This is a genomic window from Candidatus Frankia nodulisporulans, assembly GCF_902806475.1.
Lineage (GTDB): Bacteria > Actinomycetota > Actinomycetes > Frankiales > Frankiaceae > Frankia > Frankia umida.
In genome coordinates this window covers 1-54,155 of sequence record NZ_CADCWS010000006.1, presented here as the reverse complement: position 1 = coordinate 54,155, position 54,155 = coordinate 1, and the positions used below count along the sequence as shown (strand labels likewise).

The window sequence follows — 54,155 nt, the reverse complement described above, 5'->3', positions numbered from 1 at the left end:
GGGCTAGGCAGCCGCGGGTGGCGGGGCGTCGTCCGGGTTCGTTCCGGTGGCGAGCAGGTGGCGTAGGCGGGCGGCGAGGACGTCCCAGCGCCAGTGCTGTTCCACCCAGGCCCGGCCGGCGGCGCCCATCGTGGCGGCGCGGTCCGGGTCGGCGAGCAGGTCACCGACCGCGGTGGTGACCGCGGCCAGATCCGTCCCGTCGATGACGGTGCCGGTATGCCCGTCACGCACCGCGTCGGGCGCGCCACCGCTACGCCCGGCCACCACCGGCAGCCCGGCCGCCGACGCCTCCAGGTAGACGATGCCGAGCCCCTCGACCTCGAGGCCACGCAGCCTCGTCCGACACGGCATGGCGAACACGTCGCCGGCCGCGTGGTGGGCGGGCAGTTCCTCCCAGGGCACGGACCCGGTGAACGTCACGTCGGCCTCGACGCCGACCGCACGGGCCAGCCGCGCGAGCTCCGCCCGGTGCGGCCCACCGCCGACCACCAGCAGCGCCGCCTGCGGTACCCGCCGGCGCAGCGCCGGCAGGGCCCTGATCAGCATGTCCTGACCCTTGCGGGGCACCAGCCGGCTCACGCAGACCACCACCCGACGCCCGGTGAGCCCGTACCGGCGGCGGATCTGCTCACGCCCCACACCCGGTCGGAACACCGTCGCGTCCACCCCGCTGGGCAGCCGGGCGAGCACCGGCCCGTCACCGATCGCCGGCGCGATCCGGGCCCGGGTGTAGTCGGTGAGGTAGGTGATGACGTCGCTCGTGGCCCCGACACGCCGCAGAGCCTGGCGGGCCGCGGGCAGCGCCGCCCAGCCGACCTCATGACCGTGGGTGCTGGCCACCACCCGCTCGACCTCCGTGCCACGGCGCAGGGCCGCCCCCAGCAGGCCCAGCGGCGCGGCCGCCCCGAACCACACCGTGTCGCAGCCCTCGGCCCGCGCGAGATCGCGGACCCGGCGGGCGACAGCCGGGGTCGGCAGCAGCAGCGACGTGGGATGACGCACCACCGGGAACGGCTGCGCCGCATCGAACTCGGCCGCGCCCCGCCAGCTCGACGCGTACACGACGACCTCGCCCGCCGGGAGCCGGGAGGCGAAGGAGTGCACATACGCCTGGATGCCCCCCGGCCGCGGCGGAAAGTCGTTGGTCACGACCAGTACCCGCATGCGCCCATGCTGCCGCATCCACCTCCGCACCCGCCGCGCCGGGGCCGCCGCGGCGCGCACGCCGGGTCAGCCTCCCCAGGCGCTCACGCCGGCTCAGCCCGCGCGGCGTGGCGGCGGGGCATGCCGGGACCCGCGTTCCAGGATCGACCCCGCGAGTTCCTCCAGCGGCGGCAGCAGACCCGCGGCGCCGAGCAGCCGCAGTGCCCGCCGCTCCTGCTCGTCCCACCCCCCGCTCACGGCGGGAGCCGCGCGGCCCGGCATCCCACCGGCGGGAACCGGGCCGTGCCGCCGATCGCCGCCGGCGGGCGGCGGCACGTCACCCGTGTCGGCGAGCATGACGGTGATGACGCAGTCGGCGCAGCGCACGCCACGAGCGGCGCAGGAATCGCAGTCGATCAACATCGCTTTCACCTTCCCGAGCTCCGGACGAGCACGGCCGCCGACGGCAGGCCTTGCGCGCCGACATCCCGACGTCACCGACGGTAGGACCCGGGTCTGACAGTTTTTTTGCCCACCGACCGGCGGGCGAGCAGTCGAGGCGGGCGAGCGGGCCAGCGGGCGAAACGGGCTAGCGGTCGAGGCGGGCCAGCAGGGCGGCGGAGGGGACCGCGCGCGCCCCGGCGGCCGCGCAGTTGTCGACCACCTCACGGTCGGAGGTGACGACGACCACCGGCCGCCCCTGCGGTTCCAGCTTCACCAGCCGGACGATCTCCTCGTCGGCCAGCCGCCCGGGCCGGCTGAACAGCACGCGCACCCCGCGGGGCATCGCCACCCCGACCGGGCGGGCCACCACCGCCGTCGCGTCGAACACGACGGTGACCTCGCTGTCGGGGTGCCGTCCGACCAGGGCACCGACCCCGGACAGCAGGCGTTCCCGCTGCGAATGCAGGGGAAGTTGGCCATAGCCGCGCTTGGTCACGTTGTAGCCATCGATGATCAGATGGACGCCGGGGACGGCCAGTACCTCGTCCAGCAGGGTCGGGTCGTCGTCGGGTCGGCCCCGGGCGCCGACGAACGCATGCGGACCATGGCTTGGCCCGTCATGCGCCCGCGCGTGCAGGTCCGCCGGGCGGCCGGCGGTGGGGGGCAGGTCGAGCTCCCGGCGCACTCCGTTCGCCGCGCCCATCAGCGTGTCGAGCAGGACCCGCAGCCGAGCGTCGCCGACGCTGCGGGACTCGCGGGTGTCGCGGCGAGCCCCCGTCAGCGCCGACTCCAGCTCCCCGATCCGGGTGCGCAGCCGGCGCGTTTCCGCTTCCGCCTCGCGGGCGGCGGCGAGGGCCTCGTCCCGCTCGGTCCGCGCGGCGCTCACCGAGGCGTCGGCTGTCTCCTGCGCCCGCCGAATCCGATCACCGGACGCGCGGAGTCGGCGCCTGACCTCGTCGGCGTCGGCACGCGCGGAGGCCACCTGGGCGCGCAGCCGTTCGCCCTCGGCGGCGGCGACGCGGGCGCTGGTGGCGAGCTGCTCGGTGAGCCGGAGGATGGTGCGGTCGGCCTCGTCGGCCCGGTGGCGCGCCTCGTCCTCGGCGGTCGAGGCGGCCGCCGCCTCGACCAGCTCCCGCCAGCCCGACACCCGCAACAGGTAGGCGACCGCGGCGACCTTCTCCGGTGGCGCTGCCGGCGGCGGCCCCTGCGCCGACTCGACGGCCTCCGCCAGCTCCGGCTGATGCCGCCGGATCCACTCGGCGACGCGGGCCCGGAACGTGTCGCCGTCCACCGCGGCGGCCAGCGGCAGCGCCCCCAGCCTGACCCGCTTGGACGGAGTGAACCGCCGCACGGCGATCAGCGACGAGGGCACCTCCGCCTCGGACAGATCGGCGAGGGTGTGCGCGGCGAGCTCCACGACATGCTGACGCACCGGGGCGGGCAACGGCTCGCTCATCACGCGACCGCCGCCCGGTACCGAACCCCGGCCCAGACCGTGACCACCGTCGAATCCGACGCGCGCGTTGGCATCGGCGCCGGTGTTCGGGTCGGTGCTGATGTTCGAGTCGGTGCCGACGTCGATCCGTATGCGGTCAACCTGCGGGAACGCGTCAGAAATGCGACCATACGTACCCGGATCGGACCCGGCGGGCCAGGGTGGATCCGAACATGCGCCCCTGCCCCGGTATGCCCCGATCCGACCGCGACCGCGGCCGACCGGCCGTTCGCACCGCGATACCCCACCGCTTCCGGAGCACAACGGTATGAGGACGAACCGCGCTTCCGGCGGCTCGCCCGACCGGCCAGGCAGCAGGGCACGTGGGGACTCCGGAGCCAGCGGGAACAACGAGGACGGCCCAGCCTATCGGCCTCGTCGGACAAGGTCTGCGGGGGTCGTGGGCGCGGATCACGACCGGCCACCCGCAGCTGGGCGGGCATTGTCTCATGTGATAGTCGACTTATGTAGCCTGACGTGGCGCGCACCCTACGCGGCATTATTCCGAAATACGCAGCTCCGGCTGCGCTGGAAAGGACCACCGTGACCGACCAGAACCCCCCTCACCAGCCCCCCAGCGGGGACGGGAGCCGGGAGCCGTGGGCCGGTGGGCCCGACCAGTCGGATGAGCAGACCCGGCTCGCCTGGTCGGGCTCCGCACCCCCGCCGCAGCAGACGCCCAGTGGCCCGCAGGCGCCACCACCGAACCCCGGCGGCCAGCCGAACGCCGGCGGCCAGCCCACCCCCGGCCAGTGGGGCACCGGTCCGCAGTCCGGCCCAGCGCCGGGCTGGCCACCGCAGGCGGCGAGCGGCCCCGGCTGGGGCCAGCCCGGCGCGGCGAGCCAACCAGGTGCGGCCCAGCAGAACTGGCCCCAGCCCGGCGCCGAGCAGCAGAACTGGGGCCAGCCCAACGCCGACCAGCAGGGTTGGGGTCAGCCCCATGCCGACCAGCAGAACTGGGGCGGTCCGGGCCAGGCCGGCGGTTGGCCGCAGACCAGCGGCTACCCGGCGGGCGGCAGCGGTCCCCCTACCAGGCCGGTACGGGCTACCAGCAGCCCGGCGGCTACCCGGCGGGAACGGACTACTACCAGCAGCAGAACCAGTATCCGCCGGGCCAGTACCAGCAGCCGGGCGCCTACCCACCGCCCGGTGGCTGGCAGCAGCCCGGGCAGCCACCGCACCAGCCGCCCAAGCGCAATCCGCTGCTCATCATCGTGCCGATCGTCGTGGTCGCCGCGATCCTGCTCGGCGTGGTGATCATCCTCGCGGTGGGCGGTGGCGACGACAAGAAGGACGACGTCACCTCCCCGATCCCCGGCCCCTCGCTCACCGCGCCGGCCGTGCCGACCGTCCCGGCCGGGGTGTCCAACTGCGTGCCGCTGAACCCGCAGGCCCCCGCCGCGGGAACCGCGGGCATCGGTGGCGCCGGCACCGTCGTCGGCGAGGCCAACTCCTCGGTCAGTGACTTCGAGGCCAAGGTGACGCTCAACAGCGTCTGCTCGACCACCGGCACGGTGACCAGCTACGGCGACCCGCCGAACCAGGGTGCCTACTACATCCTCAACGTGACCGTCGAGGTGAGCCGGGGCGACACCTCCGCCTCACCATCGGACTTCTACATCCAGACTCCGGACGGCACGCGCTACGACGGCAGCTACGACAACGTCGAGCCGCGCCTGTCCGCCTCGACGGTCAAGGCCGGCCAGCGTGTCCGCGGCAATGTCGTGATCGACGCACCGCCCGGTCACGGGGTCCTGAACTGGGAGCCGCTGTTCGCCGTAACCCCGGCGAAGTTCCAGCTCTGATCCATCCCCGACTGTGATCCGCTCCCGGTGCCGGTGGGACGCCCGGCACCGGGAACCGTCAGACAGTGCGGCCGCCTCACGACAGTGCGGCGCGGATCCGGGCGGCGGCGGCGTCGAGGTCGGCGGGGTCCGGGCTGGGGTCGGCCAGCGCGAAGTCCAGCTGCGACTCGTTCTCGATCGGCAACAGGTGGACGTGGGCGTGCGGCACCTCCAGCCCCGCGACCATCACTGCCACCCGCTGCGGCTGGTAGGCCCGGGCGATGGCCCGGCCCACCGTCGCCGCGGTCGCCCAGACGCCGGCCTGGACGTCATCGGGCAGGTCCGTCCATCGGTCGATCTCGACCCGCGGAACCACCAGGGTGTGCCCCGGACGGATCGGCGCGATCGTGAGGAGGGCCACCGTGTGCTCGTCGGAGTACACGATCCGCCCCGGCAGTTCGCCCTTGATGATCCGGGTGAAGACGCTCGCCATGACCCATGACCCTATCGACCCTGTCCCCGACGCCGTCCGCGCCGGGCCAGGACGGCGACGGGGCGTCACAGCCCCTGCCGCCCATCCGACACCCGTGATCCACGGGCGGCGACTCAGACGAACGGACGGGAGAAGCCGGCCTGGCCCGCGGTCATGACGCGGAACTCGTTGCCCTCGGGGTCGGCCAGGACGTAGCCCCGCTCGCCGTCGTCGTCATAGCGACCGACCCGACGCGCGCCGAGGGTGAACAGCCAGCCCAGCACCCGCTCGGCGTCGACGGCGTAGAGGTCGAGGTGCAGCCGGCTCGGCCCGCCACCGTCGCGGGCGCCCGGGCGCAGCAGCAGCTTCGGGCCGGCGCCCGCGGGGTGACGCAGCACCGCCGCGTCCCCGTCCCGCCAGAGGACCTCATAGCCCAACGCGGCGGACCAGAATCGCACCATAAGATCCACATCCGCACAGTCCACTGCCACGCGCCCCACCCGGATCCCGTTGGTCTCAAACCACGCCACCCGGGCATGATTCCGCATTCCCGGCGGGTTGGCTCGCCGAGTGGGCCGCAGAGGTCCGTGTCGCGGCCTCCTCGGCGCTTCCATGGACACACCAGGGACCATCAACGGACAGCGGACGGGCGATTCTGTCGGTGGCTGGTCATAGCGTGACCGCGTGCACCGAGACCCCGTTCCCGCCGCCGGCACCACCCCCGCCACCACGCCCACCGGCGTGACGGCGTCCGCGAAGGATGCGCGCGCGGGCCGGCGCACGGAAGCGGGCGGGGCGCCCAGGCAGGCGAGTCTGGAGGAGCTGGGGCGGCCGCTGTCGGACCTCACCTTCGTCGTGGTGGACCTGGAGACGACCGGTACCGCCGCGGCCACCTCGGAGATCACCGAGATCGGCGCGGTGCGGGTGCGCGGTGGTGAGGTGCTGGCGGAGATGTCGACGCTGGTCCGCCCGAGCGGGCCGATCCCGGCGCTGGTCTCGGTGCTGACCGGCATCACCGACGCGATGGTCGTCGAGGCGCCCGGCGAGGCCGAGGTCATGCCGACGTTCCTGGAGTTCGCTCGGGGCGCGGTGCTCGTCGCCCACAACGCTCCGTTCGATCTGGGCTTTCTGCGGGCCGCACTCGAACGCTGCGGGTACCCGCCGCCGACCTGGGAGCATCTGGACACCCTGCGCATCGCGCGGCGGGTCATCAGCCGGGACGAGTCGCCGGACTGCCGGCTCGGCTCGCTGGCGCGGTTGTTCCGCAGCACCACCGAGCCGTCCCACCGGGCGCTCGCCGACGCCCGGGCCACGGTGGACGTGCTGCACGGGCTGTTCGAGCGGCTCGGTAACCTCGGCGTCCACACGATCGAGGAGCTGCACGACTTCAGCGCCCGGGTGTCCCCGGCGCAGCGGCGCAAACGCCACCTCGCCGACGGGCTGCCGACCGGGCCCGGGGTGTACGTCTTCCGCGACCCCCAGGGGCGGGCGCTCTACGTCGGGACGTCCCGCTCCGTGCGCACCCGGGTACGCAACTACTTCACCGCCAGTGAACCCCGCACCCGGATGGCCGAGATGATCGCACTCGCCGACCGGGTGGACGCGATCAGCTGCGCGCACGCGTTGGAGGCCGAGGTCCGGGAGCTGCGCCTGATCGCCGAGCACAAGCCCCCGTACAACCGGCGCTCGCGCCATCCCGAACGGGCGATCTACCTACGCCTGACCGACGAGCCGTTCCCGCGGCTGTCCCGGGTGCGCGACCTGCGGGACGACGCGGTGGCGCTCGGGCCGTTCACCAGCGTGCGCGACGCCCAGGACGCCGCCGACGCCCTGCACGCCGCGGTGCCGCTGCGCCAGTGCACCGGGCGGCTGAGCCCCCGCGTGCAACGGCCCGCCTGCGCGCTGGCGGACCTCGGCCACTGCGGAGCACCGTGCGACGGTCGGGAGGACGTCGCCACCTACGCCGGTCATGTCACGGCCGCGCGGGCCGCCATCACCGGTGACCCGACCCCGGTCATCGACGCCGCGACCCGGCGGATGGACCGGCTGGCCGACCAGGGCCGCTATGAGGAGGCCGCCCACGAACGCGATCGGATGGTGAGCTTCGTGCGCGCCGCTGCCCGCGGTCAACGACTGGCCGCGCTGACCGCGATCACCGAACTCGTCGCCGCCGCCCCGACCGCGGACGCGGGCTGGGATCTCACGGTCATCCGCCGCGGCCGGCTGGTGTCGGCGGTGACGGTCGCCCCCGGCATCGACCCACGGCCCTGGGTGGACGCGGCGGTCGCCAGCGCCGAGACGGTGCTGCCCCGACCCGGTCCCGCGCCGTGCGCGTCGGTCGCCGAGACCGAGCGGCTCGCCCGCTGGCTGGCCGGGCCGGGGGTGCGGCTCGTGCGCCTCGAGGGGACCTGGAGCTGGCCGGTCATCGGCGCCGAGCGGGCCGCCGGCCGATTCGCGGCCCTCACCCGCGCGGCGACCGCCGCCACCACCACCACCGGCTCTCGCTGAGCTGAGCTGGGCTGAACTGGGCTGGGCTGGGCTGATGTCAGGCCGTCCGGGGAAAGGGCCGGGCCGGTGCCGACGCGTGGTTCGCGGTCGGCACCGGCCCGGGTACAGCCAGTCGTGCGGTGAAGCTCAGTGCTTGGTGGTGCTGTCCGGCTCGGCGTCCTTTTCCTTCTCCTCGACGAAGAACCCGCTGACGGCCTTGCCGGCCCGTCGGGCCAGCCCGGTGCCGTGGCTGTCGCCGTGGCCGTTCGCCGCCGGCAGCGCGTACCGGTCGTTCGGCACATGCGGGTAGTCGGAGACGGGGGCCGGCTTGGGCCGGTGGTCCTCGACGAACTCGCCGTTGGGCAGCTGCCGGATGATGCCGGTCTCGATGCCGTGGTGCTCGATCTCGGTGTCCTTGTCCTGCAGGTTCAGGCAGAGCTTCTTCGTCACCGCGTAGGCGATCGGCGGGACGATCAGCAGGCCGATCCGGCCCGCCCAGGTCATCGCGTTCAGCGAGATGCTGAAGGTCTTGGCGATGACGTCGTTACCGCCGGAGATCCACAGCACCAGGTAGAAGCTGATCGCCATGGCGCCCAGCGCCGTCCTGGTCGGCGCCTCACGGGGCCGCTGCAGAAGGTTGTGCGACTTCGTGTCACCGGTGAACCGGGCCTCGAGGAACGGCCAGATCGCCAGCAGCGTGAACAGGATGCCGGGCAGTACCGCCGTCGGCCAGAACACCGCCGGAACGGTGTGGCCGAGGCCGCGGAACTCCCACGGCGGCATCAGTCGGGTCGATCCGTCCAGGAAGCCGATGTACCAGTCGGGCTGGGACGCCGAGGACACCTTGGACGGGTCGTACGGACCGAACATCCAGATCGGGTTGATCTGCGCCAGACCGCCCAGCAGCGCGATCATGGAGAAGGTCATCATGAAGAACCCGCCGGACTTCACCGCGAAGATCGGGAAGACCCGGTGGCCGACGACGTTGTGCTCGGTCTTGCCCGGCCCGGGGAAGTCCGTGTGCTTCTGCTGCCACAGGATGGCCAGGTGGGCGCCGATCAGGGCGAGCAGCACCCCCGGCACCAGCAGGATGTGCACCACGTAGAGCCGGGGCAGGAAGTTCGCGCCCGGGAACTCGCCGTTGAACAGCATGAACGACGCCCACGTCCCGATGATCGGGATGGACTGGGCGATCGACGCCGCGATCCGCAGACCGGTACCGGAGAGCAGGTCGTCCGGCAGGGAGTAGCCGGCGAAGCCCTCGAGGATGCCGAGGATGAGCAGGCCGACACCGATCAGCCAGTTGACCTCACGCGGCTTGCGGTAGGCGCCGGTGAAGAACACCCGCATCAGGTGCACGATGATCGACGCGACGAAGATCAGCGCGGCCCAGTGGTGGATCTGGCGGAAGACCAGGCCCGCCCGGGTGTCGAAGCTGATGTCGAGGGTCGACGCGTAGGCCCGGCTCATCTCCACGCCCTTGAGCGGGACGTACGAGCCGTTGTAGATGACCTCGGTGTTCGACGGGTCGAAGAACAGCGTGAGGTAGATGCCGGTGAGCAGCAGGATGACGAAGCTGTAGAGCGCGATCTCCCCGATCATGAACGACCAGTGGTCGGGGAAGACCTTGTTCAGGTTGCGCCGCAGCCCGGCCTGCGTGCCGAACCGTTCGTCGGCCGCCCGGTTGAGTTTGCGGACCGGACCGGGCCGCTTGACGAAGTCCGGTGGGGCTGCGGTTGTCATGAGCGCTCCCAGAAGGCGGCACCGACAGGCTCGTCATAGTCACCGTTGCGGGCGTACAGGTACCCCTCCGCGTCCGCGGCGATGGCCAGCTGCGGCAGCGACCGGCTCGCCGGGCCGAAGATCGCCCGGCAGCCGTCCAGCACATCGAAGACCGACTGGTGGCACGGGCAGAGCAGGTGGTGGGTCTGCTGCTCGTAGAGGCTCACCGGGCAACCGGCGTGCGAGCAGATCTTCGAGTAGGCGACGTGGCCGTCGACCGACCAGTTCTCCCGACCCTTGCGCGGCCGGTCGACCCCCGGTGGCAGCCGGATGAGAATGGTGGTGCTGTCCGCCTTGGTCTGGACGTCGGTCTTCGCGTCGTAGGACACCTGACCGCTGGCACCGGTGACCGGAACGGCCGGGAAGACCGTCTCGATTCCACCGATGGACACATCGCCCAGTTTGACGTACCGGCCCTCTTCCGTCACCAGCCGGGCGCCCTTGACCCAGGACGTGTGGTCAAGCTTCTTGCCGGGCTTGGCGTTGGTGAGGTTCAGCAGCGGCACCACGACCAGTCCACCGAGCACCGTGCTCGCCCCGAGCAGGGTGCGGCGCAGCAGCGGGAAGCGGGTCAGGCCGGTGTCGGCGAAGCCGTCGGCGACCTCCGCCTCGGTGACCGCGATCTCCTCCTTGCTGGAGGTGAACTCGTGGCGCTCCTGGACGGCGTGGTCGTGCGGCATGAGCCGCTTGGCCCACAGGATCAGGCCGATGCCGAGTCCGCCGACCGCGATGCCCAGGGCGGAGCCCAGGCACGGGGTGTAGTACTCCTTGTGCTTGTCACCGACGAAGTTGGTGATGACGAAGCCGACCGTGCCGACCACCGAGACCATGAACCACAGCGCGATCACACGCTCGGCTCGCCGCTCGGCGCGGCGGTCATGGTCCTCGGCCCGCGGGCGACGGGGAGTGACCCCGCCGTCGCCGGCCCCGCCCCGCATCACCGTGTGCTGCGGGTCGCGGGTGGAGTCGGTCTGGTGCGGCGGGGTGCCCAGCGCCTCCGGACCGTCATGGGTGCCGGCGGAGACGTCCGGTCCCCCGGCGGAGATGTCCGACCCCTTGGCCGGCGCACCGGAGGTGTCGACCGGGTGCTTGGCCCGGTGGAAGATGCTGCTCATCGAGTCCTGATCAGCCTTGTCCGCCGGCTCACCCTGGTAGCCGGCGTAGTGCATGCGCTCGGATGCGGAGTCCCCCGGGCCGTCGGGCTCGCCCGATCCGCCCGGTCCCGGCCTGCCCGGGCCCGTCTGGTCGCTCATCGCTTCTGCCTCGCTCCGATCCACAGGCACACGGCCAGCAGACCTCCGATGCCGACCAGAATCGCCAGCAGACCCTCGGGCACCGGACCGTACTTGCCGAGGCTGAAGCCACCGGGGCTGGGCGCGTCGGTCAGGTGGCGGACGTAGGCCGCGACCGCGACCGCGTCCTCTTCGTTGATCTGACGGTCACCGAAGACGGGCATCGACTCCGGTCCGGTCCGCATCGCCTCGATGATCTGAGTCGCGGTCGACTCGTCCAGCGAGGGCGCGAACTTGCCGTAGGTCAGTGGGGCACCCTGGGCTACCGCCTGATGGCACTGCGCGCAGTTGGCCCGGTAGAGCTCGCCACCCTTGGAGAGCGCCGCGTCATCCAGTGCGGTGTCGTCGACCTTGGGGACTTCCGGACCGCCACCGAGGCTGTCGATGTACGCGGCCAGCTGGGCGATCTGCGTGTCCGAGTAGATCGGCGCCTTGCGGTCGGCCTGCGCGGCCGGGGCGGCCAGCGGCATCCGACCGGTGGAGACCTGGAAGTCCACGGCGGCGGCGCCGACCCCGATCAGGCTCGGCCCGGTGCTGGAGCCCTGGGCGCCGAGCCCGTGGCAGGTGGAGCAGCCCTGGAGGTACAGGGCACGGCCCTGGCGGACCGCCTCGTTGGAGTCGGACGCGGACGCGGCGTTGCCGCCAGGCGCCAGCAGCGTCCACAGCACGCCGGTGGCGAGCAGGCCAAGGGCGAGGACCAGGGCGGACGAGCGACGGCGCCGCTGCGAGGTGGACACCCGACGGCGCGCACGGCGGCGGCCGAGCAGGCCGGGACGGCCGGCGACCGGCTTCGCCCCCGAGCCCGCCGTCTCCGTGTCGGCCTCTTCATCGGCGTCGGCTGTCACGTCGGCGTCGGTCGCCACATCGGCGGCAACGACGTCGGCGTCGACGGGTTCGACGTCACCGGGTTCGACGTCGGCCACATCGGCATCTGCGTCGGCGTCGGAACTCGCGGCCGCCCTGACCCGGGTCGACGTCCCGGTCGACTCCGGCGAGGCGGCGGCGTCCCGCGGCGGGGTGGCCGCGGGACTCGCCGGGATGACCGGGGTGGTTTCCGGCGGCGTGTCCGACGATGTGCCTGAAGATTCAGTCATGTCGCTCACTGGAGGAGGTAGATGGTCGCGAAGAGGGCGATCCAGACGACGTCGACGAAGTGCCAGTAGTACGACACGACGATTGCCGATGTCGCCTTCTCCGGCGTGAAGCGCCCATACGTCGACCGGCCCAGCACCATGACGAAGGCGACCAGTCCACCGATCACGTGCAGCCCGTGGAAACCGGTGGTCAGGTAGTAGACCGAACCGTAGGCGTGCGACGCCATCGTGAACTTGTTCTCGCCGAAGTACTCGTTCGCCTGGCCGCCGACGAAGACAGCGCCCATGATCAGCGAGATCAGGTACCAGCGTCGCAGGCCGAACACATCACCCCGCTCGGCGGCGAACACGCCGAGCTGACAGGTGACGCTGGACAGCACCAGGATCACGGTGAAGAACAGCGCGTACCCGACGTGCAACTCCACGGGTCCGTGTTCGGACCCGATGGGGTCCCCGGTCGTCGGCGGCCAGTTGCCGCTGTTGACCGAACGGATCGTGAAGTACATCGCAAACAGGGACGCGAAGAACATCAGCTCCGACGACAACCACACGACCGTGCCGACCGAGACCATCGAGGGACGGTTGGCCGTCGGGTGTGGTGGTGGAGCCTTCTCGAGGACGGGGGCTGAGGCCACGTCGGTCATTCTGACACGCGCCGCCCCAGGCGCCACCGTAGGTTCGACGTTCGGTAGGACTACGACTCGTCGATGACCGGCGCCCGACGCCGACGCAACCGGTGTGCGCTGGGTGCAAATTCCTGTGCCGCAGGGAAAACCGCAGCTCGGGAGGCTGCCCGCGAAGCCGCCCGCACCCTTGGGCCGCGTGGGAGCGTCCTGGCGGATGTTGCGTGCCTCACCCACCGCGGGTCCTCCTCAGGAGCCGGGTCGGGCGGCACGGCAGCCCTGGGCCGGTTGGCACACCACCCCCGCGAGCCACACTCGTCCACTACCAGGTGTGGCTGCCCGCGAAGCGAAGCCGGCGGCGTGGGTGGGACGTCGCGTCCCCACCCACGCCGCCGGCTGGCGACCAGAACCCTGTCAGCCGAACCTGACGGTTCCAGCTGGATATGACGGTCTCATCCGGACATGGCGGTTCAGCCGGACATGGCGGCCAGGGCGCGCAACCCCTCCGCCGGCAGTGCGATACCCGCCTCGGAGCCCGGGTCGACGGCGAGCAGGAGCTCGTCGGACGGCCAGATCCGACCGAGCGTCGCGATCTGGACCGTCCGGTAGCGATCGACCTCGGGCAGGGCCGCGGCCAGCCGCTGCTCGGAGGTGAACGTCGGGACGAACTGGGTGCCGTCCTGGCGCTGCGCGACCGGAAGCTGCAGGACGTCGCTGTCGGCGTCGGACAGGTCGGTGACGTCGTCGCCGAGGTCGGGCAGCAGGACGTCGGCCAGCGCCAGATCGCCGAGCGCGGAGCGCTCGTTCTCCCCGTCGGCCAGTCGGCACAGCGCGGCCCGGGCGGCCGTGCCCCGTTCGGCCTGCGGACCGTCGGGCCCGCTCATGCTGTCCGCCCCCGTAAGGGTGTCTGCTCCGGTGTGGCCATCCGGCTCGGCGGTCGCGTCCGGCCCGGTGAATGCGTCGTGCGCGGGACGTAGCTGGTCATCGGTCATGGGTTGACTCCCTTGACGTGGACGAGCGTGCTGACGTGTCGTGCCGTAGGTCTTTCGCGTACCCCGCCACGGTCACGCCGAACGGATGCCCCCGGACAATGTGTCCGGCGTCTCGGCACCCGGCATCGCGGCGTCCGGCGTCTCGGCCGCACTGCCCCTCGGTCGTCCTGTCGTCCGGCCGCTCGGTCGTCCTGTCGTCCCGTCGTCCCGCAGGGACCGGTGCAGCGGTGGAGCGGATCGGCGGATCGGCGCTCAGCCGCGCAGGGCCAGATCGGCGATGAGGGCACGGCGGGTGGCGCCGGTCAGCGGTGTTCCGTCGTTGTAGGCGGGATGGTCGATGACCAGTTCGGCGGGGACGTCCGGGTCGCGGAAGAGATCACGAATCTGCTCCCCGAGCGCGAAACGCACCATGTGCACCGAGACGGTCTCGCTGGGGACCTCCGGGTCCTCGTCCGGGCCGGGGATCTCCTGCCCGGCCACCCGCGTCCCGCCGATCTCCAGGAGGACGCTGTGTTGCAGGCCGGCAAGCCGGCGCAGTTCGTCACGCACCGTGGCGAGCACGTCGAGCTCGAGGAACAGCGTCGCCGTCAGGGCATGACTACCTGGCAACAGACGCGAGTAGGCGTCGATCTCGTGGGCGACGTCGGCGGGCGCCGTCAGTCGCTCGGTGTAGACCATCTCCTGCACCTGGTAGCGCAGCGTCTGCTCGTTCTCGAACTCGGCGACCACGATGTCCCCGACTCGGACGCGCCGTTCGGCCCGCACCGGGAGCATCTGTCGGCGCAGGTCGGGCCGCCGCTGCGCGTACGCCTGATGGTCGGTGATGATGTCGGCGACGGTCAGCGCCATGGCGCGGCCTCCGGGTATCGGTAACGGTCTGGTCCGGGCGGTGGTACGGGCGACAGACGGGCAACGGGACGGCGGACGAGACCGGCGACCGGTCGGGACGCGCGGGGCGCGGGACCGGTCGCCGGAGTGTCGCCAGGGGTGGTGCGGCCGTCGGCCTAGGGCCGATCAGGCGTCGGCGGTCTCCTCGGCCTTGAGCGCGTCGAGGGCACGCTTGAACCGACCGGCGTGGGTCTTCTCCGCCCGGGCCAGGGTGGAGAACCAGTCCGCGATCTCCTCGAAGCCCTCGTCACGAGCGGTCTTCGCGAAGCCGGGGTACATGGCGGTGAACTCGTAGGTCTCACCGGCGACGGCGCTGGCCAGGTTCTTCGTCGTGGTGCCGAGCGGCTCGCCGGTGGCCGGGTCGCCGACCTCGGCCAGGAAGTCCAGGTGCCCGAAGGCGTGCCCGGTCTCCCCCTCGGCGGTGTCACGGAACAGCGAGGACGCGTCGGTCAGGCCCTCGATGTCGGCGCGACGGGCGAAGTAGAGGTAACGCCGGTTGGCCTGGCTCTCCCCGGCGAACGCCTCCTTGAGGTTCTCATGCGTCTTGGTGCCGTCAAGCTTGGGCATGTCACGCTCCTTTGCGATGAGTGTTCCCCGCTGAGGTCTTCCCAGCTGGGATGATCACTGTGGGCTGGCCGGACCCCCGACTCGGATCGAGCCCGCGCCCTGGGCCTGACAGTCCGGACAGATTCCCCGGAACTGCAGGTCGTACCCGGTGATGGCGAAACCCGAGCGCCGCGCGATCTCCGCCATCATCCCGTCGGGAACCGGATGGTCGAGATCGACCGCGCGGCCACAGCCTTCGCAGACCGCATGATCGTGGCGGCAGGTGTTGGCGTCGTACCGTGCCGCCGCACCGCCACCGAGGCTGAGTTCCAGCGCCTGACCGGTCGACACCAGCAGCGCCAGGGTGCGGTACACCGTAGCGCTGCCGATCCGCGGCGAGGTGCGCCGCACCTGCTCGTAGACCTCGGCCGCGGTCGGATGGTCATGCGCGGCGCGCAGCACCTCGAGGACGGCCATCCGCTGGGGGGTCAGTCGAAGATCGGTCTGGTCGGTCATGGATCACGCCCGTCATTTGAGAACGAATCTCAGTATCACTCAGCCGGCCAGCGCTGGCAATCTCGCGTCGATGGGCCGGCTCCACGGCCACGGCGGGCGTGAACGAGTAATCTTCGGACGGATCGCGCCGGTCAGCCGCACGGGAGGGCAGCACGCCATGCAGGTGGAAGCTGGGCACGACACCACCCCGAAGACCATCCTGGTGTACGCCGACCGCGCCGAGGTACGGGCCCGCGTCATCGCCGCCCTCGGCAGTCGTCCGGCGCGGGATCTGGCCCCCCTCGAGTTCGTCGAGGCCGCCACCGCCGCGGAGGCGATCGGCGTGGTCGACCACCACGAGGCCGACCTGTGTGTCTTCGACGCCGAGGCCACCCCGAGCGGCGGCATGGGCCTGTGCCGGCAGCTCAAGAACGAGGTCACCGACTGCCCGCCGGCCGTCCTGCTCGTCGCCCGCCCGGACGACCGGTGGCTCGCGACCTGGTCCCAGGCCGACGCCGTCGTCGCCCATCCCGTGGACCCCGCCCGGCTCACCGAGGCGGTCGTGACGCTGCTGCGTGCCCGCGCCGGCGGTGCGGCGGCGCGCCGACCGCTCACCGGCGCCCAGCTCGCCGACTGAGCGGCCCCACCATGACCCTCGAGACCACCGTCTCCCCCACCACCGCTGCGGCCCCCTCCGCGACCCCGGCCGCCTCCGCTCCGGCCGCTCCGGCCACCCCGGCCACCTCCGCCACCTCCGCTCCGGCCACCTCAGCCACCCCGGCCATCTCGACCGATACGACCGCCTCGGCTTCAGGCGTCGCGGGCGCTCCCGGCGGCATGAGGGCGGCTGCCGCGCCCACCTGGCCCGACCTGATCGGCACCCTGCTGGCGGGCACCCCGCTGGACCGGACGGGCACCGCCTGGGCGATGGACCAGATCATGGCCGGGGCGGCCTCACCCGCGCAGATAGCCGGCTTCGTGGTGGCACTGCGGGCCAAGGGTGAGACCCCGGCGGAGATCGACGGTCTGGTCGAGGGGATGCTCGCCCACGCCGCTCCCCTGGACGTCGCCGCCGAGCTGCGCGTACGCGCCGTCGACACCTGCGGCACCGGTGGGGACCGCTCCAACACGGTCAACATCTCCACGATGGCCGCTCTCGTGGTGGCCGGCGCCGGCGTCCCGGTGATCAAACACGGCAACCGGGCGGCGTCGTCGTCCTGCGGGTCCGCGGATCTGCTCGCCGAACTCGGTGTGGTCGTGGACCTGCCGCCCGCCGGTGTCGCCACCTGCCTGCCGGCGGCGAACATCGCGTTCTGCTTCGCCCGGACCTTCCACCCGGCCATGCGCCACGTCGGCCCGATCCGGGCCGATCTCGGCGTGCCGACCGCGTTCAACATCCTCGGCCCGCTGACGAACCCCGGCCGCCCCGGGGCACAGTCCATCGGGGTCGCCGACGCTCGACTCGCGCCGGTCATCGCCCAGGTGCTGGCCGACCGCGGCACCCGCGCCCTGGTCTTTCGCGGCGACGACGGGCTGGACGAGCTCAGCCCCGTGACCACCTCCACCGTCTGGGTCATCCCCGGCAACCCGTTGGCCTCTTCGGGCTCGGCGGGCTCAGCGGCCTCGGCGGCCTCAGCGGGCTCAGCGGGCCCCGCGGGCCCCGCGGCCTCGGCGGGCTCGGCGGAGCAGGCGCCGCCCCGACGCGAGCGCTTCGATCCACGTGAGGTCGGCATCCACGTCCCCGACATCGCAGCCCTGCGGGGTGCGGACGCCCCCCACAACGCCAGGGTCGCGCACGCGGTGCTGGCCGGTGAGCCGGGCCCGGTCCGCGACACGGTGTTGCTGGCCGCTGCCGCCGCCCTGGTCGCCGCGGACGGCCCCACCCGGGCACCGGTCGTCGAGCAGATCGCCGCGGCCCTCACCCGCGCAGCCACCGCCATCGACTCCGGCGCCGCCCGCACCGTGCTGGACCGCTGGATCAGCGCCAGCCAGGCAGCCGCGCACGACCACGCCCCACGACCCGCCTGAGACACCCACACGGGTAACCATTCGGGGACGTGGGGAAGCCCCCGGCCCGGCAGCAGGCCGCACCGCCACCCAGACCCGCACTTCCCCCACCGCCCGCGGCGGCCAGCCCACCGCCCAGGCCACACGCCGAGGAATCCTCGACCTCATGCCGAGGACTCTTCGGCCTGGAACAGCCCGAATCCCGAACAAGCCTCAGCATCCCATGATCACGGCCGTGACCTGGCAGCGATTCGACCACTGTCGATGGCCCGAACGCGGAGACGGAGCGCCGCAACAGGCCGTCGAAACGAGTGGGAACAAGCGGAAACAAGCGGAAGGGGGCAGAAAGCGGAAACGAGCGGAAACGGGTTGGGGCCGGCATCCACCAGTGGTGGATGCCGGCCCCAACCGTCGAAAGGGTTCGGCTCAGTCCTCGGGCACGGGGGGGTGCCAGAAGTTCTCGAACACCAGGCAGGTCACGAAAGAGACCACCAGAACGGCGCCGAGCACGATCAGCCACACCCCGAACACGAAGCCCATCGCGGCGGTGACCGCGCTGGCGCCGATGAAGAACGGGCAGTAGCTGCCGGGGGTGAAGTGACCGAGTTCGCCGGCGCCATCGGCGATCTCGGCATCGGGCAGGTCCTGCGGACGCATGCCGATGCGGCGGCCGGTGAATATCAGGTAGCCACCGACGAGGAAACCCAGACCCGTGGTGAGGGTCAGGGCCGCGGTGCCGGTCGGGTCCTTGGACCAGAACCAGTAGACCAGCGCCGCCGCTCCGGCAAACAGGCCGAAGAAGCTGAAGATGATGCCTTCCACCTTCATACGATCGCCGCTCTCCTAGCTGATCTCGGGTGTCGCATGGTAGTCGACCCGGCCGACCGCGGCCGGGAAGTGCAGGTCGAACGCTGGCCGCTCGGAGCGGATCCGGGGCAGTGAGGTGAAGTTGTGCCGCGGCGGTGGGCAGGAGGTCGCCCACTCCAGCGAGTTGCCGTAGCCCCAGGGATCGTCCACGATGGCCAGCTGGCCCTTGCGGTACGAATGCCAGAGGTTGTACAGGAACGGCAATGTCGACAGCGCCAGCAGGAACGATCCGGCGCTGGAGAACGTGTTCAGTGTGGTGAACCCGTCGGACGCACTGTAGTCGGCGTACCGGCGCGGCATGCCCTTCAGGCCCAGCCAGTGCTGGACGAGGAAGGTGGCGTGGAAGCCGATGAACACCGTCCAGAAGTGGATCTTTCCGAGGCGGTCGTTCATCATCCGGCCGGTGACCTTCGGGAACCAGAAGTAGGTCCCGGCGTACGCCGCGAACACCACCGTGCCGAACACGACGTAGTGGAAGTGGGCGACGACGAAGTAGCTGTCGCTCACGTGGAAGTCGATCGGCGGGCTGGCCAGCAGCACACCGGTCAGACCACCGAACAGGAACGTCACCAGGAAGCCGATGCAGAACAACATCGGTGTCTCGAAGGTGAGCTGACCCCGCCACATCGTGCCGATCCAGTTGAAGAACTTCATCCCGGTCGGCACCGCGATGAGGAACGACAGGAAGGCGAAGAACGGCAGGAGCACCGCACCGGTGACGAACATGTGGTGCGCCCACACCGCGACCGACAGGGCGCCGATGCCGATGGTGGCGTAGACGAGGCCCTTGTAGCCGAACAGCGGCTTGCGGGAGAACACCGGCAGGATCTCACTGACGATGCCGAAGAACGGCAGCGCCAGGATGTACACCTCGGGATGCCCGAAGAACCAGAACAGGTGCTGCCAGAGCAGCGCCCCGCCGTTGGCCGCGTCGAACACGTGCGCACCGAAGCGGCGATCGGCCTCGAGCGCGAGCAGCGCCGCGGCGAGCACCGGGAAGGCGATCAGCACGAGGATCGACGTGACCAGGAAGTTCCAGCAGAAGATCGGCAGCCGGAACATCGTCATGCCGGGGGCGCGCAGGCACAGGATCGTGGTGATCATGTTGACACCACCGAGGATGGTGCCCAGACCCGACACCACCAGGCCCATGATCCACAGGTCGGATCCGGCGCCCGGGGAGTAGACGTCGTTGCTCAGTGGCGCGTAGGCGAACCAGCCGAACGACGCGGCGCCGTTCGGGGTCAGGAAGCCCGCGACCACCGTGAGGCTGCCGAACAGGAACAGCCAGTACGACAGCGCGTTCAGCCGCGGGAAGGCGACGTCCGGCGAGCCGATCTGCAGCGGCACCAACAGGTTCGCGTAGGCGAACGCGATCGGTGTCGCGAACATCAGCAGCATCAGCGTGCCGTGCATGGTGAACAGCTGGTTGTACTGCTCGTTGCCGAAGTACTGCAGCCCCGGCCGGGCGAGCTCGGCCCGCATCAGGACCGCGAGCACGCCGGCGAACAGGAAGAACCCGAGCGACGTCACGAAGTACATCACTGCGATGTCCTTGTGTGACGTCGTGCGCAGGTAGCCAAGCAGGTTCGTCCGCTTGGGTAGGTGGGGTAGGTCGGGCTCGGCGTGGCCGACGCCCGTTTCGTGCACCAGGGTCACTGTCCGCTCCCGGAGGTGGTGGCGGTGACCGCGGTGGGCGCTCCCGCGGCCTGCGTCTGCGTGCTCGACGACGACGCGGACGACGACGAGACGGGAGCGTTCAGTCGCTCCGTGATGAACTTGTCGTACTCGGCCTCGGGCACGACCTTGACGTAGAAGTTCATCCGGTCATGGTCGGTGCCGCAGAGCTCGGCGCAGCGGCCGATGAACGTGCCGGTCTTGGTGACCGTCAGCTCGAACTGGTTGATCCGACCAGGTATGACGTCCCGCTTGAAGAGGAACTCGGGGACCCAGAAGGAGTGGATGACGTCCGGGGACGTCTCCACGAACCGGATCGAGCGGTTCTGCGGCAGCACCAGCACGGCGGGCTCGCCCGGACGGCCGGTGACCTCGATCTGGTTCTGGTTCGGGGTCTTCGGGCCGACGCCGGGGTCGAGGTACTTGAACTGCCAGTTCCACCGGAAGCCGATGACATTGACCGTCACGTCCGGGTTGGCGGGGAGCTTGGTGACCTCCGACTCGTCCCGGGCCGTGTAGTAGAACATGCCGACCACGATGACCACCGGCACGACCGTGTACAGAATTTCGACCGGCAGGTTGTAACGAATCTGCCGGGGAAGCACGTCGCTGCGCTTACGGAACGCGACGACGGCGTAAAAGATCATGCCCCAGACGATGACGCCGACGGCGAGCGCCGCGATCGCCGACCCCTGCCAAAGATTGAGCAGGCGCGGCGAGTAGTTCGTCACACCATCGGGATAACCGAAGTTGGGTCGCTCGCAGGCGGTCGCCGCGACGCCCACGAGCGCAAGCGGCCCGACCATACGCAGGGTCCGGCGGCCACGCGAGCGCTGGTGCGCACGCTGCCCGCCGCCGTGCGCGCCGGGCGCCCCGCCGGATTCAGCCGGCATTGTCGGCGTGCCTCCGAGCTGCGCGGCCGGGACCTCCGCGACCGGAACATCCGCGACCGACGGCCGGGTCCGACCGAAGGATCTGCTCACCAGGTCCTGCCTCCCACGACTAGCGGCACGCGGCGACGGCGCGAACGCTGTCCTCCGCCATCCCGCGAAACCCCTGCAAACGCCATGTCACCCCGGTCGATCCCTCCGGACGACATGCTGTCTTCGACACGCTGTAGATGGTGCGGCAGCAGCGTATCTCAGCGGCCCGACAGCTTCTCGCCTCAGGCCCCATCAAGGGGCTGTGATGCACGCCCCGCCCGGCACGTCAGGGCGGTAGCGTCAGCGCCGTGCCGGCCTATCTCGACCATGCGTCGACCACGCCACTGCACCCCGCCGCTCGACAGGCTCTGCTGGTAGCACTGGATGAGGGCTGGGCTGATCCGGCTCGGCTCTATCGGGAGGGCCGCCGCGCGCGGATGCTGCTGGACGCGGCCCGTGAGTCCGTGGCGTCGGATCTCGGGGCCCGTCCAGACGAGATCAGTTTCACCTCCAGTGGCACCGCCGCGGCCAGCGCCGCACTGCTGGGCACGGCCGCCGCCCGCCGCCGCGCCGGTGATGTGGTGGTGGTCAGCGCGGTCGAGCACTCGAGCGTCCTGCACGCCGCCGCCCACCACGAACAGGCCGGCGGACGGGTCGTCCAGGTCGGCGTGGACGCGTTCGGCCGGGTCGACCCCGCCGCCTTCACCGCCCCGCCAGGCACCGCGGTGGCGAGCCTGCAGCACGCCAACCACGAGGTCGGCGTGCTGCAGCCGGTCGCCGAGGTGGCCGAGCGGCTGCACGCGGCCGGCGTCCCGCTGCACACCGACGCGGCCGTGACGGTCGGGCATATCCCGGTGGACCTGCGTGCCCTCGGGGCGGACCTGCTGACCGCGAGCGCGCACAAGTTCGGCGGTCCGGCCGGGGTGGGCCTGCTGGCGGTGCGCACCGGCACCCGCTGGCGCTCCCCCGGCCCGACGGACGAACGGGAGGGCGGCCGGGTCCCCGGCTTCCCGGACGTCCCGTCGATCGTCGCCACCGCCGCGGCGCTGGCGGCCCGCGGTAGCGAACTCGACGCGGAGGGTCCACGGCTGGCCGCGCTCGGCGCCGAACTACGCGGCCGGCTCCCCACGCTGATCGACGGGGTCGAACTGCTCGGCGATCCCTCGCCCGCCGGGTCCGTCCGCCACATCTGTGCCTTCTCCTGCCTGTACGTGGCGGGAGAGGCCCTGCTCGACGGGCTGGACCGGGCCGGGATCGCGGTCAGTTCCGGCTCCAGCTGCACCTCGGACGCCCTCACGCCGAGCCATGTGCTGGTGGCGATGGGCGCCCTCACCCACGGCAACCTACGGGTCTCCTTCGGCCGGGACTCCACCCGCGCCGACGTCGACGCGCTGCTCGCCGTCCTGCCGGGCGTCGTGCGTGAGGTCCGCGCCCGTTTCGGCGCCGCGGACCTGGACCCGACGCTATGACCCCGACGGCATGACCCCCGACGGCACGACCACGGACGCCACGGGCCCCGACGGCACGACCATGGTGGACGCGCGTGGTCGGCGCTGCCCGCTGCCGATCATCGATCTCGCCCGGGCCATCGTCACCCTCGCCGACGGCGACACGATCACGCTGTGGGCGGATGATCCCGCCGCCGGCCCGGACGTCGCCGCCTGGTGCCGGCTGCGGCGCCAGGAGCTGGTGTCCTCACGCCCCCTGCCCACCGGCGGCGAGGAGTTCGTCGTCCGCCGTCGGAGCTGAGCGGCCCCGACGGCGGACGACGACGGGCCCCGCACCGGGCATGGCCCCTGGCCGGGCCGCACGCCTGGCCGGGCAGGCCAGACCGGGCACGCCTGGCCGGGCAGGCCGGGCGTGTGATCAGGCGGTGGGCAGGTGCTCGGCGATCTCGGCGGCGGCGGACTCGCCGTAGGCCTCGGCGAGGCGCTTGACCGCCTCGGCCGGGTCGACCTCGTACTCCTGCGGGCCGACGGTCTCGAGCACCAGGGTGGCGATGAGCGCGCCCACCTGGGCGGACCGCTCGAGCGGGAGACCCCAGGACAGGCCGGCGAGGAAACCGGCGCGGAAACCGTCGCCGACACCGGTCGGGTCCGGGGTGTCGCGGGCGGGGACGACGGGCACCCGGATCAGGTCCTGACCCGGCGCCTCGATCACCACACCGTCCTTGCCGTGGGTGGTGACCCGTACACCGACCACGCCGCGGATGTCCTCGTCCGACCAGCCGGTCTTGCTGGCCAGCAGCGCCTTCTCGTACTCGTTGCAGAACAGGTAGGCCGCGCCGGTGATGAGCTCCCGGATCTGCGGGCCGTCGAGCAGGGCGAGCTGCTGGGACGGGTCGGCGGCGAACGCGTAGCCGCGCTCGCGGGCCTCCTGCGCGTGGCGCAGCATCGCGACGGGGTTGTTGGGGCTGACGACGACCAGGTCCAGCCCGCCGAACCGCTCGGCGATCGGCGCCAGATCGATGTCGGCGGACTCGTCCATCGCGCCCGGGTAGAAGGAGGCGATCTGGTTGAGATCGAGGTCGGTGGTGCAGACGAACCGGGCGGTGTGCGCGCTCGAGCTCACCCGCAGCACGCTGGTGTCCACCCCGTGGCTGTCCAGCCAGGCGCGGTAGTCGCCGAAGTCGGACCCGACCGCTCCGACGAGGATCGGGCGAAGGCCGAGGCGGCCCAGGCCGATCGCGATGTTGGCGGCGACGCCGCCGCGTCGCACCACGAGTTCGTCCACCAGGAACGACAGCGAGACCTTCTCGAGCTGGTCGGCGAGCAGCTGCTCGGCGAACCGTCCCGGAAAGCGCATCAGGTGGTCGGTAGCGATCGAACCGGTAAGGGCGATATCCACGATCGTGCAGCCTACCGGTACGACGAAGCCCGCCGTGACCAGGGTTGGTCACGGCGGGCTTCGAGGCGATGCGGGGTGCGGCGGCCCGCGAGGGGCCACCGGTTGGTGCTAGTTGAACGAGTCGCCGCAGGCGCAGGAACCCTGCGCGTTGGGGTTGTCGATCGTGAAGCCCTGCTTCTCGATCGTGTCGACGAAGTCGATCGTCGCGCCACCGAGGTACGGGGCGCTCATCCGGTCAACGGCGACCTTGACGCCGGCGAAGTCCAAGACGGTGTCGCCGTCCAGGGACCGCTCGTCGAAGAACAGCTGGTAACGCATGCCCGAGCAACCACCCGGCTGCACCGCGATGCGCAGCTTGAGGTCATCCCGGCCCTCCTGCTCCAGCAGGGTCTTCACCTTGCCAGCGGCCATCTCGGTGAGGGTGACGGCCGAGGACTGCGTCGCGGTCTCCGTCGTGTCCTGAACGGTCATAGAGACTTCTCCTGCCCATGCTGTGATGTGGCCTGGCGGGGCCGGGCCACTGGTTCCGGTCGGGTAGTGCGTTTCCGGTCGGTCGCTTTCCGGTCAGGTGTCGCTTGCGGTACTGCCCGCGACGCCTCCACTCCCGGCAGACGCCCCGGACACGGCACAGCCAGTGCGCCGACATCCATGCCCAACACCATCGGACGGGATCCGCTTCCCATGGTAGCGAGACCGAGCAGGACCGACCACGGCACGATCCGGTCCACCACGAGACCCCCGTCACCTTGGGTTATGTCCTCGGTGGTTACCCACCCGGCCCATGGCCGCGGGACACCTGGCCCACCAGCGGGGGCAGACCGGCGCCTTGACCCCTGCGACGTGGGACATCACGCGCCACAGGGGGGCGAACACCGCCCCGGGAGACCGGCTGGCACCCGCGCGGGCGGGGCCCCGCCGAGCCGCGACCGCCGCTCGGTGACCCCCACGACGAGTCGCCCCCGAGACACCACATCCGCGCATACGATGACGCCCAGGGGAGTTAGAGTCTCATCGACCATTCGCGGACGGCCCCGGCGGGTGCGCTGGCCGGCCGGCACACATGACAGGCGGCCAGGCTCACGGACCGGCCGACCGGAGGAGTGTCATGACCATCAACCCGGCCCTCGAGCACAACCCGTCCCGCACGCCGTCCGCCCTCGTCCACCCGAACCCGGGGCCGGGGCCGGGGCCGAACCCGAACCAGGCGCCGAGCCCAGGGCCGAACCCGAGCCCGGATCCTGGTCTCGCGGCGGTGGGTACCGCCCCGTCACCCCTGGCACTGCTGCTGCTGGGGCGCGGCGCGGATCCGGCCAGCGAGCGCGGTGTCGACTGCCCGGGTGACCTGCCGCCGGCCGCGGACCCGGGCCTCGCCGCCCGGGCCGCCGCCGCGAAGGCCACCCTCGGGGAGAGGGTGTTCATCCTCGGGCACCACTACCAGCGCGACGAGGTGATCGCGTTCGCCGACGTCACCGGCGACTCGTTCAAACTCGCCCAGCTCGCCGCGGCCCGCCCCGAGGCCGGGGCGATCATCTTCTGCGGTGTGCACTTCATGGCCGAAAGCGCCGACATCCTCACCGGTCCGCACCAGAAGGTGATCCTGCCGGACCTGGCCGCGGGCTGCTCGATGGCCGACATGGCCACCGCCGAGCAGGTCGAACAGGCCTGGGACGACCTGGCCGACGCCGGAGTCGAGGCCACCACCGTGCCGGTGAGCTACATGAACTCCTCGGCCGCGATCAAGGCGTTCACCGGCCGTCACGACGGCACCATCTGCACGTCCTCGAACGCACGACGGGCACTGGAGTGGGCCTTCGGCGCACGCGGCGGCGAGCGGGTGCTGTTCCTGCCCGACCAGCACCTCGGGCGCAACACCGCGATCGCCGAACTCGGGATGACCGAGGCCGACTGCGTCGTCTACGACCCGCGGCGCCCCCGCGGCGGGCTCAGCCAGGCCCAGCTGCGCGACGCGAAGATGATCCTGTGGCGCGGCCACTGCTCGGTGCACGGGCGCTTCACCAGGCAGAGCGTGGACGAGGTACGCGCCCGGGTGCCCGGTGTCACCGTGCTGGTGCACCCGGAGTGCCGCCGTGAGGTGGTGACCGCGGCGGATCTGGTCGGCTCGACCGAGTACATCATCGCCGCCGTCGACGCCGCGCCCCCCGGCAGCGCGTTCGCCATCGGCACCGAGCTGAACCTCGTGCGGCGGCTTTCCACCCGCCACCCCGACAAGACGATTGTGTTCCTGGACCGTACGGTGTGTTTCTGCTCCACCATGAACCGGATCGACATGCCGCATCTCGTCTGGGCGCTGGAGTCCCTCGTCCGCGGGGAGACGCCGAACCAGATCACGGTCGACCCGGACGTGGCCACCCCTGCTCGGAAGGCACTCGATCAGATGTTGGCTCTGCCCTGATGGCCCTGCTCAAGCGCCGTGGGGGCGCCGATCCCGACCTGTCCGACGCCCCGGCGGTCCTCGACGAGCAGCTGGCCGACGACGACCCGCGCCGCTCGGGCGGCAAGGGCCGTCCGACGCCCAAGCGCTCGGCCGCCCGGGCCGCCCGCACGCAGACGGTCTCGACCGCGAAGAAGCCGGCGAACAAGCAGGAGGCCCGGGCCGCCCGGCGCAAGCAGAGCCAGGACTACCGCTCGGCGATGATGTCCGGGGACGTCAGCCGGCTGCCACCGCGTGAGCGCGCCCCCGAGCGGGTGCTGGCCCGCGACTACGTCGACACCCGGATCAACGTCGGCCCGTTCTTCCTGATCGCCGCGGTCATCTACTTCGTCGGTGGGCTGATCCCCGTCGGGGCCATCCGGCTGGCCGCGACGCTGCTGATGCTGGTCGGCATCGTCGCGGTGGTGGTCGACTCGGTCCTGCTGTCCTGGCAGGCCAGCAGGCGGGTCACCGCCCGCTACCCCGACTCCCGGGTGCGGGTGCGCGCCTACGCCGCCCAGCGCGCCCTGCTGCCGCGCCGTTGGCGCCTGCCCCGCCCGCGCGTCTCCCGCGCCAACCCCACGCCGTAGCCCCGCCTGCCCGGGTCGTCGTGGGAGTGGTCGTGTGCGGTTCGCTCCCCACCACGACCCGGGTCCGTATCCGGAGGCATTCGGATATGCAACCCCATACCATTCGGTCCGCCCAGGAACGGCTACCACACGGGCAGGAGCCGACAATGTCCCATGATCCGGATCTTCTACTGAGGCTGGTTCGAGAACGGCTCCAGAATCCAGGACGCAGGCTCGGAGAGAGAATGACCTGGGTCGGCGGCCGTGTGCTCGACTCCGACCACGTGGTGATGCTGTACCGAGAGGGAGCCGGCGGTCCGGTCATCGGCCAGCACTACCAGCTCTCCGCATTCGCTTCGATGTTCGATCCGGAGACGACCACGGAGGGGCTCGCGCACATCATCTTTGTCGACGAGATCACTGACCCGAGTGGACCTGGCGAGCGTCTCGACGTCGACTGGGCGGACGGCCTGGTTCCCGACCCGTCCGCCGTCACCTGGTGGACCTGAACGGTTCGCCCGCGGACGCTCGCCGCGATGCTCGGCGCGGGAGACATACCGTGGCCGGATCAGCCAGTTGGTCATAGGTTGTTCGGGTGAGACATCGACGTCTGGGACGTACTGGCCTGTCGGTAAGCGAGATCTCCTACGGGAACTGGCTCACCCACGGGGACAAGATCGAGGCCGAGGCGGCGACCGCCTGCGTGCGCGCCGCCTTCGACGAGGGCATCACCACCTTCGACACCGCTGACGTGTACGCCGGCACCAAGGCCGAGAGTGTGCTCGGCGAGGCTCTGGACGGCGTCCGGCGTGAGTCGTACGAGCTGTTCACCAAGGTCTTCTGGCCGACCGGCCCCGGCGAGAACGACAAGGGCCTGGGCCGCAAGCACATCATCGAGTCGGCGAACGCCTCACTGCGCCGGCTGCGCACCGACCACATCGATCTCTACCAGGCACACTGCTACGACGAGACGGTGCCGCTGGAGGAGACGCTGCGGGCGTTCGACGACCTGGTCCGCGCCGGCAAGGTGCTCTACATCGGGGTGTCCGAGTGGACCGCCGAGCAGATCAGCGACGCCGTGCGGATCGCCGGCGAACTCGGCCTGGACCGGATCATCTCCAACCAGCCGCAGTACTCGATGCTGTGGCGGGTGATCGAGTCCGACATCGTGCCCACCTGCGAGCAGGCCGGCATCTCGCAGATCGTCTGGTCGCCGATCGCCCAGGGTGTGCTCACCGGCAAGTACCTGCCCGGTCAGCCCCCGCCGAGCGGCAGCCGCGCCACCGACAAGTCCGGCGCCCAGATGATCTCCCGGCTGATCGCCGACGAGGTCCTGGCCGCGGTGCAGAACCTGCGGCCGATCGCGCAGGACGCGGGCCTGTCGATGGCCCAGCTCGCCGTCGCCTGGGTGCTGCAGAACGACAACGTCGCCTCGGCGATCATCGGCGCGTCCCGCCCGGAGCAGGTCACCGAGAACGTGAAGGCCTCGGGCGTCACGCTGGACCCGGCGATCCTCAAGCGCATCGACGACGTCCTCGCCGACGTCATCACCCGTTCCTGAGCCGCGCCCACCCCTGACCGTCCGCACTTCCCTGACCGGCCGCACCCGCTGACCGGCCGCACCCTCTGACCAGCTATGCGGCGAACGCCTCGGCGAGCGCCGCATAGGTCCGGTCGAGATCGGAACCCGGCAGGTAACGCTCCTCGAGTTCCAGCAGGACGGCCCCATGGGTGGCCGCCCACAGGGCCTGCGCCCGGTACGGGTCACCGGTCGCCCGGTAGAACGGCTCCCCCGCCCACTGTTCGAGTCCGCTCGACAGTGCGGCGCGGGGCAGCCTGCCGGCGGTGAACATCCGATAGAGGTTCGGATGGGCCAGGGCGTAGCCGCGGTAGGCGCCGATCAGCGCCGCCACCACCGCGCCGGCGTCAGCCTCGTCCACCGCCCTGTGCAGATACTCGCCGACCTCGGCGAGGGCGACCTCGGCGAGCCCCGTCGCCAGCGCGTCCTTGCTGGCCAGATGCTTGTAGAGCGACGGTGCCCGGATGCCGAGCACCTCGCCGATCCGGCGCATCGTGAGCGCGTCCGCGCCCTCTCGCTCCAGGATGTCGCGGGCCGCCGCGAGGATCTCCGCGACCCGCGCCGGGGGACGCGCCGGCTCCGGCCGCACCGCGATCCGCGTCAGTGGCAGGGTCGACGTCAGTGGCAGGGTCGACGTCAGCGGAGGGCTCGACAGCGGCGGCGGGGTCGACGTCATCGCGGGGTGAGGGCGAAGACGGGGTGGCGGGGAGCGATCCGGCGGATCTGCTCGTCGGACGAGGTCGGACCGACGCCCTCGAAGAACACGCCGACCTCGGCCTTCCAGCGGGCCAGATAGGCGCGCAGCACGTCGACGCTGTCGTCGGGGGCGACCTCGCTGGCCAGGTAGCGGGTGCGGCCACGGCCGCGCAGCAGGGTGAGATCCCCACCGGCGGCCCGCACGTTGCGCACCCACTGCCCGTGCCCGCGGGCCGAGACCAGGTACTGCCGCCCGTCCAGGGTCAGCAGGTTCACCGGCGTGCGCCGCGGCTCGCCACTGGAGCGCCCGCGCACCTCCAGCACCCGGCTGCCCAGCACGCTCACCCCGGCCCGGGTCAGACCCGCGACCGCCCGGTTGGCGACGTTACGGGTGAACCATCCCGGCGCACGGTAGTGATCAGCCATGATCGCAACACCTCCGAAGCGAAGCCCAAGCCACGGCTAATGCCGTTAGCCACGCCTTCAGCTAACAGCGTTAGCCGCCGGGTTGTCAACTTCGTCCCGCGACCAGCGCGGCATCGTGCGATCAGGTCACGGGGCGCAGGGACATCGGGCCGTAGATGCGGCGGCCGGCGTCGAGCAGCGTCACCTGGATGACCCCGGCCTCGAACAGTTCCCGGCAGGTCTCGCCGAGCCAGGTCTCGGCGTCCCCCTGACTGGTGAACGACTCGGAGCCGGCCGCGCCACCGACCGTTGCCGTCGCGCCGTCGTCACCCTCATAGCGCCAGGTCCAGGTCATCCGCCGGCCCCTCCCCACTGCTGTGGACGCCCGTAAGGCGGGTCGCCCTCGACCATCGACCGATCGGCCGATGTACTCATCCAACCGCGCCCCGAGCCGCCGGACGCACCGACCGACGGTGTACCAGTGCCGAACGCCACCCGCGGGCCGGTCACTGCGACCGGACGCCGGGTCCCACCCGCTACTGGCGCGGACGGGGCCCGGCAGGTCAGGATGTTTGCGACGCCGGTAACGTCGGGCCGGCCACCCCGTCCGTCAGCTTTGGGAGGAACGACCCGAGTGGGCACCACCACCATCAACGCCGCCGTCCTGGCCGCCGAAACCGCCGAGCACGAGCCGCCGCTGTCCTGGTGGGCCGCGACGATCGTCACCTTCGTGGCGATCCTCGTCCTGGCCGCCGTGCTCGCGCTGATGACGCGCTGGGAGCGTAAGCGCAACCCGCACAGCCACAGCTGAGCGCCGATGCGGCTGAGGCTGCTCGGCACCGGCTCCGCGGACGGCTGGCCGAACCCGTGGTGTGACTGCGCGTCCTGCACCTGGGCGCGCGGTGGCGGCGTGGTCCGCGGTCAGACCGCGATCCTCGTCGACGACGTGCTGCTCGTCGACTGCGGGCCGGACGTGCCCCGGGCCGCGGCCCGGTTCGGGGTACGCCTGTCCGGGCTGCGCCACCTGCTGGTCGGCCACGCCCATCCGGACCATCTCGGCCCCGAGAGCCTGATGTGGCGCTCCTGGTCGACGGCGGCCGGACGACCCCTGGACGTCGTCGCGCCGCCGGCGGCGCTCGAGGTGTGCCGCGCCTTCCTGGCCCGCTGGGAGGGCAGCGACCCCGACCGCGAGGGCAACCCGCTGCGTTTCCTCGAGGCCGTGCCAGCCGGACCGGCCGAACCCGACCGGACGGGTGAGGCCGGCGGGACTGGCACGGCCGGCGGGACGCTGTGGCTGGGTGAGGCCGGGGCGCGGTACGAGGTGCGCCCGCTCGCCGCCCACCATGGCGACGCCAGTATCGGCCCCGCCGTCCTCTACGACATCACCGCACCGGATGGCACCCGGTTGCTCTACGGCTGCGACACCGCCGTGCCCCTGCCCGCCAGCACCCTGGACGCGGTCGTGGACCGGGCGTACGACGTGGTGGCGCTCGAGGAGAACAACGGCGACCGGCCTGGCTTCGGCGAACACCTCGGCCTGGACACCTTCGGCGAGCTCGTCGGCGAACTGCGTCGCCGGGGCGCGATCCACCAGGGCACCGAGATCCTCGCCGTCCACCTGAGTCACCGCAATCCGCCCGGCGACGAACTGGCCCGCCGCCTCGCCCATGTCGGCGCCCGCGCCCCCCACGACGGCGAATCCCTCGACATCACCCCCGGCCCCCGCCCCACCGCGGCGGTGGTGCCGAGGCGGACGCTGGTGCTCGGTGGCGCCCGGTCGGGGAAGTCGGCCGAGGCCGAGCGGCGGCTGCTGGGCGAACCGGCGGTGGTGTACGTCGCGACCTCCGCACCGGCGGACGCCTCCGACGCCGAGTGGTCGGCCCGGATCGCGGCGCACCAGGCCCGCCGGCCCGCGGCCTGGACCACGGTGGAGTCCCTCGATCTGGTCGGCCTGCTGAGCACGGATGGTCCCCCGCTGCTCATCGACGGTATCGGCCTGTGGATCGCCGCCCATCTGGATCCGCCGGACACACCGGCCTCGCCGGACGGCGATGGGCTCGAGGCACGCACGGCGGAGCTGGTCGAGGCGTGGCGCAACACCGCGAGGCGGGTGGTGGCGGTCTCGGACGAGGTCGGCTCCGGCGTCGTCCCGGCGACGCCCGCCGGACGGCGTTTCCGCGATGCCCTCGGACGGGCCAACGCCGCACTCGCCGCCGCCTCCGACGAGGTGTGCCAGGTCATCGCCGGCATCGCCGTCCCCCTGCGGCCCTAGCCAGGTCGACCTCCCCGGCGGACAGGTCGGTGTCCCGGGAGACCCGGCTTGGGATGGGTGACCCGGGTGGGACGGGTGGGACGGGTGGGACGGCTCAGGGCTCGTAGTCGTAGCGGAACAGGCCGGCGGAGCTCGCGACGATGATGCCGTGGCCGAGGTCGGCGGGCAGCCAGGCGCAGGAGCGGGCGGCGCCGTCGAAGCGCATCATGGTCACCGGCCGCCAGCTGGCCGCGTCCCAGATCCACAACGCGCCGTCGCCGCCGGCGGTGGCCAGCAGGGAGCCGTCCGGGGAGAACCGGGCGTCGCGCACGGTGTGGTTGTGGCCGGTCAGCGTCGCGACGGGATCGCCGTCGTCCAGCCGCCAGATGCGCACCGTGTGGTCGGCGCCGGCGGTCGCGAGCAGCCGGCTGTCGGGGGCGAAGTCCGCGCCGAGCACGGTGTCCAGGTGGCCCGAGAGCGTCCGGTGGCAGACCAGGGCGGTGGTCCACAGCCGGACGAGGCGGTCCTCGCCGCCGGTGGCGATCCAGCGGCCGTCCGGGCTCACCGCGCAGGCCACCGCCATTCCCACATGCGCGGGCAGGGCCGCCGACAGTGGCCGTACACTGATCGCGTCCCAGCGTTGCAGGGTGCCATCAGCGCAGCTGGCGGCGATCCAGGTGCCGCTGGGAGCAACGGCGAACGCCTTGATCTCGGTGGTCGCGGTCATCGTGGAAAGCACGGCTCCGGTGGCCGGGTCGACGCGGCGCAGGGCGGCGAGGCTGCCCGGCACGACCACCCAGGATCCGTTCGGCGCGGCCCCGGCACCACGGATCATGTCGACGTGACCGGCCAACGTCACCCCGGTCGGCTCGCCGGTCTCCAGATCCCAGACAGCGGTGTTGCCACCATCGGTGTAGGTCACGACCCCCGGCCGGCCCCGTTCCCCGGTGGAGGCGGGGTCGTCCGAGAGGTCGGAGGTCGGGGTGGGGCGGATACGCACGACAGCGGCGCCACGCATCTGGTGCTCACGCCCGGTGGCGGACGGCCGGGGCAGGTCGACCTCGGTGGACCACAGCCGGATCGTCCCGTAGCGACCCGAGGCCGCCACCCAGCTTCCGTCCGGGGACAGGACGCAGTGGCGGCTGCCGATCGCCCCGGTCAGATCCACGCGGTGTGCTCCGCCGCGGACATCCCACAGGCGGACCGCGCCCTCCCAGCTCGTCGTGACCAGCAGGTTCCCGTCCCGTCCGACCGCGGCGGCGCGGATCGCCCCGGCCTGCTCACGGATCATCCACACCTCCCGCCAGCCCCTGGACGGCGACCGGTCGCCGGACGCGGTCCGCGTGGGGTCCGGGTCGTTCGTCCAGCGGCGGAAGGTGCCGTCGGCGCCGGACGAGCCGACCCAGGTGCCGTCCGGGGGCGCGGTCAGCGACAACACCGTGCCGGTGTGGCCGACCAGCCGCGCGTTCGGACGGCCGGTCCTCGGGTCGCAGATCCGCACGATACCGTCGTCACCCGCGACCGCGATCCAGCGGCCGTGTTCGGCCGCCAGGCAGCACCGCAGCGGCGCGTCGGTGACCGCCACGGTGAACACGACCGCGCCGTCGCGCACCTGCCAGCAGCGCAGCACCCCGTCCACACCCACCGCGAGAATCCGCTGCCCGTCGGGTGTGAACGCGCAGTCGGTGACCGCCCCGGCCGGGCCCCGCAGCACCCGCAGCCCAGCGGACGAACCGTCGGCGCCAGCGGCCTCGGTCTCCCCAGCGGCGTCGCTCTCCTCGGCGACGTCGGTGGCCAGGGGTGGCGCGTCGTCCCAGGTGGGGGGAACCGGCCACAGCCGGACGGTGCCGTCGGCGCCGGCGGAGGCGACCAGGGTGCCGTCCGGGGACAGGGCGCAGGCGTGAACCGCCCCGGTGTGACCGCGCAGCACCCGGCGGCCCGGACCATCGGGGACCTGCCAGAGCCGCACGGTGCCATCGGTACCGGCGGAGGCGAGCAGGCCGCTGCCCGCGGCGGCCGCGAGTCCCCCGATCGTGCGCCGATGGCCGACCAGGGTGCGCCGCAACGCGGGATGCGGCTGGTCGGGTCGGGGCCAGCGGCCGGTCAGCCGGGGGGGGGCACATGGCGGGCCAGGGCGCGGCGGGCGGCGGCGAGCTCGGGGCTTCCGTCCAGGCGGCTGAGCAGGATCGCGCCGAGGAACGCCGGTGGGTCGGTGGGTGAGAGCAGATGGGCGTTCTGCCGGATCACCCGGTGCAGTGCCTCGAGCCGGGGATCGCCCGGGCGGGCGGCCGCGGCGAGGGCGAGGTCGGCCTCGAGTGCCACCGGTCCCAGCTGCGGGCGTTCCAGTTTGGCCAGCGTCCAACGCAGATCCCCCAGCAGCGCCACCCGCCGCGTCGACCCGTCCCGCGCCGAGGAGATGCCCCACCAGGTACGTCCAGGCGTAGCTGGCGGAGGCCGGCAGCAACCACCACGGATCGCCGCTCTCACGCGCCGACGGGAGGTGCGCGTCGCGCAACGCGTCGCACAGAACGGCCTCGAGTTCGGCGAGCCGGGGCACGCCGACCCGAACCCGCAGGTAGCTGCGCAGCACATCCTGGAGCAGCAACGCGGCGGGGGCCCGCCGGTAGGTGACGACCAGGGACAGATCGGCGAGTTCCTGGCACAGATCGTCGACCTCGTCCGGATCAAGGTCTCCGGTGCGTCCCCAGTAGACGTCCAGGATCGCGCGGGGCACCTCGACGTCCTCGGGGAAGACCGCGAGCTCCAGGTAGCGCTGTAGGCGATGGCCGGTGAGCAGGTCAAGGCTCGCCGCCAGGGTCACCTCGACGGCTTCGGCGCGCTGCCCCGCCCGGGTGACGTCCAGGCCGGTGGGGCCGCGGCGTTCCATCCGACGGCGCACCCGTTCGACGGCGCGGGCCGGGCTCATGCCGTCGCGCACATAGCGCACGAGGGCCCGGTTGACGAGGCTGAGCAGCACCGGCCAGCGTCCGGTGTGCGCCAGCAGCCGTTCGGCTCCCTCGGCCAGAGCGCTGTCCACCACCACCGGGCCGTCCAGCACCACAGCGCCGCCGGTGGACGTGCCGGTGGGCAGCGACCCGGGGGGCAGGTCACGCAGCAGCAGCGCCATGGCCTCGGCCCTGCGCATCGCCGGGATCTCGATCATGCGGCAGCGGGGCAGAACGTCACGAAGCCGGGTGGTGACCAGCCGCATCGTGTTCGGGCCGCCCTGGAGGAACGGCTCCACCTGGTCGCGGCTCCACACGTCGTCGATGACGAGCAGGCGGGCGTCGCCGGCGAGCAGGGTGCCCAGGTGGAAGCCGGCCTGTTCGGGATCGGACAGGGTCGGGCGCACACCGGCCAGGGCCTCGCTGAGATCGTTGATCCGGTCGGCGAGCTGCGCCCCGCGCAGCGACTCACCCACCGTCACCCACAGCAGCCCACCGGGAAACCGGGGCGCGATCTCCACCCGCTGGCAGACCTCCCGGGCCAGGGTCGTCTTGCCGATCCCGCCGGTGCCGTGCAGCACGACCGGCCCGGCGCCCGGCCGCAGTTCGGCGAGCACGGCCGCGGCCAGGGCCGGACGGGGAACGAACCCGTCCGGCAGGACCGGCACCATCCAGGGCGCCGGTGGACGTGCGGCGACCATCGCCTCCGTGGACGCCCCGGTGCTGGTCGTGGCGGCGATGTCGGCGGTCACGGCCACCGCGGCTCGCCGTTCGGCCTCGCGCAGCTTGACCAGCGCGTCCAGGACGGCGGTCTCCAGCTCCCCGGCGTCACGGAAACCGGCGGTGATGATGCCGGACTCCCGCAGCCGCGCGCGGAAGGCCCGTTGCCGTTCGGCGTGAGCCTCGTCGACGAAGTCACCGAAGGGAACCTCGGCGTGGTAGTCCAGCAGGAACACCAGCCGCGGTATCCCCGCCGCGGTCGCGGTGTCGAACTCGAGCTCGGTGTACGACACCTGCGCCTGCCCCGGGACGGTGGTGCCGTACCGAAAGGCGATAAGCCCCAGGTAGACATCGGACGACCGCACCGCCCGCACGCAGAACTCGGCCGGGTCGGCGTCGCGGGCACCGAAGTACTCCATGTCGATGACCTGGTCTCCGGCGAGCGCCACCGCCCGCTCGGCCGCCGCGACGAACGACCGCTCCCGCGGAAAGCCCCGCAGCTCGGCGGTGTGGCTCAGGAACACCCGCCGGGCGATCCCCTCGCCCGGCCCACCCATCGTCGCACCGATCGGCCGCCGCGCCGGCCCGGCCGGTGACCGCGAGCCCGACCTGCGACCAGGCGACGCATCAGCCGATACCGACACAACCCGAAACGTATCCGATTCCCACCGTCACCGTCACCATCGCGCGCACATCCGGCGAGCGTCCGCTCCGAGCACCACACCTCGGAGCGCCATGATCACCGTGGGCGGCCTGGCCAGCCCGGTGGCCCGGACGAACCCGCGTCGGAGCCTACCAGGTGCAGCAGCCAGTCCGGATAGGTCATCGCCATGAACAGCAGCGTCACCACGGTGGTGAGTTCGACGAGGCCGCCCAGGACATCCCCGGTCAGCCCGCCGAGCCGGCGGACGAAGTAGTACCGCAGCGCCACCGAGACCGCGGCCCCGACACACACCGCGATCACCGCGCGGGCGGCCCGCTCGAGATCACCACCGTCGTAGTCGAACCGCCCGGCGAGGGCCGCCACCGCGCACACCCCGACAAAAGCCACCAGCGCGTCGCGGGTCCGGACCGAACCGGCCACGAACGCGCCGAGACCGTTCGGATGCGCGGCGGGTGCGGAACTGGCGCAGGCGAGGGTCACCGCGAGCCGCCCGGTCATCACCGCGACCAGCATCGACACGGTGCCCCGGTGCACCGTGATCGCCGCGCCGAGCGCGGTGACCTGCAACAGCACCACGAACAGCACGGCCACCACGCCGAAGGCGCCGATGGTCGGCTCACGCATCACCGCCAGCGCCCGCTCCCGACCGCCGGCGTGCCGGGCCCCGAGCCCGTCCGCCAGATCGGCCAGACCGTCCAGGTGCAGGCCGCGGGTGGCCAGCGCCAGCGCCGCGACACCCGCCACGGCGGGCAGCAGCGTCTGCGTGCGACTGCCCGGCATGCCCGTCGAGACCCGCAGGCCGAAGACCACCAGCGCGGCGACCACTCCCAGCACGAGCCCCACCAGCGGAGCCAGGGCCATCGCCCGGCCGGCGACGCGCCGGTCGAGCCGCGCCGGCCCGCGCACCGGTGCGACGGTCAGCAGCGAGAAGGCCGTCCGCAGGGCGACCGTCACGTGGCGTCGAGCTCCCGCGGGTGCTCGCCGGAGCCAGCCGCCCCATCCGACCCGGCCTTCCCGCTCACCCCCGCCTGATCGAAGGTGGCCATCTCGGCGAGCGTCGCCTGCGCCGCCCGCACCAGCGGGACGGCCAGCAGCGCGCCGGTGCCCTCGCCTAGGCGCAGCCCGACGTCGAGCAGCGGGGTGAGCCCGAGCGCGCCCAGCGCGTGGGCCTGGGCTGGTTCCGGCGAGCGGGTGCCGGCGACCCACCAGTTCTTCGCCCCCGGCGCGATGTGCTCGGCCGCCAGCGCCGCCGCGCAGACGATCACCCCGTCGAGCACCACCGGGGTGCGCCGCACCGCCGCCTGCACCAGCAGGCCGGCGAGCGCCATCAGATCCGCACCGCCGGCGACGCGCAGCACCGTGTGCGCGTCGTCGGCGAACGGCCGGCCACGGCGCATCGCATCCCGGATCGCCGCGGTCTTCACCATCCACCGCGCGTCATCGATACCGGTGCCGCGCCCGACGACCTCGATCGGCTCCCGCCCCGTCAGCAGTGCGACGACCGCGGCCGCCGGCGTCGTGTTCCCGATCCCCATCTCGCCGGGCACCAGCAGATCGGCGCCGGCATCGACCTCCTCGTCGGCGATCATGCGCCCGATGTCGAAGGCCCGCTCCCCCTCCTCGACGCTGAGCGCGTCCGCCCGGTCGATCCGGTCACTCGCCCGCCGGACCCGGTAACGCCCCGGCGGCGCGCTGCCGTCGACCCCGCCCGGGGTGGCCGGCTCCGGGGTGTCGACCGCGACATCCACCACCCGCACCTCGGCACCGACCTGCCGGGCGAGCACGTTGACCGCCGCCCCGCCCGCGGCGAAGTTCGCCACCATCTGGGCGGTCACATCGCTGGGAAACGCCGACACACCCACACTGGCGATACCGTGATCGGCCGCGACGATCACGGCCCGCACCCGCGCGAACGCCCGCGGCGGGCACACCCCCTGCACCCCGGCGATCCAGACCGACAGCTCCTCGAGGCGCCCCAACGCCCCCGGCGGCTTGGTCAGCTGCCCCTGCCGGGCGACGGCGGCCGCCATCGCCACCCCATCCAGCACCGGGACGGCCGGCACGCCCCCCGGCCCGCGCCCCGTGGCGCCCGGGCCGGCGAGGCCACCACCGGGTTCGCCGCCCCTCTCACCATCAGCGGTGCTGGCCACGTCGCCGGAGACTCCGCTGTTCGCGGCTTGGGAATCCACGACTCCCTTACTACCCGATTCCTACGACAACTCCGCCACGCCCCCACCCCGGAAGCGGCGACCCCGGCCCCGGCCGGGCCGACCAGACGGTTTCCCGCGGCTCCAGGGGCCAGCGGCGGTCAGGGGTCGAAGATCCGCGAGAGGCGACCTACCGCGGCGAGGAGTCGACGAAAGGCGGCCGCACGACGGTCATCGGACTCGGGCGGCCACGGACGTCGACGTGGACGGTGGCGCCCTCGGTGATCCCACGGTCGAGCAGGGCGAGGCCGATGCCCTCCCGCCGGGAGGGGGAGAAGGTTCCGCTGGTGACCTCGCCGATCGGCTCGCCGGCGGGCGAGGTCACGGCCATGTGGGCGCGCGGGATCGCCCGTCCGGTCGCCCGCAGGCCCCACAGGAGCCGACCGGCGCCGGCCGCACGCTCGGCGAGCAGCGCGTCGCGCCCCCAGAAGGACGGCTTGTCCCAGCCGACCGCCCAGCCCGACCGTGCCTGCACCGGGGTGATCGACCGGGAGAGATCCTGACCGTGCAGCGGGTAGCCCATCTCGGTACGCAGGGTGTCCCGGGCGCCGAGGCCGACGGGTGACACGTCGAACGCCGCGCCGGCGGCGAACAGGGCGTCCCACAGGGCGGGCGCGTCCGCCCAGCGGGGCAGCAGCTCGAAGCCCCGTTCACCGGTGTAACCGGAGCGGCAGACGATGACCGGCAGACCCTTCCACGATGCCTCGACGAAACTCATGTACGCGCCGTCGGTCGGCAGTTCGAGCGCGGCGACGAGCCGGGGTGCGGCGGGTCCCTGCACGGCGAGGACCGCCAGGTCGGCGTGCCGGTTGGTGACCGTCACCGCGGGCGGTGCGGCGGCGGCCAGCCGGGCGACGACCTCGGCGTTGTTCGCCGCGTTCGGGACGAGCAGCACGTGCTCGTCCGAGATCAGATAGGCGATCAGGTCGTCGACGACCCCGCCGTCCTCGGTGCAGCACAGGGTGTACTGGGCCTGACCGGGCTGGACGCGGGCGAGGTCGTTGGTCAGGCAGGCGTTGACGAACGCGGCCGCACCGGGACCGGTGACCTCCGCCTTGCCGAGATGACTGACGTCGAAGACACCGACCGCGGTGCGCACCGCCTGGTGCTCGGCGAGGACGCCGCGCCCCGCGTACTCGATCGGCATCTCCCATCCGCCGAACTCCGCGAGCTTCGCGCCGAGCGCCACATGCCGGTCGTACAGCGGAGATCGCCGCAGCTCTGCCATGGCGCCCAGCCTAAAGGAGCCATCGCGATCCCGACCCGGTCGGCGGCCAACCCGGAGCGACCCCCCATAACGGCCAGCGCCGCTGTCGACACCGATGTCGGCACCGCGGCCACGAGAGCATCGTCTCGTTCAATACGCTCACCGTATGACCAGCCTCGCGCCCAGCGCCACAGCCCTTGTCGATCTCGCGGTGGACGCGGTGGTGATCGCGACCACGACCGGAGCGGACGGGCTCGAGGTCACCACCGGCGCCGGCGGGCTGGACGAGGCCCTCGACGGGCGGCTCGTGGACGTGCTCACCTCGCTGGGCACGACGGGACGGGCCGGGGAGGTGGTGCGGTTCGCGACGCTCGGGGCGGTGCGGGCGGCGACCGTCGTCGCGGTGGGCCTGGGGCCGAGCCCGACCGAGGACGCGCCCCTGGACTCCGAGGTTCTGCGCCGCGCGGCCGGAACAGCGGTGCGGGCGAGCGCCGGGCGCTCGAGTGTGGCACTCGCCCTGGCCGCCGCACCGGGGGCGGTCTCGACCGAGTCGGTGCGGGCGGTCGCCGAGGGCGCGCTGCTCGGCGCCTACACCTTCGACCAGTTGCGGACGGTCTCGGCGGCGGGGCGGCCGGCTCCCGTGCGGGAACTCACCCTCGTCGTCGACGAGTCGAGCCTGCCGCTGGCCGCCGCCGAGGTCGACCGGGCCGTGATCACCACGGCGGCGGTCCGGCTGGTGCGGGACCTGGTGAACACACCGCCAAGCCACCTGTCCCCGGCGCTGCTCGCCGACCTCGCCCGCGAGCAGGCCGGCGCCGCCGGGATCGGGGTCGAGGTGCTGGACGAGGCCGCCCTGGCCGAAGGTGGCTACGGCGGGATTCTCGGGGTCGGGCAGGGATCGGTGAACCCACCCCGACTGATCCGCCTCGAGTGGCGCGGTGACGACGCCGTGCATCCGGCGATCGCGCTGGTCGGCAAGGGCATCACCTTCGACTCCGGCGGTCTGTCGCTCAAGCCGTCCACGGCGATGGAATGGATGAAGGCCGACATGGCGGGCGCCGCCTCGGTGCTCGCCGCGCTGATCGCGATCGCGCGGCTGCGCCTGCCGATCACCGTGGTCGGCTGGCTTCCGTGCGCGGAGAACATGCCCTCCGGGGAGGCCATCCGACCGTCCGACGTGCTGACGATGCGCGGTGGGAAGCGGGTCGAGGTGCTCAACACCGACGCCGAGGGGCGGCTCGTGCTCGCCGACGCGCTCGTGCGCGCGGCCGAGGAGTCACCGGCGATGATCGTCGACGTCGCGACGCTCACCGGCGCCCAGATCGTCGCGCTCGGCCAGCGCACCAGCGGGCTGATGGGTCGGGGCGACGCGCTGGACACGGTCGCGACCGCGGCGGCGGACGCCGGGGAGAGCGTCTGGCCGATGCCGCTGCCGCCGGAGCTGCGCAAGGGCCTCGACTCGACCGTCGCCGACCTCGCCAACGTCGCGCCGGGCGGCAGCCGCGAAGGCGGAATGCTGGTGGCCGCCCACTTCCTGGGTGCGTTCGTCGCCGAGGACCTCCCATGGGCGCACCTCGACATCGCCGGGCCCTCCTGGAACAGCGGGGAGCCCTACGGACACACGCCCAAAGGCGGCACCGGCGTGATTGTCCGCACCCTCGTGCGACTCGCCGAGAACCAGGCGGTCCGCACCGACTGAACAGGTACGGGTGCGGGCATCCGCACCCGCTATCACATCTGCACCCGCATCCGCTCGCGCCCACGGCCGGCGCACGCGACGCATTGCACTCCCCCATCCGAGCGGCGGGCGGCTAGCGGCGTGAAAGACTGGCTTCGGACCGACGTGATGTGACAGTCGTGGCCCCAGAACGCCGGCCCACCAGGCAACGCACAACGAAACCGCGCGAGGCGGGCCAGTCTGGCGGGGTTTCGTGACGTCAACGAGAAGGGACCCAAGGCGTGGCGGACTCAGCGGCCGGTCCCGTCGACCTGGTCGTTCTCGGCGGCGGTAGCGGTGGGTACGCTGCCGCGCTACGCGCCGCCGAACTCGGCCGCAGCGTCGCCCTGATCGAGAAGGACAGGCTCGGCGGCACCTGCCTGCACCGAGGATGCATCCCGACCAAGGCGCTGCTGCACTCGGCGGAGATCGTCGACTCCATCAACGACAGCGAGGCCTTCGGGATCCGCGCGACCCTCGACGGCATCGACATGGCGCGGGTCCACGCCTACAAGGACTCGGTCGTCGCCGGCCTGTTCAAGGGGCTGAGCGGGCTGATCCGCTCGCGCGGCATCGAGGTCATCGAGGGTGTCGGGCGTCTGGTGTCCCCGACCGCCGTCTCCGTCGGGGACAGGGTGGTCACCGGCCGGCACGTGGTGCTCGCCACCGGCTCGCGACCCAGATCGCTACCCGGCCTCGAGATCGACCACGAGCGGGTCCTCACCAGCGATGACGCGCTGACGCTCGACCGGGTACCCGCCTCCGTCGTCGTGCTCGGCGCCGGGGCGATCGGCTGCGAGTTCGCCTCGGTGTGGCGCTCGTACGGCGCCGAGGTGACGATCGTCGAGGCGTTGGCGCACCTCGTCCCACTCGAGGACGAGTCCAGCTCCCGCCTGTTGGAACGCGCGTTCCGCAAGCGTGGCATCACGCTGGAGCTCGGCGCCCGGTTCGCCGGGGTGAAGACCACCGACCACGGCGTGACGGTGTCGTTGGAAAACGGCACGACCATCGACGCGGAGCTGCTGCTCGTCGCGGTGGGCCGCGGGCCGGTCTCGGCGGGCCTGGGCTTCGAGGAGGTCGGGGTGGCCATGGACCGCGGCCACGTCCTGGTCGACCGTGAACTGCGCACGAACATCCCGACCATCTCCGCGCTCGGTGACCTGCGCCCCGGTCCGCAGCTCGCCCACGTCGGCTTCGCCGAGGGCATCTACCTCGCCGAACGGCTCGCCGGCGGCAACCCGGTGCCCGTCGATCACGACAACATCCCCCGGGTCACCTACTCCCATCCCGAGGTCGCCTCCGTGGGGCTCACGGTGGCAGCGGCCCGGGAACGGCACGGCGAGATCCGCACCTTCACCTACAACCTGGCCGGCAACGGCAAGGCCCAGATCCTGCGGACCGCCGGCGCGGTGACCCTGGTGGCGCTGCCCGACGGCCCCGTGGTCGGCGTCCACATGGTCGGCGACCGGGTCGGCGAACTGATCGCCGAGGCGGAGCTCATCACGAACTGGGAGGCCGAACCGGCCGAGGTCGCCCAGCTCATCCACCCGCATCCCACCCTGTCGGAGGCCCTCGGCGAGGCGCATCTGGCGCTGGCCGGCAAGCCGCTGCACGTCCACGGCTAGCCGCGGGTCGCCGGCAACCCACGTACGTACCACCGCTGGTACGCACCACCGCCAGCGGGTCCAGACCCCCAGCACGCAAAGACACGGCGTCAAACGCTCCGGCCGGCCGCTCTCGCGGTGCATGCCGGTTGCGACGAAGGAGTCGTTCCAGCATGTCTGTATCTGTCACGATGCCCCGGCTCGGGGAGAGTGTCTCCGAGGGAACCGTCACCCGATGGCTGAAGCAGGAAGGCGAGCGCGTCGAAGCCGACGAGCCGCTTCTTGAGGTCAGCACGGACAAGGTTGACACCGAGATCCCCGCCCCGGCCTCCGGCGTCATCAGCTCGATCAAGGTCGCCGAGGACGAGACCGTCGAGGTCGGTGTCGAGCTCGCGGTCATCGACGACGGGTCCGGCGGCGGCGAGGCGGCCCCGGCCGCCGCCGCGGCCGAGCCCCCCGCGGCGCCCGAGCCCGAACCCACACCGACCCCGGAGCCGGCCAAGCCCGCGGCCGCGGCTCCGCCGCCGCCCGCTCCGGCTCCCGCACCCGCCGCGCCGCCGGCGCCCGCACCCGCGGCCTCGGCCAACGGCGACGGCGGCATCGGCCGTTACGTCACCCCGCTCGTGCGCAAGATGGCGGCCGAGTTCGGCGTTGACCTGGCCGACGTCGCCGGGACAGGCCCCGGAGGTCGGATCACCAAGCAGGACATCCAGGACGCGGCCCGCTCCGGCGGCGCTCCGGCCGCCCCCACCGCTCCCGCCGCCCCCACCGCGGCCGCTCCCGCTCCCGCCACGGCGGCACCCGCTCCCGCGGCACCCGCCGCACCGTCGACGGCACCCGCCGCGCCGGTGCGTGGGCGCACGGAGAAGCTGTCCCGGCTGCGGGCCCTGGTGGCCCGGCGGATGGTGGAGTCGCTGCAGATCAGCGCCCAGCTGACCACCGTCGTCGAGGCGGATGTGACGCGCATCGCGAAGCTGCGGGACCGGGCCAAGGCGGGCTTCGCCACCCGCGAAGGCCTCAAGCTGTCGTTCCTGCCGTTCTTCGCGCTCGCCACCTGCGAGGCGCTGCGCGAGTTCCCGCAGCTCAACGCCAGCATCGACGTGGACGCCGGGACCGTCACCTACCACGGTGACGAGAACCTCGGCATCGCCGTGGACTCCGAGCGCGGCCTGGTCGTGCCGGTCATCCACAGCGCGGGCAACCTGAACCTGACCGGCCTGGCCCGCAAGATCGACGACCTGGCCAGCCGCACCCGCGCGAACAAGATCTCCCCGGACGAGCTCGGTGGGGGAACGTTCACCCTCACCAACACCGGCAGCCGGGGCGCCCTGTTCGACACGCCGATCCTCAATCAGCCGCAGGTCGGCATCCTCGGCACCGGGATCGTCACCAAGAAGCCGGCGGTCATCGACGACCCGGACCTCGGCGAGATCATCGCCGTGCGCTCCAGCGTCTACCTGTCGCTGACCTACGACCACCGGATCGTCGACGGCGCGGACGCCGCCCGCTTCCTCACCTTCATCAAGCGGCGGCTCGAGGAAGGTGCTTTCGAGGCCGACCTCGGCCTCTAGCCCGCCGCAGGTAGCTCGCCGGCAGGCGTGGGGGACCTGGCGACCCGCCCAGGTCCCCCACGCCTGCCCCTGTAGTCATATCTGGCACATCGTGGCCGGTCGGCTCGCCTCGCGCACCGCGACCGACCACGATGAGCAGCCATGCGCATCGTGGTGACCGGGGCGTCCGGTCTGATCGGCTCGGCGCTCGTGCCTGCCCTGCGTGACGACGGGCACGAGGTGCAGGTCCTCGTCCGGCGTCCACCCCGCGCCCCCGGCGAGATCAGCTGGGATCCGGTCGCCGGCCGGCTGGACCCGGCGGCACTCGTCGGCGTCGACGCCGCGATTCACCTCGCCGGCGCCGGCATCGGCGACCATCGCTGGACCACGTCCTACCGCCGGACGCTGCGCACCAGCCGCATCGACACCACCAGGCTGCTCGCCCGTACCCTCGCCGGCCTCAGCCCGCGACCGAGGGTGCTGCTGTCCGGCAGCGCCATCGGGTGGTACGGCACCGACGCGGGTGGCGATGCCGGCCCGCTCGACGAGTCGGCGCCGCCCGGCGACGGATTCCTCGCCGGGCTGGTCGAGGACTGGGAGGCCGCGGCCCAGCCAGCCCGGGACGCCGGCATTCGCGTCTGCACCCTGCGCACCGGGGTCGTGCTCGCCGCGGACGGCGGAGCGCTGGCCCGGCAGTTGCCGCTGTTCCGGTTCGGCCTCGGTGGCCGGCTCGGCTCCGGCCGCCAGTGGCTGAGCTGGATCACTCTGAACGATCATGTCCGCGCGCTGCGCTTCCTGCTGGACGACACCCCCGACGCCCCCGGCGCGACCGTGGCCGGCCCGGTGAACCTGGTCGCGCCCGAACCGGTGACCAACGCCCGCTTCACCGCGGCGCTCGCCGGGGCGCTGCACCGCCCGGCGTTCGCCGTCGTGCCCCGCGTCGCGCTGCGCCTCGCCCTCGGCGGATTCGCCGAGGAGGGCGTGCTCGCCTCCCAACGCCTGGCGCCGGCCGCGCTGACCGACGCGGGCTTCCACTTCACCCAGCCCGCCATCGACAACGCCCTGCGCTCGGTGCTGACCCGCGAGCCCTGACCCGCGCCCACCGCCGCGTTCCGCCACGGCCGCTACCGCTACCGCCGCCGCCTCCTCCCCGCCAGCCGGCAGCCCGGTGGACGACGGCTGGTGGACGACGGTCAGCCGGTGACGGTGAACGACTGCGACACCCGCCAGCCCGCCGCCAGACGCACGAGCACGAGATCTCGCTCGGTGGGGTTCTTGGCGTTCTGATGGCTGACGACCGCACCCCCGGCGTCGAGGAAGTCGTAGGCCTCCAGCCGATCGGTGACCCGCAGGACGGTCTGCTCGGAGGAGCTGGAACGCACCTGCAAGGCGAGGATCTCGGTACGCAGCGGCGACGAATGCGCACCCCGGCTGACGATCGCGCGGATCAGGGCGAGGTCGTCGTTGTGCGCCTGGCTGCCAGGCGCGTCCGAACCGGTCAGCAGCGCCTCCTCACCCCGTTCGAACGCCCGGCTGCGGGCGGTGTTGAGCTCACCGAGCACACCACGCCAGACCTGCTCCGCCGAGCGCCCGGCCGTCGGCTGCCGAGCGGCGCCCGAGGCCGCCCCCGCCCCGCCGGACGCGGCGGGACTGGTCGCGGCGGATCCCGACGGCGCGCCCCGCTCCGGGCCACCGTCGTCGGACGGGTTGGTCAGCAGCAGCACCGCGGCCACCACCGCCACGAACAACCCGACACCGGCGGTGGTCGGCAGCAGCCATCCACCACGACGGCCACCGTCGTGGTGCGACCGCCGGTTCCCGCCCGAACGGCCCTCACGTCTGGCCGGGCCGGCCGCGGGTGGCGCCGGCCGCGTCTGCGCGTCCCGGGTGTCGCCGCCCGGTCGTTCACGATCGATGGTCGCCGCCGCCCCGGCCGCGCTGGCCGCCGGCTGGCCACGCCCGGACTGGCGGGAGCCCCGCCGCGACGAGGTCGACCGCCGGGGCAGCGCCGGCAGCGAATCGAGCAGCTCACCGGCCAGGGGCGCGGTGGCGCCGGTGGTCGGCCGGGACCTGCGCTCGCTGTCCCCCGCATCGCTGTCGACATCACCCCCGCCGCCCTGACCGGCGCCGCCGACCGGCGGGTCGAGACGGGCACCGGAGAGCAGCCGGGGCCGCGCGTCCCCCTGCGGTGGACGGCCGGGCAGGTCGTGCACCGTGGCGCCGCCCGCGCCGAAACCGGCTCCGGAGCCCTCGGGTTCGGGCAGGTCAAGGCGCACGGGTAGCGGTGTCGCGCTGCGGGCGAGCACCGCGGCCAGATCATCCGCGCTCGGCCGGCGCTGCGCGTCGTCGACCATCGCCGTGGCCACCGCGACCGCCACCGCGGCCGCCTCCGGCCCGGTCGCCTCCCGCATCGACTCCAACAGGATGGTGGCCAGATCGTGGACGTCACCAGCGGCCGCCATGGGGAACTTCTCCGCCACCCGGGTCGCGTCGGCCAGGGCGGCCACGCCCAGGCCGACCAGGACCGGTCGACCGGTCGGCTCCAGCAGGACGTCCTCCGGCCCGAGCCGGCCATGGACGATGCCGAGGGCGTGCGCGGCCCCCAGGGCCTGCGCGATCGGCAGGCCCACGGTGACGACCTCACCGGGATCGAGCGTGCCGCGAGCCGACAGCAGCCGGGCGAGACTGATCGCCCCACCGACCGGTTCGGTGATCAGCGCCAGGCCGTCGGAGGTCGGCAGCACCGCGATCACGGGCACCAGATGGGGATGGCTGAGCTCGGCGCTCAGCTCCGCCGCGGCCAGCGCGGCGGAACGCAGCACCGGATCGGGTGCCAGGCGCACCCGCCGCACCACGCACTCCGCGCCGGACTGCTCGATCTGCCCGGCCCACAGCTCGCCAGCGCCCGCAGCCCGCAGCCCGCAGCCCGCAGCCCGCAGCCCGCAGCCGTGAGCGTACGCTCACGCCCGGCACGTCGGGTGCGCCACCAGCCCGCCGGGCCGGCCGGCCGGGGGGGATCGTCCGAGAAGGTCACAAGTAGCGACGCTAGGCTCAAAACCGGCGATACAGCAGAGTTCTTGGCCAGCTGTGGATAACTTTTTCCGACGCCCAGGTCCGTCCAGCAGAAAGCGATGTGCCGTGCAGATCCTCGCCACCAGCGCCGGTTTCCTCCCCGACGGCCGCTACGGAGCGCGGGTCGGTCCCGTCCTGCACCATGCCCTGGAACTCGCCGACGCCGGCCCACGGCCGCGGCTGTGCCTGTTGCAGACCGCCCTCGGCGACGACCAGAGCGCCTACGCCCGTGGTTACGCGGCCTTCAACCGGGATCGGCCGGACGTGGTGCTGTCCCACCTGGCGTTGTTCCCGATGCCCAACATCGTCGACATCCGGGCCCCCCTGCTGGCCCAGGACGTCATCTGGGTCGGCGGTGGCAGCGTGGCGAACCTGCTCGCGGTGTGGGCGACGCACGGGCTCGGTGAGATCCTCCGGGCGGCGTGGGAGGCCGGTGTCGTCCTGGGCGGGGTGTCCGCCGGGTCACTGTGCTGGCATGTCGGCGGCACCACCGACTCGTTCGGGCCGCAGCTGCGCCCGGTGACGAACGGCCTGGCCCTGCTGCCGTTCAGCAACACCCCGCACTACGATTCCGAGCCCGGACGCCGTCCCCTCTACCAGCGTCTCGTGGCCAACGGCACCCTCCCCGCCGGCTGGGCCACCGACGATGGGGTCGGCCTGCACTTTCGGGGCACGGCCCTGGTGGAGGCCGTCGCCGACCGCCCGGGCGCCCGCGCCTGGCGGGTCGAACCCGGACCGAACGGCACCGCGGTGGAGACCCCGGTCGAGCCCAGACTGCTCCCCGGCGCCCTTCCCGATGCCACCCGCTGACGGTCACCCCGTACCCGCCGCGCGCCGTCCCCGCCGTACCGCTGACGGTCACGGCTGGTTCGTACCGGCCGGGGCTGTCGGTGCTCCGGCGTACGCTTTCGGAGTGGACGTTCTCAGGCTTGCCGTCGTCCCCTACCGCGAGGCGTGGGACCTGCAGCGATCGCTCGCCGAGGCCCGGGTGGCCGATGCGGCGGACGACACCCTCATCCTGGTCGAACACCCCAGCGTCTACACCGCGGGCCGGCGCACCCAGCCCTTCGAGCGCCCCCTGAACGGTACCGAGGTGATCGACGTCGACCGCGGCGGGCGCATCACCTGGCACGGTCCCGGGCAGCTCGTCGGCTATCCGGTGCTGAAGCTGCCCCGTCCGCTCGACGTGGTGGCCTACGTCCGGGCCCTGGAGCAGGCCCTGATCGACAGCTGCGCCGAGTTCGGCCTCGAGACCCGCCTGGTCGAGGGCCGCACCGGCGTCTGGACGGCGGACGGCCAGCGCAAGATCGCCGCGATCGGCGTGCGGGTGCGCCGGGCCGTCACGACCCATGGCTTCGCGTTGAACTGTCTGACCGATCCGAGCGACTTCGGTCAGATCGTGCCGTGCGGCATCTCCGATGCCGGGGTGACGAGCCTGTCCGCGGAGCTCGGCCGGCCGGTGACCGTCTCCGATGCCCGCCCGGTCGTCGAACGGCACACCCTGGCCGTCCTCGCCCGCTATCTCGGTGGCCGCCACCTAGGCGACCGGATCACCGCCCGCGTCGAACCCGTGGCCACGTCCACCCCGGCGCCATCCACCGCAGCACCGTCCGAGATATCACCGTCCGAGGCCGCCGGCCGTGAGCCGCAGGCCGCCGTTCGTCGCGAGGAGCTGGTGGGATGACCGTCGCCCCGGAGGGCCGCCCGCTGCTGCGCCTGGAGGCCCGCAACGCGCAGACCCCCATCGAACGCAAGCCACCGTGGATTCGCACCCGGCTGCGCACCGGCCCCGAGTACCAGGACCTCAAAGGCCTCGTGCGCGGCGCCGGGCTGCACACCGTGTGCGAGGAGGCCGGCTGCCCGAACATCTACGAGTGCTGGGAGGACCGGGAGGCCACCTTCCTCGTGGGTGGGGACGTCTGCACCCGCCGGTGTGACTTCTGCCAGATCGACTCGGGCCGTCCCACCGCGCTCGACCGGGACGAGCCGCGGCGGGTCGCGGAGTCCGTGCGCACCATGGGCCTGCGGTACGCGACCGTCACCGGCGTCGCCCGCGACGATCTGGCCGACGGCGGCTCCTGGCTGTACGCCGAGACGGTTCGCCAGATCCACGCGCTGTCGCCCGGCACCGGGGTCGAAGTGCTGATCCCCGACTTCGGCGCCCAGCCCGACCAGCTCGGCGAGGTCTTCGCCGCCGCGCCCGAAGTGCTCGCACACAACCTCGAGACCGTGCCGCGGATCTTCCGGCGCATCCGCCCCGCCTTCCGCTACGAACGCTCGCTCGACGTGCTGCGGCAGGCCCGGTCCGCCGGCCTGGTGACCAAGTCGAACCTCATCCTGGGCCTCGGCGAGACCCCGGACGAGGTCCACGAGGCGATGAGCGACCTGCACGCCGCCGGCTGCGAGCTGCTCACCGTCACCCAGTATCTGCGGCCCACCCCGCGCCATCATCCGGTGGAGCGCTGGGTGCGCCCCGAGGAGTTCCTCGACTGGGAGCGGGTTGGCACCGAGCTGGGCTTCGCCGGGGTGATGTCCGGCCCGCTGGTCCGCTCGTCCTACCGGGCGGGCCGGCTCTACCAGCAGGCCATCACCGCACGTGGCGAAGATCACACGCTCTTGCCCGGATTTTCCCCAAGCGCACCCGTGACTTCTCACACGCAGTGACGGTGAGCCTGGTGGGCACCCACGCCGGGGCGTTAGGGTGGCGCTACAGCTTCACCGCAGGTCACCACCGAGCTCGCTCCAGGTCGCGATGGGGCTTTCGTCGCGGCTGAACGCTTCGCGCGCACATCCCTTCTCCACCCGTGCCTATGATCGCGCCCGGGAGGTCGTTCCCATCGTGATCCGTTCACTACTCAGTGTTCTCGAAGAGGCCACTCTGCTCGTCCTGCCCCAAGGTGGCCAGAAGACCGCCCGGCGTAATGCCTGGCGGGCCGCCGCTGATCTGCAGGGTTCCCGAGGCAGCAGCTGGCTCGAACCCGTCCCCATCACCCCGGTGCGCCCCGCGCCAGGCCCCCTCCTCGCCGACCTGCGCCGACCCGAGCCGGCGCTCGGGCTCGCCGATCTCCCGCGGGCCGACCTTCCTCGACACGACCGCTCTCGTCGTGCCGGCATGCGGTTGCTGCCGTCGGCCGCGGCCGCACCCAGCTGACCGTCCAACCCCTCCCCCGCGTCATCAGCACCGCCGCGTGATCGCCGTCGTGGCAGCGGGCCTGCTGTGACGCGGCCGTAGGCCGTAGGCTCGCGGACATGGCACTGAGGAAGCAGCCACGGGACACCGCCCCCGCGGCACCGCAGAAGAACGGATCCAGCCGGGGCGGTGCCACCGGGCGGGGCGGCAGCGCCGGCACGGCGGGGCGCGGGGCCGCCAGCGCGAACGGCCGTGGCGGGCCGGCGGGAGCCGCGGCGGCTCAGGGCAAGGGTTTCCGGGCCCGCTTCGCCCAGCTGCGCCTTGTCTTCAAGCTGACCCGGGAGCGAGACCCGCAGGTCCTCTGGATCACCCTCGCCGGGCTCCTCGGTCCCCTCGCTCTCGGCATCCTCCTCGGTCTGTTCGTCGGCCCGCTTTACATCTGGCTCCCGATCGGCATCCTGCTCGGTGCGGTGCTCGCCCTGAACCTGTTCAGCCGGCGGGTCCAGCGCACCGCCTATGCCGAGATGGAAGGCAAACCCGGTGCCGCGGCCGGCGTCATCGAGCGCATGCGCGGTGACTGGCGAATCACTCCCGCCGTCGGCATCAACCGCAACCAGGACGTGGTGCACCGCGTCGTCTCCCGGGCCGGCGTGATCATCATCGCCGAGGGTCGAGGCCGCGGTCCCCGCGAACTGCTGGTCGCCGAGAAGCGCCGCATCCGCAAGGCCGTGGGAGACACCCCCGTCACCGACATCATCATCGGCAGCGGTGAGGGCGAAGTACCTCTTCCGAAGCTACAGAGCACCCTCATGCGGATGCGCCGCACGCTCCCCCGCGGCGAGGTCGACACCCTCGACCGTCGCCTTCGGGCGTTGGGGGGCGCGGCGCTACCGATCCCCAAGGGTCCCATCCCCCGCAACATCCCTCGCGGTGGCCGCCCCCGCTGATCACGGCAGTCCCCACCGGTCGGTGCGCGTCCCGGCATCCGGCAGGCGTCATCGTGACCCGCGTCGGCGGATCCTGCTTCAGGGGTGATCGCATGCGGTGGCGGTGGCGCGGGCCGGGTCGCCGTGCGCGCGGGTAGACCGGGCTCACGGCAGCGGGATCATGCCGCTGCCGTGTCACCACCGACCTGACCGGTCAGAGTCCGACCTGACCGGCGGAGTCCGCCGCGGGGGCGCACCGCAGGCGCGGCCCCGCGGCGCGGACAGCTGGATCCAGATCTCCAGGTACGTGCGGAGAGGGCGAGACGCGCCCGCGCACCGGCCGCCACCCTCCAGCGGCGAACCAGACGAGCCGGCGAACGGGGCTCAGGTGGTGGCGTCGGGCCGGGCCGGATCGCGCACCACCGCGGTGCCGGCGGCCCGGTCGTGCGTGCCGCGCTGGTCACGGTCCCAGATGAAGACCGGGACCAGCAGCGCGAGCAGCAGGGTGCGCAGGGCGATCCACGGCCAGGACTGCAGCCCGCGGTCCCGCAGCCGGATCACCCGGATGCCCATCAGGCGCATCCCGATCGTCTGCCCGGAGGCGCTGATCAGGATGAGCTCCTCCAGCAGGAAGATCAGATAGATCGCCAGGCCGCGGACGTTGGTCGAGTACCGCACGCCGAGCAGGAACAGCACCCCGACCATGAGGTTCGCGACGACGGCGTCGATGAGGTAGGCGGCCAGGCGTGGGCCGAAACCCACCACCGAGCCGCGGCCGTGCTCCGGCAGCCCCAACCGCACGCCAAGCGGCTCGTCATGCGGCAGGCCTGGCCCCTCGAGCCAGCCTCCAAGCGCTCGTCCCACGACGCAAGCTTATCTGTCACACCAAGCTGCGCCCAGGAGATCACCAAGAGTGATAAAGTCGGTTGCCGTAACGTAATCGAAACGACTTTGTGATGTCATCCGTCTACCGGGACATGACCAAAGACATCTCGACATGCCGTGGTCCACGGACCGGGAAGCGTGACAGGAGGCTGGAGGACGAATGTTCACCAAGGCCGAGGACGTGCTCCGCTATATCCGCGACGAGAAGGTTCAGTTCATCGACGTCCGATTCTGCGACCTACCCGGGATCATGCAGCACTTCACGATCCCGACCCAGGTATTCGAGGAGTCGGTGTTCACCGACGGGCTCATGTTCGACGGCTCGTCCATTCGGGGCTTCCAGGCCATCCACGAGTCCGACATGCTGCTGCTCCCGGACCCGCAGACGGCTTTTGTCGACCCGTTCCGTGAACACAAGACACTCGCCATGACGTTCTTCATCCACGACCCGATCACGAAGGAGCAGTACTCGCGCGACCCGCGCAACATCGCCAAGAAGGCCGAGACCTACCTGCGCGGCACCGGCATCGCCGACACCGCGTACTTCGGCCCGGAGGCGGAGTTCTACATCTTCGACGACGTCCGGTACGACTACAACCCGTATGGCTCCATGCACCAGGTCGACTCGGTCGAGGCGGCGTGGAACACCGCCCGCAAGGAGGAGGGGGGCAACCTCGGTTACAAGCCCCGCTTCAAGGGCGGCTACTTCCCCGTCCCACCCACCGACCACTTCACCGACCTGCGTTCCGAGATGACCCGGGTGCTCTACGAGACCGGTATCACCGTCGAGATGCAGCACCACGAGGTCGGCACCGCGGGCCAGGCCGAGATCGACATCCGGTTCGACACGTTGCTGAAGACCGCTGACAACCTGATGCTCTACAAGTACGTCATCCGCAACGTGGCCCGTAGCCGGGGCAAGACCGTCACGTTCATGCCCAAGCCGCTGTTCGAGGACAACGGTTCCGGCATGCACGTGCACTCCAGCCTCTGGAAGGACGGCGAGCCGCTGTTCTACAGCGCCAACGGCTACGGCGGCCTGTCGGACACCGCCCGCTACTACATCGGCGGACTGCTGCACCACGCCCCGGCACTGCTCGCCTTCACCAACCCGACGACGAACTCCTACCGGCGACTGGTGCCCGGCTACGAGGCCCCGGTGAACCTCGTCTACTCCGCGCGTAACCGCTCCGCCTGTTGCCGCATTCCGCTGGGCGGTGACTCGCCGAAGGCGAAGCGGGTCGAGTTCCGCGTGCCGGACCCGAGCTGCAATCCGTATCTCGCCTTCGCCGCGATGCTCATGGCCGGCCTCGACGGAATCCGCAACAAGATCGACCCGCCGGACCCGATCGACAAGGACCTCTACGAGCTTCCCCCGGACGAACTGGCCGCCGTTCCCCAGGTACCCGGGTCCCTGGAGAAGGTGCTCGACGCCCTCGAGGCGGACAACGAGTTCCTGCGTGAGGGCGACGTCTTCACACCCGACCTGATCGAGACCTGGCTGGACTACAAGCGACGTAACGAGGTTGACGCGATCAGGCTTCGTCCGCATCCTTACGAGTTCACGCTCTACTACGACATCTGAGCCGGGCAGTCCGTCGGCGGAATGTTTCGGGCGGGCCGTGCCGACCAGGTTCCGAAAAATGCCGGACACCGGTCCGGTACATCCGGCGCCGGGCCGGCACGACGTCCCGTCACGCTGCCGACAGCAATGCCGACAGTCACCTACGAGAGACAAA

General features: G+C 72.2%; 49 protein-coding genes. 22 read left to right on the top strand and 27 right to left on the bottom strand.

Annotated elements, in window-relative coordinates; genetic code table 11:
- Positions 1-3: 3 nt before the first annotated feature.
- The 3 genes from G6R24_RS01740 to G6R24_RS01730 form a co-directional block, all read right to left on the bottom strand.
- Positions 4-1,164 (bottom strand): glycosyltransferase family 4 protein, encoded by a 1,161-nt coding sequence (locus G6R24_RS01740; protein WP_163547410.1) that lies wholly within the window; start codon positions 1,162-1,164, stop codon positions 4-6.
- Positions 1,165-1,257: 93 nt separating this feature from the next.
- The gene (locus tag G6R24_RS01735; RefSeq protein ID WP_163547403.1) at positions 1,258-1,566 is read right to left on the bottom strand and encodes a hypothetical protein; all 309 of its coding nucleotides are present in this window, start codon (positions 1,564-1,566) and stop codon (positions 1,258-1,260) included.
- 166 nt (positions 1,567-1,732) lie between these two features.
- Positions 1,733-3,043, bottom strand: a complete 1,311-nt coding sequence (locus tag G6R24_RS01730; protein ID WP_163547402.1) for an NYN domain-containing protein — start codon at positions 3,041-3,043, stop codon at positions 1,733-1,735.
- Between the two features lie 1,022 nt (positions 3,044-4,065).
- On the opposite strand from G6R24_RS01730, the gene G6R24_RS01725 reads away from it, so the two are divergent.
- Positions 4,066-4,887 carry a DUF4352 domain-containing protein gene (locus G6R24_RS01725; protein WP_225437997.1) on the top strand — a complete coding sequence of 274 codons (822 nt, stop codon included), beginning with the start codon at positions 4,066-4,068 and terminating at the stop codon, positions 4,885-4,887.
- A gap of 76 nt (positions 4,888-4,963) precedes the next feature.
- On the opposite strand, the gene G6R24_RS01720 is transcribed toward G6R24_RS01725, so the two are convergent.
- Both G6R24_RS01720 and G6R24_RS01715 read right to left on the bottom strand, forming a co-directional pair.
- Positions 4,964-5,359 carry an HIT family protein gene (locus G6R24_RS01720; protein WP_163547401.1) on the bottom strand — a complete coding sequence of 132 codons (396 nt, stop codon included), beginning with the start codon at positions 5,357-5,359 and terminating at the stop codon, positions 4,964-4,966.
- A 113-nt stretch (positions 5,360-5,472) separates the two neighbouring features.
- The gene (locus tag G6R24_RS01715; RefSeq protein WP_163547400.1) at positions 5,473-5,886 is read right to left on the bottom strand and encodes a VOC family protein; all 414 of its coding nucleotides are present in this window, start codon (positions 5,884-5,886) and stop codon (positions 5,473-5,475) included.
- A 193-nt stretch (positions 5,887-6,079) separates the two neighbouring features.
- Between G6R24_RS01715 and G6R24_RS01710 the strand changes: the two genes are divergently transcribed.
- On the top strand, positions 6,080-7,846 hold the full coding sequence (locus tag G6R24_RS01710) for a DEDD exonuclease domain-containing protein (protein ID WP_163547409.1): 1,767 nt from the start codon (positions 6,080-6,082) through the stop codon (positions 7,844-7,846).
- Positions 7,847-7,972: 126 nt separating this feature from the next.
- Here the strand turns inward: G6R24_RS01710 and qcrB are convergent, their stop codons facing one another.
- The 8 genes from qcrB to G6R24_RS01670 all read right to left on the bottom strand — a co-directional run bounded on the left by qcrB (position 7,973) and on the right by G6R24_RS01670 (position 15,558).
- On the bottom strand, positions 7,973-9,568 hold the full coding sequence (qcrB, locus tag G6R24_RS01705; protein ID WP_163547399.1) for a cytochrome bc1 complex cytochrome b subunit: 1,596 nt from the start codon (positions 9,566-9,568) through the stop codon (positions 7,973-7,975).
- Positions 9,565-10,860, bottom strand: a complete 1,296-nt coding sequence (gene qcrA / locus G6R24_RS01700; RefSeq protein ID WP_163547398.1) for a cytochrome bc1 complex Rieske iron-sulfur subunit — start codon at positions 10,858-10,860, stop codon at positions 9,565-9,567. The genes qcrB and qcrA overlap by 4 nt, the downstream gene beginning before the upstream one ends.
- Entirely contained in the window at positions 10,857-11,744 is an 888-nt protein-coding gene (qcrC, locus tag G6R24_RS01695; protein ID WP_163547408.1) for a cytochrome bc1 complex diheme cytochrome c subunit, read from the bottom strand. The genes qcrA and qcrC overlap by 4 nt, the downstream gene beginning before the upstream one ends.
- A 254-nt stretch (positions 11,745-11,998) precedes the next feature.
- Complete coding sequence (gene ctaE / locus G6R24_RS01690) at positions 11,999-12,637, bottom strand: aa3-type cytochrome oxidase subunit III (protein ID WP_163547397.1); 639 nt, start codon at positions 12,635-12,637, stop codon at positions 11,999-12,001.
- A gap of 449 nt (positions 12,638-13,086) precedes the next feature.
- A complete protein-coding gene (locus tag G6R24_RS01685; RefSeq protein ID WP_163547396.1) occupies positions 13,087-13,608 on the bottom strand; it encodes an SseB family protein in 522 nt (173 codons plus the stop codon).
- Between the two features lie 252 nt (positions 13,609-13,860).
- Positions 13,861-14,457 carry a DUF3501 family protein gene (locus G6R24_RS01680; RefSeq protein WP_163547395.1) on the bottom strand — a complete coding sequence of 199 codons (597 nt, stop codon included), beginning with the start codon at positions 14,455-14,457 and terminating at the stop codon, positions 13,861-13,863.
- A 165-nt stretch (positions 14,458-14,622) separates the two neighbouring features.
- The gene (locus G6R24_RS01675) at positions 14,623-15,063 is read right to left on the bottom strand and encodes a rubrerythrin family protein (RefSeq protein ID WP_163547394.1); all 441 of its coding nucleotides are present in this window, start codon (positions 15,061-15,063) and stop codon (positions 14,623-14,625) included.
- Between the two features lie 54 nt (positions 15,064-15,117).
- A complete protein-coding gene (locus tag G6R24_RS01670; RefSeq protein ID WP_163547393.1) occupies positions 15,118-15,558 on the bottom strand; it encodes a Fur family transcriptional regulator in 441 nt (146 codons plus the stop codon).
- A 157-nt stretch (positions 15,559-15,715) separates the two neighbouring features.
- Here G6R24_RS01670 and G6R24_RS01665 point away from each other — a divergent pair, with 157 nt between their 5' ends.
- Positions 15,716-16,174, top strand: coding sequence for a response regulator transcription factor (locus tag G6R24_RS01665; protein ID WP_163547392.1), 459 nt, complete (start codon positions 15,716-15,718; stop codon positions 16,172-16,174).
- Positions 16,175-16,374: 200 nt separating this feature from the next.
- Entirely contained in the window at positions 16,375-17,565 is a 1,191-nt protein-coding gene (gene trpD / locus G6R24_RS01660; protein ID WP_163547407.1) for an anthranilate phosphoribosyltransferase, read from the top strand.
- A gap of 405 nt (positions 17,566-17,970) precedes the next feature.
- Here trpD and ctaF read toward each other — a convergent pair whose 3' ends face one another.
- The 3 genes from ctaF to ctaC are packed head-to-tail and all read right to left on the bottom strand — an operon-like array spanning position 17,971 to position 21,071.
- A complete protein-coding gene (gene ctaF / locus G6R24_RS01655; protein ID WP_163547391.1) occupies positions 17,971-18,372 on the bottom strand; it encodes an aa3-type cytochrome oxidase subunit IV in 402 nt (133 codons plus the stop codon).
- Between the two features lie 15 nt (positions 18,373-18,387).
- Positions 18,388-20,070: an aa3-type cytochrome oxidase subunit I gene (ctaD, locus tag G6R24_RS01650; RefSeq protein WP_163547390.1), complete on the bottom strand. Its 1,683-nt coding sequence runs from the start codon at positions 20,068-20,070 to the stop codon at positions 18,388-18,390.
- Positions 20,067-21,071 carry an aa3-type cytochrome oxidase subunit II gene (ctaC, locus tag G6R24_RS01645; RefSeq protein ID WP_163547389.1) on the bottom strand — a complete coding sequence of 335 codons (1,005 nt, stop codon included), beginning with the start codon at positions 21,069-21,071 and terminating at the stop codon, positions 20,067-20,069. Before ctaC ends, ctaD begins: the two co-directional genes overlap by 4 nt.
- A gap of 248 nt (positions 21,072-21,319) precedes the next feature.
- Here ctaC and G6R24_RS01640 point away from each other — a divergent pair, with 248 nt between their 5' ends.
- Both G6R24_RS01640 and G6R24_RS01635 read left to right on the top strand, forming a co-directional pair.
- Entirely contained in the window at positions 21,320-22,480 is a 1,161-nt protein-coding gene (locus G6R24_RS01640) for a cysteine desulfurase family protein (protein WP_163547388.1), read from the top strand.
- A 10-nt stretch (positions 22,481-22,490) separates the two neighbouring features.
- Positions 22,491-22,760 carry a sulfurtransferase TusA family protein gene (locus tag G6R24_RS01635; RefSeq protein WP_163547387.1) on the top strand — a complete coding sequence of 90 codons (270 nt, stop codon included), beginning with the start codon at positions 22,491-22,493 and terminating at the stop codon, positions 22,758-22,760.
- A gap of 117 nt (positions 22,761-22,877) precedes the next feature.
- Here G6R24_RS01635 and G6R24_RS01630 read toward each other — a convergent pair whose 3' ends face one another.
- Together G6R24_RS01630 and erpA are read right to left on the bottom strand one after the other, a co-directional pair.
- A complete protein-coding gene (locus tag G6R24_RS01630; protein ID WP_163547386.1) occupies positions 22,878-23,858 on the bottom strand; it encodes a carbohydrate kinase family protein in 981 nt (326 codons plus the stop codon).
- A 108-nt stretch (positions 23,859-23,966) separates the two neighbouring features.
- Positions 23,967-24,329 (bottom strand): iron-sulfur cluster insertion protein ErpA, encoded by a 363-nt coding sequence (gene erpA / locus G6R24_RS01625; protein WP_163547385.1) that lies wholly within the window; start codon positions 24,327-24,329, stop codon positions 23,967-23,969.
- A 634-nt stretch (positions 24,330-24,963) separates the two neighbouring features.
- On the opposite strand from erpA, the gene nadA reads away from it, so the two are divergent.
- The 4 genes from nadA (at position 24,964) to G6R24_RS01605 (ending at position 28,419) form a co-directional block, all read left to right on the top strand.
- The gene (nadA, locus tag G6R24_RS01620) at positions 24,964-26,271 is read left to right on the top strand and encodes a quinolinate synthase NadA (protein WP_163547384.1); all 1,308 of its coding nucleotides are present in this window, start codon (positions 24,964-24,966) and stop codon (positions 26,269-26,271) included.
- A complete protein-coding gene (locus G6R24_RS01615) occupies positions 26,271-26,879 on the top strand; it encodes a DUF3043 domain-containing protein (protein ID WP_163547383.1) in 609 nt (202 codons plus the stop codon). Before nadA ends, G6R24_RS01615 begins: the two co-directional genes overlap by 1 nt.
- 224 nt (positions 26,880-27,103) lie before the next feature.
- Positions 27,104-27,367, top strand: a complete 264-nt coding sequence (locus tag G6R24_RS01610; RefSeq protein ID WP_163547382.1) for a hypothetical protein — start codon at positions 27,104-27,106, stop codon at positions 27,365-27,367.
- Between the two features lie 86 nt (positions 27,368-27,453).
- On the top strand, positions 27,454-28,419 hold the full coding sequence (locus tag G6R24_RS01605; RefSeq protein WP_163547381.1) for an aldo/keto reductase family protein: 966 nt from the start codon (positions 27,454-27,456) through the stop codon (positions 28,417-28,419).
- 73 nt (positions 28,420-28,492) lie between these two features.
- Here the strand turns inward: G6R24_RS01605 and G6R24_RS01600 are convergent, their stop codons facing one another.
- The 3 genes from G6R24_RS01600 to G6R24_RS01590 all read right to left on the bottom strand — a co-directional run bounded on the left by G6R24_RS01600 (position 28,493) and on the right by G6R24_RS01590 (position 29,893).
- Positions 28,493-29,113, bottom strand: coding sequence for a TetR/AcrR family transcriptional regulator (locus G6R24_RS01600; protein ID WP_163547380.1), 621 nt, complete (start codon positions 29,111-29,113; stop codon positions 28,493-28,495).
- Complete coding sequence (locus G6R24_RS01595) at positions 29,110-29,559, bottom strand: nitroreductase family deazaflavin-dependent oxidoreductase (RefSeq protein ID WP_163547379.1); 450 nt, start codon at positions 29,557-29,559, stop codon at positions 29,110-29,112. Before G6R24_RS01595 ends, G6R24_RS01600 begins: the two co-directional genes overlap by 4 nt.
- A 121-nt stretch (positions 29,560-29,680) precedes the next feature.
- Positions 29,681-29,893: a hypothetical protein gene (locus G6R24_RS01590; RefSeq protein WP_163547378.1), complete on the bottom strand. Its 213-nt coding sequence runs from the start codon at positions 29,891-29,893 to the stop codon at positions 29,681-29,683.
- Between the two features lie 279 nt (positions 29,894-30,172).
- Here G6R24_RS01590 and G6R24_RS21560 point away from each other — a divergent pair, with 279 nt between their 5' ends.
- Both G6R24_RS21560 and G6R24_RS01585 read left to right on the top strand, forming a co-directional pair.
- Positions 30,173-30,349: a hypothetical protein gene (locus tag G6R24_RS21560; RefSeq protein ID WP_175084722.1), complete on the top strand. Its 177-nt coding sequence runs from the start codon at positions 30,173-30,175 to the stop codon at positions 30,347-30,349.
- Between the two features lie 6 nt (positions 30,350-30,355).
- Positions 30,356-31,810, top strand: coding sequence for a bifunctional adenosylcobinamide kinase/adenosylcobinamide-phosphate guanylyltransferase (locus G6R24_RS01585; RefSeq protein WP_163547377.1), 1,455 nt, complete (start codon positions 30,356-30,358; stop codon positions 31,808-31,810).
- 94 nt (positions 31,811-31,904) lie between these two features.
- On the opposite strand, the gene G6R24_RS01580 is transcribed toward G6R24_RS01585, so the two are convergent.
- From G6R24_RS01580 to gcvT, 4 genes are all read right to left on the bottom strand, one after another.
- Positions 31,905-36,011: a DUF4062 domain-containing protein gene (locus G6R24_RS01580; protein ID WP_225437995.1), complete on the bottom strand. Its 4,107-nt coding sequence runs from the start codon at positions 36,009-36,011 to the stop codon at positions 31,905-31,907.
- A gap of 182 nt (positions 36,012-36,193) precedes the next feature.
- Positions 36,194-37,072, bottom strand: a complete 879-nt coding sequence (locus G6R24_RS01575; protein WP_163547376.1) for an adenosylcobinamide-GDP ribazoletransferase — start codon at positions 37,070-37,072, stop codon at positions 36,194-36,196.
- Complete coding sequence (gene cobT, locus G6R24_RS01570) at positions 37,069-38,307, bottom strand: nicotinate-nucleotide--dimethylbenzimidazole phosphoribosyltransferase (RefSeq protein WP_225437993.1); 1,239 nt, start codon at positions 38,305-38,307, stop codon at positions 37,069-37,071. Before cobT ends, G6R24_RS01575 begins: the two co-directional genes overlap by 4 nt.
- A gap of 148 nt (positions 38,308-38,455) precedes the next feature.
- A complete protein-coding gene (gene gcvT / locus G6R24_RS01565; protein WP_163547375.1) occupies positions 38,456-39,553 on the bottom strand; it encodes a glycine cleavage system aminomethyltransferase GcvT in 1,098 nt (365 codons plus the stop codon).
- Between the two features lie 145 nt (positions 39,554-39,698).
- Here gcvT and G6R24_RS01560 point away from each other — a divergent pair, with 145 nt between their 5' ends.
- From G6R24_RS01560 to G6R24_RS01545, 4 genes are all read left to right on the top strand, one after another.
- Complete coding sequence (locus G6R24_RS01560; RefSeq protein ID WP_163547374.1) at positions 39,699-41,231, top strand: leucyl aminopeptidase; 1,533 nt, start codon at positions 39,699-39,701, stop codon at positions 41,229-41,231.
- A 260-nt stretch (positions 41,232-41,491) separates the two neighbouring features.
- A complete protein-coding gene (lpdA, locus tag G6R24_RS01555) occupies positions 41,492-42,874 on the top strand; it encodes a dihydrolipoyl dehydrogenase (protein WP_163547373.1) in 1,383 nt (460 codons plus the stop codon).
- Positions 42,757-44,424, top strand: a complete 1,668-nt coding sequence (gene sucB / locus G6R24_RS01550; RefSeq protein ID WP_338084399.1) for a 2-oxoglutarate dehydrogenase, E2 component, dihydrolipoamide succinyltransferase — start codon at positions 42,757-42,759, stop codon at positions 44,422-44,424. Before lpdA ends, sucB begins: the two co-directional genes overlap by 118 nt.
- Positions 44,425-44,565: 141 nt before the next feature.
- A complete protein-coding gene (locus G6R24_RS01545) occupies positions 44,566-45,495 on the top strand; it encodes a TIGR01777 family oxidoreductase (protein WP_163547372.1) in 930 nt (309 codons plus the stop codon).
- Between the two features lie 101 nt (positions 45,496-45,596).
- Here G6R24_RS01545 and G6R24_RS01540 read toward each other — a convergent pair whose 3' ends face one another.
- The gene (locus tag G6R24_RS01540) at positions 45,597-47,246 is read right to left on the bottom strand and encodes a protein kinase family protein (protein WP_225437991.1); all 1,650 of its coding nucleotides are present in this window, start codon (positions 47,244-47,246) and stop codon (positions 45,597-45,599) included.
- A gap of 295 nt (positions 47,247-47,541) precedes the next feature.
- Here G6R24_RS01540 and G6R24_RS01535 point away from each other — a divergent pair, with 295 nt between their 5' ends.
- The 5 genes from G6R24_RS01535 (at position 47,542) to G6R24_RS01515 (ending at position 51,552) form a co-directional block, all read left to right on the top strand.
- A complete protein-coding gene (locus tag G6R24_RS01535) occupies positions 47,542-48,285 on the top strand; it encodes a Type 1 glutamine amidotransferase-like domain-containing protein (protein WP_175084723.1) in 744 nt (247 codons plus the stop codon).
- Positions 48,286-48,388: 103 nt separating this feature from the next.
- Positions 48,389-49,159, top strand: coding sequence for a lipoyl(octanoyl) transferase LipB (gene lipB, locus G6R24_RS01530; RefSeq protein WP_244957279.1), 771 nt, complete (start codon positions 48,389-48,391; stop codon positions 49,157-49,159).
- The gene (gene lipA, locus G6R24_RS01525; RefSeq protein ID WP_163547369.1) at positions 49,156-50,139 is read left to right on the top strand and encodes a lipoyl synthase; all 984 of its coding nucleotides are present in this window, start codon (positions 49,156-49,158) and stop codon (positions 50,137-50,139) included. Before lipB ends, lipA begins: the two co-directional genes overlap by 4 nt.
- 175 nt (positions 50,140-50,314) lie before the next feature.
- Entirely contained in the window at positions 50,315-50,626 is a 312-nt protein-coding gene (locus tag G6R24_RS01520; protein WP_163547365.1) for a hypothetical protein, read from the top strand.
- A gap of 98 nt (positions 50,627-50,724) precedes the next feature.
- Positions 50,725-51,552: a DUF4191 domain-containing protein gene (locus G6R24_RS01515; RefSeq protein ID WP_163547368.1), complete on the top strand. Its 828-nt coding sequence runs from the start codon at positions 50,725-50,727 to the stop codon at positions 51,550-51,552.
- A gap of 363 nt (positions 51,553-51,915) precedes the next feature.
- Here G6R24_RS01515 and G6R24_RS01510 read toward each other — a convergent pair whose 3' ends face one another.
- Positions 51,916-52,395, bottom strand: coding sequence for an RDD family protein (locus G6R24_RS01510; protein ID WP_163547367.1), 480 nt, complete (start codon positions 52,393-52,395; stop codon positions 51,916-51,918).
- 181 nt (positions 52,396-52,576) lie between these two features.
- On the opposite strand from G6R24_RS01510, the gene glnA reads away from it, so the two are divergent.
- Positions 52,577-54,001 carry a type I glutamate--ammonia ligase gene (gene glnA, locus G6R24_RS01505; RefSeq protein ID WP_163547366.1) on the top strand — a complete coding sequence of 475 codons (1,425 nt, stop codon included), beginning with the start codon at positions 52,577-52,579 and terminating at the stop codon, positions 53,999-54,001.
- Positions 54,002-54,155 lie beyond the last annotated feature (154 nt).

Bases quoted from the DNA above. Each gene is read 5' to 3' on its own strand.
- G6R24_RS01585 (WP_163547377.1), top strand. From the start codon at position 30,356: ATGCGGCTGAGGCTGCTCGGCACCGGCTCCGCGGACGGCTGGCCGAAC.
- G6R24_RS01715 (WP_163547400.1), bottom strand. From the start codon at position 5,886: ATGCGGAATCATGCCCGGGTGGCGTGGTTTGAGACCAACGGGATCCGG.
- G6R24_RS01560 (WP_163547374.1), top strand. From the start codon at position 39,699: ATGACCAGCCTCGCGCCCAGCGCCACAGCCCTTGTCGATCTCGCGGTG.
- G6R24_RS01685 (WP_163547396.1), bottom strand. From the start codon at position 13,608: ATGACCGATGACCAGCTACGTCCCGCGCACGACGCATTCACCGGGCCG.
- G6R24_RS01670 (WP_163547393.1), bottom strand. From the start codon at position 15,558: ATGACCGACCAGACCGATCTTCGACTGACCCCCCAGCGGATGGCCGTC.
- glnA (WP_163547366.1), top strand. From the start codon at position 52,577: ATGTTCACCAAGGCCGAGGACGTGCTCCGCTATATCCGCGACGAGAAG.
- ctaF (WP_163547391.1), bottom strand. From the start codon at position 18,372: ATGAAGGTGGAAGGCATCATCTTCAGCTTCTTCGGCCTGTTTGCCGGA.
- ctaE (WP_163547397.1), bottom strand. From the start codon at position 12,637: ATGACCGACGTGGCCTCAGCCCCCGTCCTCGAGAAGGCTCCACCACCA.
- G6R24_RS01680 (WP_163547395.1), bottom strand. From the start codon at position 14,457: ATGGCGCTGACCGTCGCCGACATCATCACCGACCATCAGGCGTACGCG.
- G6R24_RS01675 (WP_163547394.1), bottom strand. From the start codon at position 15,063: ATGCCCAAGCTTGACGGCACCAAGACGCATGAGAACCTCAAGGAGGCG.
- G6R24_RS01615 (WP_163547383.1), top strand. From the start codon at position 26,271: ATGGCCCTGCTCAAGCGCCGTGGGGGCGCCGATCCCGACCTGTCCGAC.
- G6R24_RS01740 (WP_163547410.1), bottom strand. From the start codon at position 1,164: ATGCGGGTACTGGTCGTGACCAACGACTTTCCGCCGCGGCCGGGGGGC.
- G6R24_RS01720 (WP_163547401.1), bottom strand. From the start codon at position 5,359: ATGGCGAGCGTCTTCACCCGGATCATCAAGGGCGAACTGCCGGGGCGG.
- G6R24_RS01730 (WP_163547402.1), bottom strand. From the start codon at position 3,043: ATGAGCGAGCCGTTGCCCGCCCCGGTGCGTCAGCATGTCGTGGAGCTC.
- G6R24_RS01595 (WP_163547379.1), bottom strand. From the start codon at position 29,559: ATGGCTGATCACTACCGTGCGCCGGGATGGTTCACCCGTAACGTCGCC.
- lipA (WP_163547369.1), top strand. From the start codon at position 49,156: ATGACCGTCGCCCCGGAGGGCCGCCCGCTGCTGCGCCTGGAGGCCCGC.
- G6R24_RS01545 (WP_163547372.1), top strand. From the start codon at position 44,566: ATGCGCATCGTGGTGACCGGGGCGTCCGGTCTGATCGGCTCGGCGCTC.
- trpD (WP_163547407.1), top strand. From the start codon at position 16,375: ATGAGGGCGGCTGCCGCGCCCACCTGGCCCGACCTGATCGGCACCCTG.
- qcrA (WP_163547398.1), bottom strand. From the start codon at position 10,860: ATGAGCGACCAGACGGGCCCGGGCAGGCCGGGACCGGGCGGATCGGGC.
- G6R24_RS01580 (WP_225437995.1), bottom strand. From the start codon at position 36,011: ATGGGTGGGCCGGGCGAGGGGATCGCCCGGCGGGTGTTCCTGAGCCAC.
- qcrB (WP_163547399.1), bottom strand. From the start codon at position 9,568: ATGACAACCGCAGCCCCACCGGACTTCGTCAAGCGGCCCGGTCCGGTC.
- G6R24_RS01635 (WP_163547387.1), top strand. From the start codon at position 22,491: ATGACCCCCGACGGCACGACCACGGACGCCACGGGCCCCGACGGCACG.
- G6R24_RS01665 (WP_163547392.1), top strand. From the start codon at position 15,716: ATGCAGGTGGAAGCTGGGCACGACACCACCCCGAAGACCATCCTGGTG.
- G6R24_RS01515 (WP_163547368.1), top strand. From the start codon at position 50,725: ATGGCACTGAGGAAGCAGCCACGGGACACCGCCCCCGCGGCACCGCAG.
- G6R24_RS01735 (WP_163547403.1), bottom strand. From the start codon at position 1,566: ATGTTGATCGACTGCGATTCCTGCGCCGCTCGTGGCGTGCGCTGCGCC.
- G6R24_RS01590 (WP_163547378.1), bottom strand. From the start codon at position 29,893: ATGACCTGGACCTGGCGCTATGAGGGTGACGACGGCGCGACGGCAACG.
- G6R24_RS01600 (WP_163547380.1), bottom strand. From the start codon at position 29,113: ATGACGTCGACCCCGCCGCCGCTGTCGAGCCCTCCGCTGACGTCGACC.
- gcvT (WP_163547375.1), bottom strand. From the start codon at position 39,553: ATGGCAGAGCTGCGGCGATCTCCGCTGTACGACCGGCATGTGGCGCTC.
- nadA (WP_163547384.1), top strand. From the start codon at position 24,964: ATGACCATCAACCCGGCCCTCGAGCACAACCCGTCCCGCACGCCGTCC.
- G6R24_RS01610 (WP_163547382.1), top strand. From the start codon at position 27,104: ATGACCTGGGTCGGCGGCCGTGTGCTCGACTCCGACCACGTGGTGATG.
- erpA (WP_163547385.1), bottom strand. From the start codon at position 24,329: ATGACCGTTCAGGACACGACGGAGACCGCGACGCAGTCCTCGGCCGTC.